The organism is Anaerostipes stercorihominis (assembly GCF_057535655.1).
In genome coordinates, this window is record NZ_BAAJCL010000010.1 from 1 (window position 1) to 57,671 (window position 57,671).

The window sequence follows — 57,671 nt, forward strand, 5'->3', positions numbered from 1 at the left end:
ACACGACGCTCTTCCGATCTTTCTTTAAAACGGGACATCCAGGTATACAAGGTATTTACATTGACTCCGAGTTCCCTTGCCACCTGTGCCGCCGGTATCCCCGACTGTACACGTTTACATGCCTCTTCCTTGAATTCGACACTGTACGTCTGTGCCATAATTCTTCCTCCTGACTTTCTGGATAGATTATACCACTCGTTCTATGTGTCTATCAAATGGGGTATAAGGCATTACTCTCTTGACTATAGTCCACGCCTTGTTCATCAATTTTTTTAAAATTAACTGCACGAAATGGATCTTCATGATACTTTCAATCCTTGGTTTCCTTTTTAAACATTGGAAACTTCATATACTTTTCAATTCCGTTCTGTTCGCAAAAAATATAGTTTGTTATATGATCCGTAGCCAGCATCTGCCACAGGATACTTGGGATAGAAACCATAAGTTTGTTTGAAATGCTCCATCAAAGGAATTAAACAGTCCATATCTGAACGATAATGGTTCACGTCAACAACTGCGATATATTCATCTGCTACACCAATCTGTACATTGTATGCCGGCAAAAGCTGATCATTGCCCATGTAATCCGTTTTTATGCGCATAAAGGTAACTGATTTATCTGTTTTAGAATAGCTGTTACGATCAGGATCACAAATGTCAATTTTTTCTATATATTCCTGAAGTTTCTGACAGAAACCAGTCTATCCTTGTTTTGGATTATTATAATCTATAGTTGAAATTTTCATCGCAAGTTAATTTTAACATAAAAGAGGACCTTTCGTTCATTTTGAATGAAAAGTCCTCTTTTTTCCGTAGAGACTGTTATTTCACAGTCCCTCCCTCTCTTAGAACTGTCTATTTCCCGACAGCCCCTATAAATGTTTTTCATCAAAATAAAAATGGCGAAGTGCTTATCGTAACACTCCGCCGAAAGCCTAACCGGTTTGAGCCAGCTGCTTGGTTAGGTCTGCTATATTATTTTATGCAATTCCACTGCATTTATACACTTAAATGTTCTTTCCAATCTGCAGGAAGATTCATCGCTGCGAGACTGACCACACCATGATTATTTTGAATTAGCCTATCGAATGCATTTACAAATACTGTCCACTCCTCATCGGAAGAACGTAGATACTTCAGCGCCAGTAAGATTTGATACAAACCATTATGCGCTGGTGGTGGCGTAATTTTATCTATATCCAGAATTTCCGGTGTCGTATGAATTGTACGATTATAAATTCTGGAATTATGAGCACACATATTACGCAATACTGAAATGCCCTGTATCCATGAAGCAAGCATTTTCTGTGATGGATTTACCAAATTTCCTTTTTTCGATTTATACTGATAGTTTGACGCCAAGATAGAATATGAACTTCCAGTACCTGTTTTCAAATTCTTAATTAGTTTCGATAGCGTACCAAATGAAAGGACTTCAACCGCTGCCCATACAGGCACCTCTCCATCATGATTGTCAAAATTATGTTTGATAAACACATCATTGGAGCGAGCAATTTCTGACGCTACAGTAACCATATTCTGCCAATACCGTTTTTTCTCTTTAAAAATCGATGAATCTTGCAAAACAAGTGGCTCTCCGTGTATAAGCAATGCTTCCACCAATCGCACTCTCAACGCAACCTCAATCTTAGAAATCATTGAAAAAACCAAAGCAGATAATTCCTGGTCAAATTGATACAATTTTATAATATCTTCAAACTTTGTTCCCGGAACATACTTTTTTGCAGCATTATCATATAAATGAAACGAGTAGCCTCTCAAACGATAAAATCCAATTGACTTTAACGCCTTCTCTACATCTTCACGAGATGTAATCTCCATTCCTGCATCTACATAAGATTGCACTTGCTGTTCTATTTTTAATATTTGTTTTGGATATTGATACATAAAACACCCCATAAATAAGAAAGTCCCACCGGGTTGCGCATGAAAAATCAGAGGCGTGGTGGGTTCTGTTAATATTATTATACAGCTTTCAATGTTACTGTCAAGATTTCTTTTGTAAAAAATCAGCAGCTTCTCTTTGTTTCTTGAAATTATGCCATCATTCATTATATTTCTAATTTTCAAGACATATCTCTTGCCATTCCCCACATCGTGATTACCGATCCGATCTTCCAAAGGTGTAAATAAGGTGTAAATTCTACATTTTCATCCAAGAACCCCTGTAAAATCAAGACTTTTACCACGTCCCTTAAACACTGCCGTGGCAGATGAATAGTACCTTGTACGTGGAAAAATCAAAGCCCTGCTCGTAAAACGCCAGGTTTCTGTCAGCGGAATACTGAAAAAATCCGGCGTTTCACGTTCGGTTTATCATGCGAGGAAGAAACCCCGTTTTCCTTTTTGCTCAAAAAATTAGTGTAATTCTTTTACAAAGTCCACTGCATTTTTCATATCTTCTTCATTTGGACGTCCTTTTGCAATTCCACCAACCAGTTTAAATGGTCCGAATGTGTCATACCCTTTACAACCAAATTTTCCAATTACACTGGCATGTTTTTTCTCCAAAATTTGTTCTATGGATTTATAATTCTCACTTCCACCATAAGTGCAGATCAAAAATACCTTTTTATCTTCCGGTAAGTTCTTCTCCGCAAATTTCAGTATCAACTGATGAAATTTTGAAAAATAGATTCCTGATGCGAACCCAATCATCTCATAATCACTTAGGTCTGCATCTGGCTGTTTTGCAGCGTCAATCAAATCTATCTGACACTCTTTTGCAATTCTCTTTACTAATTTTTCTGTGTTTCCATGATGCACAGATGCATATACGGTCGCTTTTCTCATTTTTCTTCCCTTCTGCCTACTCCGTCAATCAGGTCATAGCTCATATCTAAAAAGTCCAGCATGTTTGCTTCTCTGACCGAACCATCCAGCAAAATCGTGATCCAGTGCTGCTTGTTCATATGGTATCCGGGTAAAAAACCATAAGTCTGAATAATCATATTGGTCATATCCGGATCACACTTTACATCCATGATATCAACCGGATCTTTTCCTTCTAATCCTAGTTTTGACTTTTCAACTGTCATGATCACCGCATACCATTTTCCATTTTTATGTCGGAGTACTGCGCTGTCCGGCGATTTACTCCACAAATATTCCGGAACTGTGCCATACTGTTTCTGCACGTATTCAAAAATTTCTTCTTTCTTCACAATCTGTTCAACTCCTGATTCTACTATTATCCTACAAGATTTCTTCTGGCTTTTTATTCAAATGACGTTCCATGAGCATCTGATCAATATTGTCATTGGTGTACCATTTTCCTGTCATCAAACCAATCTGCCAGCTGCTCTTTTTCCAATATCAACGGCATACAGTCATGTACTTTTATCATAGATTCTTTCCCTGTGACAACGGAGCTGACACCGAATGAAACAGAGTCCTCAATAGAAATATTTCTTAAAATGTGTCTACTCTATTGACTATGCTTCATCCATTAAAATATGAATAAAGCATCATTAATTTCTGCGAATGTTTACTAACCGCAGGACATCTTCATACGTTTTATCTTTATCTCGAATATCTATCATCTCTGTTTTTCTCCCTGCTCCAACATATATTTCTGTATTTCTTCTGATAACAATTTTCTGACTCGATAAAAACAATTATACCGGTTAACTTCCTTCCCGTCATTAAAAAATCACCTGATTTCTTATAGTTGAATGATACAACATCAATCTTCTGCTGTCATGGTCTTTTTCTTACTCTTATTATATAAGAAAAAGAGTCATTGGTATCACTAACATTGATAGTCATAAAGAAAGAAATTCATTGCCGCCTGTTGTCCTTTGATGTTAAATATATATTCCTTTTCTAATCGTCTCTTCATTCCTTGATGTTCATAAAAACCATAATTACAGCTTGTGTCTGTAAACAAATAAAATTCTTTGAGTTTTTCCTGCTTCATGTAATCCAGTGCAGATTGAAAAAGTAGTTTCCCAATTCCTTTTCCTCTGCATGAGGAACTTACGGCAAATAAAACAAGTTCTGCTGGATATACTTTGTTGTTTTCATTTAATAATTGCTTGTCGATTCCATTGACGCTTCCAAAAATTTTTGAAACATTTCGTCCCTCTTTTGAACTGTATAAGGACAGAATTGATTTTATCTGTAACAGTCGATTTGAAAGAAAACATTTATGCTTAGCAGTATTGTTCGCCAATATAATACCAACTACATTTCCATCCATTACCGCTACCCTTGAAAAGGTGTAGTTGGTTAAACAACTACTTAGAAATACCCTTGCCAGTTTCATCGCTGTTTTGGGACTGCTGAAATCATCATAATGCCATGTTTCCCTAATGATCGTTTCTAAGGCGTTAAAATCTTGTTTCTGATATTTGCGTAATTCTATTTGCATTGTTCTTCTCCTTGTTTTCATCATTCATATGATGTATGATAAAGTATACAGTAACTGTAATGTCAATGAGGAGCTATTACAAAATGAGAAAGGAAATGCAAAGGTTAACAACTGCACAATTTGCAAAATTACATGAAGTAAATAAACGCACATTACATTATTATGATGAGATCGGTCTTTTCCGTCCACTTACAAGAGCTGATAATGGCTATCGCTATTACGATATTTCACAAAGTATCGATTTTGAACATATCCGTATGTTGAAAGATTTGAACATGAGTATTGAAGAAATTGAAGCTTATCGAGAAAATCCCACACCTGCTGATTTCCTAAAGATTGTGAATGAGAAAGAAAAAGAAATTGATCAGCAAATTCAAAAGCTGAAGGATATTAAAACTGTAATGCAGAGAAAAAAAGAGAAAATCGTTTTTTGTGAAACTTTGCAAGAACAGGAAATCAGAATTGAAGAATATAAATCAGAAAGGCTTTTAGTTTATCCTTATGATTTCTCAGAAGATGATATATCACAAATTTTTTCTTACTTGAAAGATATCTGGGGAATAGAACAAATACGCATGGGAATGGGAAGTTTTATTTCTCTTGATAATGTATATAAGATGAACTTTGATAAATATGAAGGAATCTATACGATTGCCTTAAACCAAAAATCTGTTTCGAATAGCCGTATAAAACCACAAGGAACATATCTCTGTGGTTATCAAAAAGGTAAATGGGAGCAATTACCGGTCCTATATCAACAGATGCTTGATTATGCCCATAAAAATAATTTAAAACTTACCGGCTATGCTTATGAAGTCGGTCTGAACGATTTTGTTATTTCTAATGAAGCTGATTATATTACAAAAATTATGATTCAGATTGATGAAAACTCCTGACTTTACAGTTAGCGTATAGTTTATACTCTTTGTATCAAGATACAAGGAGAGGAATTTTAATGATGAAATTATTACTTCTGGCAGTAATTGTGCTTGCAAAATTTTTAATAGCCTCAGGCGTGGCATTAGTGTGCATTATATTGTCATTTATGTTCAAAGGTAAGCAATTACATAAATCAGCGCTTAAAAAGTTCCGCATAAAATTAACTTACTTTCCCTTCTATGCTGCCGCATTGGAATTTATTGTTTCTATCACCTGTCTTATTCCCACCCACACATTTACATCGGTAAATATCTCCACAACACTCCCTCGATCTGTAAATGGTGACTCCTGAAGAACAGAAAAATCTTTCATCATTCCATTATGGACAATATATTCCACGATCTGATTCACAAAATAAATCTGTCTGCTGTCCAGACTTGTATTTGTCAGGTACTCCGAAAATGCTTCTTTGGCAGCATTCATATCAAGTCCTACAATTTCACGGACAAATTCGCCAAGTGGTTTGGTTCCAACTTCATGTTCATAATCCTGTTTTGTGCCAACTTCGCGCCATAACACTTCTTCCAAAGCTGCAATATCCGCAGGCGTCAAAGGTTGGTTTGTTTTTAATTTTGCAATTGCAATATGATCCTGATGCTGTCTGATATAATGCTCTGCCTTTGCCTTATAATTCTTGAGTTCATCATTTTCAAGTTCAGATTCCTTCCATTCTGTTGAAAGCAGTTCATCTGTAAAGTTTGTTTCATATTTCATTGTCGTCTTTGGAATATACTTCATCAAATCACGGAGTTTTTCCCTGATTTCTTCAAATTCGTTCATTCCGGCATGATCAAGATAATTCGTATCCAGAATCTTATGGATCAAATCTGACTGTGCGTGAATTTCAGGAATATTTGCCACACTTGCAATTCCGGCAACTTTTTTGCACAAATCTGTATAAGCTTTTGAATACTTCTTTCCAGCTAAGTAAGCCAGCTCAATTCCGTACATGAGCGCATCAAATCGAACAGCGCTTGCCTCATCTCCATCCGGCAATATCAAAGGCGCAATTTCTTCCCTGACAATTAAGGTATCCTCATATGTAAGAGCATTATAATTTAATTCCGAAGAATACAACTCCACATACTTTAGATGCTGACACACCGCAAAGTTATCTCTGGGCAGTTCCTGTACTTTCTCACTCATTTGCCGAACCAGTGCATTACGATAAGCAATCAATCTCTCTGTCTGATAGTTGATATCCTGAAGCTTATAGGAAATTTCAAATTTCAAATGAAAAATTGCCCCTTGAAGTGCCATCACATTTGCGCTGGCTTTTCCTTTATTCATTCGGAAAAATTCAAAGTTTCCGCAAAAATCAAAAATATAAAATTTCTGCTTATCTTCTCCATCAAGTAAGCCCGCGCAAAGTCTTGTACCTCGTCCAATCATCTGCCAAAACTTCGATTTACTCATGACTTTTTTAAAAAATACTAAGTTCAGAACGTCCGGCACGTCAATCCCCGTATCTAACATATCTACAGAAATTGCAATCTGAGGCATCTTTTCTGGATCAGAAAATTCATCAATGGCACTTTGGGCATAAGTCATATAATTATCGATTACTCTTGCATAATCCGGAAGACGTGGATATTCCTTATGAAAAACTTCTAATATTTTTTCCGCATGATGATGATTCTTTGCAAAAATAATTGTCTTTCCAAGTTTCTGTCCATAATCAATCTTGATCCCCTCTGTCATCAATATATTTAAAACCTGCTTTATCGTATCCTCATTGAATATCCATGTGTTGAGAGCTGATGAGCTGATTGATTCAGGCAAATCCCCATGTTCATCCTCAAAGGTTTCCTCATATACTTTCTTATCCTCTTCTGACAATTCATCATATACAATTCCCTGCTCTATAAACTTCAATTTCGATTCCACAGAAACATAATCCACCAGATATCCGTCCTTTACAGCCTGTGCCAAATCATAGCCGTATGTGGGTACGCCGTTTTCCAATTCAAAAACTTCATATGTATTCTTATCAATTTCATCCTTTGGTGTGGCCGTAAGCCCTACCAGCGGAGCATCAAAATAAGAAAAAATATCTCTGTATTTGTTATAAATGGATCTATGTGCTTCATCACAGATCACAAGATCAAAATGACCACAGGTAAATAATTTACCTTCGTTATCGCTTACCGTATCAATGCAATTGATCATCGTCTGATAAGTTGAAAAAACACAATGGGCATTGTAATTGTCCTTTTCTTCCACAAGATTTGTACAGGATAAATTCGGCAGCATATTCACAAAGCTTCGTTTCGCCTGAGTAACCAGCGAATTTCGATCAGCGAGAAAAAGTATATTTTTGATCCATCCGGCTTTCAGCAGACAATCACACAATGCAATGACCGTTCTTGTTTTTCCGGAACCTGTTGCCATAACAAGCAAAGCTTTTCTGCGGTTCTTTTCATCGAAACTATTGCATACCGCTTTTATTGCAGCTTCCTGATAATATCGACCGGCAATCGTTTTATCTGCCATAACGTGTTTCAGACTTGTTCGCATCGTCAATAAATTGAACCACTTCTCCAGGTCTCTTTTGGAATAGATGGATGAACATTTCCGCTCAGGATATTGTCCATCTATGATGCGTGTTGTAAATCCATTTGTAAGAAAAATAACCGGTCTCCTCTTATATTTTTGTTCCAGTAAATCAGCATAAAGTTTTGCCTGCTGTCTTCCCTCGGAAACATCCATACAGGTTCTCTTAGCTTCAATCACTGCCAATGGACGATGCATATCATCATAAAGCACATAATCAGCAAAACCAACTTCTGACCTGTTGGGCATTCCGGAAAGTTCTACTTCATTCATCCAGTTTTTCCCTTCTATCCAACCTGCATCCATAAGCATGGCATCAATATATAGTTTTCTGGTTTTGTATTCTGACAAATCAAGAGGTTTCGGGACATAAGTCTGCTGCTGTTCCTGCCTTCGGGCAGATAATGCCTCTTTCATGGAAGCATTTTCTTCCATTAATTTCTGTAAATCAAGCTCTTGTTGGACAGACTTCTCCCGTGCTTTTTCCAATTCTGCTTTTATATCTTTTGCTGCCTCTTTCGATTTCCTCGCTTTCTCAATTCGAGAAGAAATGATTTTTTTATCAAAAGAATGTTCTTCATACTGATCCGAATAGCAGTACGAAATAAAATCCAAATAAATAAAGAGATTCTCAAGACAGAGCATCGCCTCATCTCTTCCTAATTTTTTATTACTGTGAGCTACATTGTTTCCACATCTCCTGATATAATCCATGCGCTTCCACAAATCCGGACCCACGATCTGTCGATAGTCTTCTGCATTCATAAGACTGTGCAGATTATCCTGATATGGCATTTCAAGCTCCGAATCCACAGAATACATCCATTTTATCGCAAATTCCATCGCTCGACGGCTATTGATAATACTCGCCTCCGGATCCATGAGGATAATCTTCTCCGCCGATATTGCAACATCTGCAAATCTTGAAAATTTTGATTCACTTTTCAGGTAGTCAAAATTAGTTATCATCAAATCCTCCCCCTTCTATCCATGATTCTTTCATTCTTTATCTTTTCACGGAATCTGATGCTGATGTTTCAGGCTTAACATCTCAAATTCGTATTCTTCTGTTCCCTTTGCGATTCTAAACCTGATTCAGATTGTTTCATTCATTTATTTTCTGAAAGCTGCATGTATTGGTATCATTATAAGACAAGTTTTTAACCATTGCTTCTATCAACTCCAATCATTATTTAAAATGTAACTTTTGATTTAGCGACTTGGTGGACAAAGTCTGTAAACTCATTCTGCATTTCCACTGGTGGAGTAAAATATTCCAAAGTTTCCAATGATTTCTGAGTAATTTTAGGTTGACCTGAAAAATCTGCATATTGATGAAAATCCATTACTTTCATCAATTCTGCCAAAAACTCTAATGTAAACTTATTCGTTTTCTGTTCCTTAATGTATATTGCATTATCAGTAATCCATACCGGTTCCGTAACCATATGCACATTTCCGCACCAAGCTCCCACTCTTCCTATAATTACTGTCGGATAATCCACTAATGAACTATCCGTGTACCAAGCAATACCATTTCCACCATACACAGGAATTCCTTCATCCAGTCTATTTCCCTTTGGCAAAAATTTACCACTAGAAAATTTAAACAGCTCACTACCTTTATGAGATTCAAACCCTTTTTCATTAATATAGTAATCACCAAACATCTCGACAAATCGACCTTTCATAAGTTCATCCAGTTTCTGCAGTTCCTGCCAACGCAGATTGATAATTTCTTCTATCCCTGAAAGCTTATCTACAATACTCTGTTGCTCATCAATACATGGTAAATCAATTTTTATTTTTAACAAATCACCTTTTGTAAGACTCGGAATAGTAACAGTCTTGTTTAAACACTCAAAATCAAAGTGTTTGCAAAAATAATACAAATACCTTGGTAACAAAATTTCCTGCTTTGCCTCTAAACCAAATGCTGTATCAACATTCCAAAATGGTTCTTCCACGAAAATAGGATTGTTGATACTTCCTTTACGACCAACAATTACAGTGTTTGCATTGCAAAGATAATCATCTGCATGACCAATAATGCCACCGCTTCCGTAAATTGGATATTTGCCCGTTGGATTCTCTACAGCCTTTTGATTTTTACCATTTTTTATGATCAATACATCATCAAATATCATATGTTCATCCCTGCAAACCCGAACTTGATTACCTCAGGCAATAAATTTTTGGTGAGATGTTTTTACATTACTTTGATTTACAATGGCATATTGCATTGTGGTATCGATTTGAGAATGCCCCAGTATCTTTTGCACCTGTTCGATTGGCATACCTTTATCGATTGCTCTTGTTGCCATTGTTCTGCGAAATTTATGTGGATGAATTTTTTCCATATTTAATTTTCTGCCAAGAGTGCGGATACGAATCTCCACCCCACTAATCTTCAAACGATTATGAGGTGCATCTAACGATACAAAAAGTGCAGGATTATCATCATCTCTTTTCTTCAAATAACTTTGTAAATGCAGCTTGGCTTTGGCATCAAAATATACTTTTCGTTCTTTATCTCCTTTTCCAAACACAATACATTCTCTGGCTTCAAAGTCCACATCCGAGATATTTAGATTTACTAACTCACCTACACGTATTCCCGTAGAATACAGTAAATCAATCATGGCCAGATCTCTGGAACAGCCACAATAATCCCTAAGTAATTCTATTTCTTCATCAGAAATGATTTCTTTTACAGTTTGTTTCGTTTTAATTTTATGAATACGCCTCATTGGACTCTTTAAAATATAATCTTCTTCCTCAAGCCAAGAGAAAAAGCTGGAAATATTTCGTCGAATATTATCCACCGTAACTTTACTGCAGTTATTGATTTTCTGATACTCAACAAGATATTTCCTGATTTCTTCTGTAGAAATCTTTCTGATTGGTTTTTCTATATTTTGAAGCATTCGTTCTACCGTAGCATTATAATATTGGAGGGTTCTGGACGAACATCCTTCTATTTTTTTTGCATCTAGAAATAACTGTAGGTATTCATTATTTGAAATTTCTTCCTTTGGAACATTATTTTCTGAAAATGTTTGAAGCAAAACTTCCTGCAATTTCTTCATCTGTGAAACATTCAAATACTCTGCCATCTCATTAATAATCAATACAATCTTTTCTTCCATATTGGTACTCCTTTCAAATAGTACCAACATCCTTCTCCAAAAACTAATTAAATCATTTGATTTCCTAAGTGTCATTCCACAACTATAATGGATTTTCGTAATAAATATTTACATATTTTCCAATTCGATTCCATAATACTCTTCAATTCCCTCCTGCATTTTCACAAATTCAGGAATATAGTCTTTTAAAATAACTTCAACTAATCTTCTTGCTGCCAACGCATCATAAATATGCGTTAAATCATTTCTGTTTTTTAACATTCCGAGCCAACTATCCTCATCAATAAAATCAAAGATCGTATATGCAGTTTTTAAAATCATTTTGGGAGAACCTGTTGCAGATACAGCCTGTCCTTCATAACTTAACAATTCCTTTAACACTTTCCAACCCAATTCAAATTGTATAAAGAATTTATCAATGATTCCTCCTATAATAAATTCGTTGGATAAATCTTCATTTTCTGCTGTGATAAGCACTTTTAGATTGGATTTAAAATGTTCAAACTTCTTCATATACTATTTTCCCCTCCTTCTTAATGGATTCTCTCAATTCACTCTGTATCTCTTCATCTAAATTAATCATATCAAATTTCAAGAGGGTACTGGTTTCCTCATTTACATCCAACATAAAGCGAATAAAATCGCCACCTTGCACTGCCAAATCTATATCACTTTTTTCTCTGAAATTTCCTCTTGCTCTTGAACCAAACAAAATTACTTTTTTTACATTATATTTTCGGGCAAAATCTCGTATTTCCTCTATTACTATTGGTTTAATTCCTGTTTCTCCCATATTTTCTTCCCCTTTACCCAAAATACTCCTGCATTAAGCTATCAAACAATAACTGCGCTCCATCTAATGCTTTTTGTACTACAACTTTTGATTTGTCGACTTGAGATGCGAAGGTAGTAAACTCCCTTTGCATCTCGTATTCTGGCAATGGAATTCTTACTTTTACCAAATCCTTACTACGAATTCCTTGGGCAGTTCCACCCGTCCTATAAATGTTAATATCTCGTATAAATTGATCTAACTGCATATAAGTGCAAAGAAATACATTATCAACAATATCCTTATGTCCTTTGATGGTAATTACTCTTTGTCCAAGTGCAAATTTTTTGAGATAATCTGGTACCAAACAAGTATTCCCAAATGTATGACCTTCTGTAACAAATAGAATATCTCCCGGATAGCCAAAACCTCTATGCATCCAGTCGCTGTATACCTCTTCTGTAACATACTCATTCACATCTTTAAATACACCTTTACCTACAGATTTTGCATTTACCATTCTTATTGTTCCAGCTTCAGATAACTTCGGTGTTTTTCCTCGATAATCAACAAAATCCGTATCCTCACCGAACGTCCCATAAAAGCAATCACTCAAATTAAACATCTCAACAAATCGACCTTTGATGAGTTCGTCCAGTTTTTGAAGTTCCTCTTTTCTTGCATCAATAATCGATGCAACTTTATCCAAAATCCCGCAGACTTCAAGTTGTTTTTCATATTTTTCAATATTGATCTCTGTTTTTCGAATTACACTTAAATGCAGATTAGGTACGCCAATACCTCTTAAGCCTGCATCAAATTGTCTTTTAGCCACAGGACTATTAATTGCATACAACAAGTACTTCGGATATACAATGTCTTTCGGTCTTAATACTGCCAAGCTTACATAAACATCAAATATTTCATCTCTATCTACTAACGCAGCCACTCCTGTTGTCCCATTTTTAGCAAGCAAAATATCATCTTTTCTTGGACTCAATCGTGCGTATAATTTTTCGTGAAGACTTTTCGGTATACGCTTAACATTATTCCAATCTATTTTTCTTGCAGTCACATCTTTTGATGAAAGGAACATCACTCCACCCTCTTCGCAATATTTTGGAGTTTGATGTGTTCCATCTGTGATAAATTCACAGAGTTCTTCCAATTTATATTTCATGTTTATTCATCCCTACAAACCCGAATTGATCGGCTTTGTATATCCTTCCTTACAAATTTAATAATCTTTCCAGCTCTTCCATTTCCTTGCCAATCTCCAGCTCAATTTCTCGAATATTAGCTATAATTTCCGATGTGGGTGGATATTCAATAGGTACATACTCAATTTCTTTGTACTTATTCATACTGAGATCATACTTATTATCGACAATCTCCTGTTTAGGTACCAGGAAAGATGGATCGGTACGTTTTCTTTCTTTCTCCTTATCCAAATTGTGAAATCTTTCAATAATGTCCGGAATATCATTTTCTTCAACTGAAGTTCGCTTATCATCTAAGCTGAAACCATCTGCCTTCATATCATAAAACCATACCTGATCCGTTCCTCCATGTTCTGTTTTGGTAAAGATGAGAATCGCTGTTGATACTCCTGCATAGGGTTTAAACACACCGGAAGGCATGGAAATTACTGCCTCTAATCTCTGATCCTCCACAATTGCTTTCCTGATGTCTCTATGTGCCTTGGATGAGCCAAACAACACTCCATCCGGAACAATACAGGCACATCTTCCGCCGATCTTTAACATACGAAGAAAGAGTGTCAGAAATAGCAATTCGGTCTTCTTTGTCTTACAAACTTTCAATAAATCTCCTGATACAGACTCTGCATCAAGACTTCCCTTAAATGGCGGATTTGCAAGTATTAATGAATACTTATCCTTATCTGAATTCTGATCGGACAGACTATCCCTATATTCAATAAACGGATTGTCAATTCCGTGGGTCATCATATTCATTGCTCCAATACGAAGCATTGTTCGATCCATGTCATATCCATGAAACATGTGATTCATATAATGGTTTTTCTTCTGTTTGTCAAAGAAAATTTCTTCTTTCTTCTCTTTTTTCAAGTATTCTCCTGCTGCAACTAAGAACCCTGATGTTCCGCAAGCCGGATCACAAATCACCTCATCGCTGGACGGATCCATCAATTCCACCATCATGCGAATAATATGTCTTGGCGTTCTAAACTGACCGTTTCGTCCAGACTGTGCAATTTTTGACAACAAATACTCATACACATCTCCGCGTACATCTGCAGTTTGAATTTCATTCATCCTCTGATATATTTCATCCAGAGAATCCACTACCTTTGACAAAACAAGTGGTGTCGGCAATTTAAAAATTGCATCATCCATATATTTTGAATATGCGCTGTCTTTATCACTGTGTAATGTTTTTATAAACGGAAATACCCATTCCTGCATGACAGAATACATTCGGTCCGCAGGAAAATCATGAAAAACAGACCATTTCAGCTGTGAACCATCAATCATTCGCTCTCCGATTTTTACTTCCCCGGCAAAAATACTTTGATATGGAAGTCCAAGCATAACGCTTTCTTTCGCCGCTGTATTGTCCGAATCATCCAAATCATGAATAAACATCAAATAAGTAATTTGCTCAATCACTTCCAACGGATTTACCAAACCGCCGGACGCAAAAACATCCCATAAACTGTCAATTTTATTTTTTAACTTACCTGTAATCATCGAATCCTCCACTTTCCATACGTACTTTGTGTACCGGCTGCCGTTTTTTCTCCATCCACGAACTACCTACTGTCTAAAGTCGGTGAGATTACGGCAGCCTTATTTCAATTACCTCATTCATTTTAGGCATTTATACTCTGTACGATATCATTGATTATACTTATTCTACTATCATTCCTCTTCATCGTCAATGAGTTAGGGAGTTTGACAGAATCATCATTAGGAATCGAAGGAACTTAGGATTGCCATATCATCGTATATTCTTCTTCCTCGGTATCCTGATCTGTGGTTTGTTTTTGAATTTTAAATTTTTCCCTCTGATAAAATTTCACAGCCCGGTCATTTTTTTTATAAACATCCAGGCTTAATTCTGATTTGATTTCCTTTACAAAATCCAAAAGGATTGTTCCGATCCCCTTTGACTGAAACGGTTCACAAATAAAAATCCCTGCAATATAATTTTCCTCCAGACCGACGAATCCGATGATTCTGTTGGTTTCCTCATTTTCGTATACATAAATCTCCGCCTGCAAAAACATTTCTTTTACAAGTTCAAAATGACGTTCCCAATATTGAGTCGGAATAAAATCATGTGCTTTTCGATTGGTATTCAGCCAAATTTCAGCAATCTCATTTACATCTTCCGCTCGCATTTCCCGAATCATCCCTTTATCCTCCTAATCTATTTTTCTTATATTATATAATCGTCTCGCAGCAGTTCTGACAGGGAATATTTTTTGATTTTTTTCCACCCCATCCAGTAAGCCAGCCCAACAAACCCAATAATTGCCAGAGCAAACATGAAAACCGGAACTATGGGCGCCTCTCTTAAAAATTCCACAGGATCTAAAAAGCTTGCCCGAATCATCATGCCCGTAACAACAATCGTGATCGGAAAGGTAAGGAAAAGCGGTCGTCCTGCAATAGCCAGTGCCTCTGCAAAAAAGATTTTACACATTCCTCCCGGCGTCATTCCAACCGATAAATACCTTGCCAGTTCCCGCTTTCTCTGATATAAAAAACCTAAAGTATTTGAAAATACATTGGCAATTCCAATTGCCGCAAGCAAAAAGCACAAACCTCCGATCATGAACATATATCCACGGATCATGCGATCGTTGTCCAGCTTTTCCTGAATACGATTCTCCGTTTCAAAAGTTTTGCCTTTGCCAATAATATCAGAAATTTGTTTTTCCAAAACACGAAGTTCTGTAAGCTGCGCTCCCTCTTTTGCCAACACAGAAATATATAGATCTTTCTCTGCATTTTTCATGTTCCCTGCCATCTGATCCCACGTTGACATGGAAATAAACTGCACCAGTGAATTATTTTCATATTCTTCTCTCAAAAGCGGCGCTTTCTGTGTGTAGGCAAGAACGGAAGTTTTGACCTTCTGTTCTTCATCCTTTGCATTGTGCAACGTTATATTTTGGGATTGGTTTTTCAAAAATGGAAGATACTTTTTATAACGAAAACTACTGTGTTTCCTGTCCCAAATTCGATTGAACACAATGCTGCCACCAGTCTTGCCGTTTTCACTAAGCTCTTTGCAATATTTTAAAAAACTTTGGTCATCTAAAATTACAATTGGAGCCGACACTTTATAAAGATCTCTTTCCGCTGTGATTGTATTTTCTGATATTTGTTCTAATCCACCCAGTTTTTTTATTTTGCCGCTCACATTTTCTTTGCTCACATAACATACTGCATCTGCCTTTTGATAGATCACAGCACTGCGAACTCCGGGCAATTTTGCAATTTTTTCTCTGTCCGTAAATTTTCTTATATCTGTATTCTCTATCGTCACCATTACATCCCATGCATTTTGGTATCGTTCAAAATAGGTATGCTTTGTGCTAATAGAAGAAAGTGTAAAAAAGCATAACATCATCGTAAATCCAAGAAACGAAAGAGTTAAGGACCATGTCGACGTGCGAAATGCCCTCCTTTGTGCTTTCAGTGAATTCCCCGCCAGTTCTCCTTCCACACCGAATAAAAACTTTAAAATCCGAGTCCGTTTTTTCTTTCTGCAATCAGCTTCCTGCCACCCCCGGATTGCCTGAAGAGGAGTTAATTGACTTACCTTTCTTGCTGGAATCCATGCAGAAATGAAAATCGTAATTCCCGCACCTATCATGGCTGCGAGAAAAATTCTCCAATCATACTGGAAAATAGCTTTATGGCCTCCCACCGATGTTGCAACCTGATTCATCCCCTGCACTACGCCATAGGTCAATAAAATGCCCAGAAGGCTTCCAATGAAAATCGGGACTGCACACAAGACCGCTGCTTCCTGCAAAAGACAAATGCGAATCTGCGCCGGTGTTGCTCCCACACTGGAAAAAATGCCAAACTGACGAATTCTTTCATTCATTGATACTGCAAAGGAATTATGAAGAATTAAAATGAGAGATCCCGATACGAGCAGTAAAATTCCAATATAGAACGTCATAAGAAGCGGTGGTGATTTGTCCTGCGGATCATGTATCAAATATCTGGATAAAAGCAGCTCATGATAAGAAACTGAAGACGCACTCAAGCCAAGTTTTTGAGCAATGACAGGCAGATCCTCATAGATTGTGTGCATATCCTGCAAATAAATATCAATCACTCGATGTTTTCCCTGTGATAATTCTTCATTTACTGCCGCTTTTTCTACATTTGCAAATTTATTGATCCGGTTGAGATCCTTTTCCCCAATTGTACCGGAAATCCTCCCCTGCCAGGCACCTTCTTCTGACTTCACACGTCTTATTTCATCTATCCAGAAGTTAAAAAACAGACAGCAGAGAAGGGATAGAAATAAAGAAGAAATCAACGCTGCTGCCACAATGGAAATACTGGAGGAACGATTCTTCTGTATAAATCCCCGGGAATAATGTTTCCACATTGCCGCTCACCTCATTTCCCCGAAAAAGTCTCTTTGCCATTGCTGTGATCCGCGAACCACATCCCCGATTATCCGTCCATCCTCCATTGTCACAATACGATCTGCTTCTAATGCAATCCTCTCATCATGCGTTACCAAAAGAATGGTCTGATGAAACTTGCGATTTGACAGTTTTAACAAATCCATAATTTCTTTTCCATTTTTACGATCAAGATTTCCAGTGGGCTCATCTGCCAGCAACAAAGCAGGGCGATAAATTAAAGATCTGGCAATGGCTGCTCTCTGACATTGTCCTCCCGATAATTGACTTGGAAAACATTCTAATTTATCCGTCATTCCAAGAGAAGCGATTACCTGATTTACGTACTCCTCCACAGGTTTTCTCCGATCTAACATCAGCGGCATCAAAATATTCTCACGAATTGTAATCGTTGGAATCAAATTATAAAATTGATAAACAAGCCCTACCTTTCTCCGTCTGAAAATTGCCGCCTGCGTAAGATTCATCTGAGAGATATCCACCCCTTCCACAAAAACCTTTCCCTCCGTCGGCTGATCCACACTGCCTAAAATATGCAAAAGCGTTGATTTCCCTGATCCAGAAGCTCCCACAATTGCAACAAATTCCCCCTTTTCCACTGAAAAATCAATTCCATCCAATGCCGTCACCGGTGAATCCCCAGAATCATAAATCTTTCGGATTCCCTGACACTTTAAAAGTTCCATCTGCCTTCTCCTTTCCTTCAATCCATTGATACTTTAGTATAACAAAGGAAAGTGACATCTCAGTGACTATAGATTCTAACTTCAAAACAAGCTCCGCCCTGCGGCAGATTTCTGGCAGAAAGATTCCCGTTTTGCAGTTGGAAAATAGACTGCGATAGGGCAAGTCCAATTCCCGCTCCGTTTTTTCCTGTTCGTTTTCCCCGGTAAAACCGTTCAAAAAGATGCGGCAGATCTTCCGCTGAAAAGCCTTGTCCTTCATCCCATATTCGGACTTCTAAATAGAGTGGATTCCATGAATAATCACAATAAATCGTCCCGCCCTCCGGAGAATATTCCAGACAGTTTTTGATTAAATTCATCAGTGCCTCCATGGTCCATTCCAGATCTCCCATCATTCTTGCATAGCCTTTTTCAGGAATGAAGACGGAAACCTTCTTTTTTTCCAACAGCGTATTCAAATTTTCCGCTGCAAGACTGAGCGCTGTATAAATGTCGACCTCTTCTTGTTCTAAACGCAGCGTTCCGGAGTCAATCTTAGATAACGTCAGCAGCGATTCTTCCAGGCTGCTCAGCCGTTCTATCTGCCGCTTCATCTGATCTATATCAGCATTCGGCATTCTCGTTTTCATGAGCTGCAAAGAAAGGGAGACCGCCGTAATCGGTGTTTTCAACTGATGTGCTATATTTGCCAGATTCTCTGCAAAATTCTTTTTGGCTTTTAACGCCGACTCTCTTGTTTGATAAAGTTCTGTCACAGTTTTATACATTTCATCCTGAAGATGGGAAAACTCATCCTCTTTTCTTTGCAAAACAGTTCCGTCTGCACCAATATTGATTTGTTCCAAATAATCTGTTAATTCCCGAATTCTCTTTCCATGATGCCGCTCCAGAAAGACAGCTGAAACAAGAAAAACACAAGATACTGTCAGCTTCATCCAGAAAGCCGATACCATCGTTGTTCCAATCAGACAGAGCACTGCAGGCAGACAAATCATCAGCCTTTTTTTCTGTTTCTCCGTCATTGATCATCCTCCATACGATACCCAAAGCTTCGCACTGTTTTTATACAAGACGGCTGATGCAGTTTTTGTCTCAAACGCTTCATGGCAACCGTCAGTGTATTATCATTCACATAATTCCCATGATCGTCCCATATTTTTTCCAATAATTTCTTTCTTGTCATTGTATTCCCTTTATTTTCCATTAGCAAAAAAAGCAGCTGGTATTCTGTATGACTTAACGATACTTCCTCTCCTTCATAAAAAACTGCCATTTTTTCTTGATCCAGAGACACCGGACCACAGCACAGATACGAGTCGTGGAATCTCCCGGCTCTGCGCAGCAAAGCACAGATGCGGGAATATAACACGTTTAATTCAAAAGGTTTTACGACGTAATCGTCTGCTCCATTTTGAAATGCAGAGACAATATCTCCCGAATCTTCACGCACCGTCAAAAAAATCACAGGAAGCTCCCTCCAGTGGTATCGAATCCATCGGCATAATGTGCTTCCCTCTCCGTCCGGCAGATTCCAGTCCACCAAAACAATTGCAGGCATCTGACGGCACAACGCCTGCTGCGCTTCAGCAACCGATTTCAAAATCGTGACGCTGCACTTCTGAAGATTTAAATACTCCTTCACAGCGTATGCAATCGCTTCATCATCTTCCACATAAAAAACATCTATCATTCTATATTCCCCGTCTTATTTTTGCACATATTGTAACAAAATCCCATCCAAAACTCAATAGAAAGACCATCCTTGGGAACATCCATTCAAAACTCAAGAACCTTTCATATTGACACTGCTTCGCACTTTTCCTTATAATGGAAAGGAGAAATGTGAGGTGGTTTTTTGAATAATAGAAAATATCATATTGTGGAAGCAATTAACCGACATGGATATATGCGGTTTTCAGATTTGTGCGAAGAATTTCAAGTATCTCCTGCTACCATGCGAAGAGATTTGACAGCACTGGACCAGGAAGGATTAATTCATCGTGTTCATGGCGGGGCAAAGTCCATCAATCCGCCCACAGAACAGACGACAGTGCTCTCTTCTTATGAGCGTTCCATTCTTGCCCCTCAGGAAAAAGAACTGATCGCACGATCTGCATTTCATATGCTGCAAGACGGAAGCTCCGTAATCTTAGACGATGCCACAACCTGCCTTGAACTGGCAAAGTTCATTGCTGCTTCTGATTTAACACTGAACATAATTACAAATAATTTTGATATTGCTTCCCTGCTCAAGGAACATCTAACAATAGAATTATTTTTCATCGGGGGAATTGTCCATAAAACAACTGCTGCAACTTACGGCGCCATTGCAGAACAAATTACACACACACTAAACTGCAATCTTTTATTTATGGGAACAGATGCGGTCCATCCGCAGCAAGGTTTTTTAAACAACCGACTGGATATTATTCCTCTGAAACAAGCAATGATTCAAGCCGCTGCTAAAACAATTGTTTTAGCAGATCACACAAAATTCAGCCGCAAAGCAATGATGAAAATTGCCTCCTTTGATGAAATTGACTATGTAATTACCGACGATCAACTGGATCATGAAACCTATAATTCTTTCGGAGAACAGAAACATCAAATTATTCGTGCTTCGATTGATGATATAAAGAAAAACATGCCATAGCGAAACTATGGCATGTTTTCTCAATTTTCATGATAATAAGAACAATTCAAACATTATCTTTTCTCGTTTTAATCAGTGGGAACGCTCCACTGTCCAAAGCCAGTGGAATCGTAATCACCTTATATCAAAAATCCCATCATGAATTTTCCGGTATTCCATATAAGCCTTTTGATATTTTTCAGCATATACAGCCTTAGGTCTATACAAAGTTCCCGGTTCTTCCTGAATAGCATTCTCATTTATTTTCTTTCTGTCACTCATGGCAGCCAAAAGACAGACTCCATATCCCGCAGAAGCAGCTCCATTTACAACTTCCACTTCTCTGTTTAAGACGTTTGCCATAATTCTCATCCACAAACTACTTTTTGTGCCGCCGCCGCTAATTCTAATTCGCTGCTTCTTTTCTCCTCCCACAGCTTCCAGTAATTCCTTAAAGGCATATGCCACCCCTTCCAGCACAGCTTGTGTCATATGTTCTCGTTTGGTATATGTGCTAAGTCCCAGGAACGCTCCGCGTAAGTTTGCATCAGCATACAGCGTTTTATCTCCGGCAATATGCGGATAAAATTTTACAGAGTTTTCTCCAAAATCCGAATCATGAATCCTCGTTTGATCCACCATCAGATCTTCTGTTTTCACCACTGATTCCACCCACCATTTATGAGCTCCTCCTGCCGCCTGCACCACCCCCTGACAAATATTTATAACCGAATCTTCCTTTCTCCCGGAAAAAAATAATACATTCTTTCCTTTTCCTTGAAATGCCCCATCCGGTTTTGGACTAATCACGACTCCGGAAGTCCCAAGAGAAATCACAGTTTCTCTTTTCTTTAAAATTCCCATTGCCACAGCCGTCGCCGGATTATCACCGGTTCCGGCAATCACTCGAATCGGAGATTCTACCCCTAATAATTGACAGAACCGGGAAGACAAATTTCCGATAACATCACAGCTTCCGTGGACTTTTCCCAAAACCTTTTCTTCTATTCCGATATCATTTAACATATACTCCGACCATTTTTTAGTTTTTATATTATACAGAGAACTTGTAGATGCTCCGCAGTAATCACAACTGTATTCCCCTGTCAGCCGGTATACAATATAATCATACGCGGTCATTACCTTACCCAGTTTCAGAAAATTTTGGGGTTCCTGCCTCTTCATCCATAAAATATTTGCCGCCAGACTTCCTGTAGAAATAATTTTTGAGATTTCATACGTATCCGAATTCTTTTGCAGCTCTTTTCTCAAAGGTGCTATCATGTCTTTTGTTCTTAAATCATTCCACATAATCGCAGGACGAAGCACCTGCCCTTCGTCATTTAAGAATACGGTTGTGTGCATTTGTCCGGTAACACCTATTGTATGTATTTTTTCGTCACGAAAACAACGTATGATATGTTCCAATTCATGAAAGACTGCCTGAAACCAAATTTCAGGATTAATTTCCTTATATCCATCTTTTGGTTCACAATAAGAATATCCTTGATTCCTTTCGTATATAATTTGTCCTGTTTCATTTATTAAAATCGTTTTTAATGCTGATGTTCCCACATCAAATCCCAAATAATACACTTTATCTGCATCCTTTTTCTATCGTTCATTGATGATTCGTACCAAATCACATACTGTCTGTCTGACATTTTCCACGGCTTTCATACTTAAACCATATAAGTTTGCCTCTGTATGATTTTTTTGATATGCTTCTCCAAAGGTAGAAATATATGCTTTCCGAAGATCTGAACCATAATTCACTTTCAACATCTTGTACTTCCTCATCTCCTTTACCTGCTCAAAAGGAATTCCCGACCCGCCATGCAGCACCAGCGGAACCGGAGAAACCGCTGCAATCTTTTCCAAAAGCGACAGGTCAATCTTTGGTACTGCATCCAATCCATGGACATTCCCAATGGACACCGCCAGTGTATCACATCCGGAACGTCTGACAAACTCTTCCACCAGTTCCGGGGCCGTTTTACAATCCGCTTCGCTGACATCGTCGTCCTCTTTTCCACTGATTGCTCCCAATTCCGCTTCCACCGGAATATGATAAAAATGACAGTACTCTGCTACTTCCCGCACTGCTTTTATATTTTCTTCAAAATCATATGCAGAAGCATCCACCATAATCGAAGTAAAACCGGCATCTACACATGCTTGTACATCTTCAAAGCTTTTTCCGTGATCCAAATGCAGTCCGATGGGGGTGTCCGTATCCTTTAAGAATTCATTGACCAGTTCCGCAATGGTTTCGGCATTGGATAGCTGCAGATTATTGGATGAAATTTGAATCAATCCCGGAAGATGTGCATCGTTTAACCCCAAAATAATTGCTTTGGTCATCTCTAAATTCGTTGTATTAAACGCCGGAATCATCAAATTTCTTTTTTGGGCATATTCAAATACATCAAATCCATTTACGATCTTCATACTCAATTCCTTTTCTTAAAAACTATCGCCTATTTTTTTTACAACCGCATCCAGTTTTACTTCCGGTTTTGAAATCTCCTGACGGAAATATACATAAACCCCTTTTTCATCAAGTTCCTTCAAATGCTCCACATCTTCTTTCGATACATAAACGGTTGCTGTGGCATGTACCTGATTATCTTCTCTCGGCGTCTGTCCTACATTGATGGATTCAAAATGAAATCCTTTTATATACGCTTTATATGCCTGCTCAATGGACCGGAAAATCACAATTACTTTTCCGTCTCCGAAATGAGTTTTCTCATATTCCGCAACACCATCTTCTACATTATAAAATTCTACCGTCGTTCCTTTCGGTGCCGCAAATGTTAAAATCTGCTGAACAAATGTATCTTTGCTGGTAGAATCATCAATAATTACTACTTTCGTCGCACTGTAATGTGGAATCCACACACTCGCTACCTGTCCATGAATCATACGAAAATCCACACGTGTCATACAAATTGCCATAATGTTACCTCCTGATATTTTTCTTTATGATTACTTTATGATTTTTATTTCCTGTTTTCTTCTTTCTGCCCATTCCTTATAAACATCCATTTCCAATACTTCCGGATTCAAAACACCAAACTTGGAAATATGATGAATCACATTCGATGTTCTCTGAAATACATATTTCCATGAATTGATGACTGCATCCGTCGTACTTCCTGCCAGATGAGCGGATAATGTAATATTATCCAGCTGACGAATCGGCGCCTCTGCCGGCAGCGGCATTTTCGGATATACATCCGTCGCTGCTCCCGCAATTTTTCTTTCTTTTAATGCCTCAATCAGTGCATCATAATTAACCATAGATGCTCTCGCTGTATTAATAAAATAAGCGGTCGGTTTCATCATTTCAAACTGCTCTTTATCAAAAGTATTTGCATTATCCACAGTCTGTCTGGCATGAATACTGATAAAATCAGATTCCTTACACAACGTATCTAAATCTGTTTTTGTTACGTGATGCTTTTTCATCTCTTCTGCACTGACAAACGGATCCACCGCTATGATATTCACATGGAACCCTGACAATTTTTCTGCCATCAGTTTTCCAATATAGCCAAAGCCAAACAAACCGATGGTTTTTCCATACAAATCCGGCATAATCGCATTATTGGAATATTCTTTTGTCAAACCTCCTTGCTTCATCAGTGCATGCTGCCGTGCAATATTTCTGGATTCCGCAAGCATTAGCCCAATGGCATAATCTGAAACAGCATTGGCATTTCGTCCTGCGGCGTTTACCACTAAAATCCCTCTTTGGGTTGCAGCCGGAATATCAACATTTTCTGTACCCGTTCTGGAAATTCCAATCACTCTTAAATTTTGAAAACGATCCATCATTTCCCCGGATACCGGAGAAAAAGATACCGCCAGCACTTCCGCATCTAAATTTTCCTCATATGCTGGAACCATCGGTTCCGGATTCGGACCAAACTTTTCCAGACGATAAATGTTTTTGATAAAATCTACAGACGGATCCGGATCCGTATATTTCCCAATGATAACCGGACCATCTGTAAATTTTTTCGCATATTCTTCCGAATATTCTATCTGTTCCCGATAATTTTTATATAGCGCATCATACATACAAAGTACTTTCATCTTACTACCTCATTTCTTACTTTCTATCCTAAAATTCCCGCAAATCCACATAACAATCCAACTACAGTGGTTGCCAGCAGCATCCGGACAAATTTTCCTCCTTTTGACATATAGTTAAACCCACACCAACAGAAAATCATCATCAGTGCTCCCGGCAGTGCAGAATCCAAAAATCCCTGCAGAGTATAGTCTTTGGTAATCTGTAATACCGCATCAATATGTGCATTGTTCGCTGTCATAACACCCATCATCGTAAAACCAATGACGCTGACGGATAACAAAATTTTTTGAAAAATACCTTTTTGCAGTAACTGGATGATAGACTGTCCTCCCAAATTATATCCGATCAAATGAGAGAACCATCCAATCACATTTGCCAAAACTCCCCATAACATAATTCCAAACGCCGCATACCAATGCCCTGCAATTGCTCCTGCAATACATACGGATTTAATAATGGAAATTGCAGTTGTCCAGAAAATAGAATCTCCCAATCCTGCCATTGGTCCCATCAAAGATGTTTCCATGGTAATAATATCCTGTCCTTCAATCGGCGCTCCTTTGGCTTTTTCTTCTTCCATGGATAAAGACAATCCATGAATACATGCACCCATACATGGTTCTGTAATAAATGGCGTTAAATGGCGAAGCATTGCTTCCTGATAGCCGTCCGGATCATTTTTATATATTTTTTCTAATGCCGGTTTCATGACATACATATATCCTACGCCAAAGAAATACTCTAAACTTTGGGCTTCCCGGAACCATAATAAAGTTCTCATATACAGTCTTGCATGGTCTCTCAAAGTAAGTTCACTCTTGGCTGGATCAATTTTCATCAATGATTTAAAATCAAGATCCAGCGATTCGGATGTTTCTTCCGCAGGGTTGCTTGTAAATTTCATATAAAACAGTGCAAAAATAACTGCAAACACCAAAATCGTCAAAGTTGTCCATTCCAATAATGTTGACATATAATAACCGATAATAAAGAATGGATATAATTCTTTCCGTCCCATCATTGCACAGCATAAAATCAATCCCAATGCCGGAAGCAAACCACCAACTACCGTAAATCCATTCATCACCCACTCCGGTAATCTGGATACAATATCTCCCATGGATGTTCCGCCAAAGTAAATTAGTAATGCCAGCGGCACAGCACGTACAATATATCCGACAACCCACGGTCCGGCAAACGCATCAATCCATAAGCTCTGATACTTTCCAGCCCTAATGCGTTTTTCCGCATCTCTATGCCAATATGAGTTCACCAGACGGCGGAATGTATCAATAAATGATCCCACCAGACCGAATGCAGTGGCTACCACCAAAGCTGCACTGGCATCCCAATGAAATTTTAATGCAATAGGAATTGCTATAATACTTGCCAAAGACACGTCTGATCCTAAATTTCCTCCTACAGAGTTGGCTCCAATAAATACTAAGCCAATCGTACCTCCTAAAAGCAATCCCTGTCCTACATCACCATATGCCAGTCCAAGAACAAATCCAATCAATACAGAATCCTGCCATGTTGCCCATGAATTCAATGGTGCAATACAAAAATCCATCCACGTTATCCAATAGAATGTTCCTAATAAAAATGCTTCTAATAAAGTAAATTCCATATTTCCTCCTCCAAACATTATTTTCTCTTTTTCAGCTCTAACATTTTAATATTCCGGTACTTCTCCTCCTTCCTTTTTCACTAAATATCTCAACAATTTCTGAACTACTGAAATCAAAGGACCTGATAAACGAAATAATATTAAAAAAAGATGTTTTCGCCGCATATAATTTTCGATGTTATTTTACTTTGATTGCGCATTCCACTGTTCCCCCACATTCATAATTGCTTCTTTTCCCATCTCCACAAGCTGTTCTAAAAAATCAATACTTTTATCTTCTCTGGCTCCCACAGCTGCAATTAACATTCCAAGATTCATTCCGCATACAGCTCTGATTTCTTTTCCTTCTCTCAAGCAGTACTGCATCACTTGATTAAAAGGACTTCCTCCAAAAATATCAATGAGAAAAATGGATTTTTCCGGCATGACTTCATATAACTCTGCTGCCGCTTTTCCGTATTCTTCTGAATTATCTCCTTCATGTAATTCCAATGCTGATACATTCACGGCATCTCCCGAAACCATCTCCATGGTTCCTAATAAACCTCCTGCCAACGGTCCATGACTCATTAGAATAATTCCCGGAACATCTGATTGAATTTCGCTTATTTTTGTTCCAATTTGTTTCATTTTCTTTCCTCCAAAAAATTTATTTCACTTCATCTCTTTGATATCCCCTATTATACGAACATTTTGAGCGATTGTCAACCTTCTATTTCGCTCATTGTTCAATATATTGATCGTTCACATTCATTTTTAAGCGATTTTATTGACATTTCTTTATTTTTTGGTAAGATAAGTTTAAATATATGATTCATTTCATCATAGGAGGTAAGGAAATCATGAACAAAAAGCGACAAAATAATGTCCTACAATTCATAAACGATCATAAATACGTTCGTTTTTCTGAATTGTATACAACCTTCCATGTCTCCCCAGCTACCATGCGGAGAGATCTAACACAATTAGAACAAAATGGTGTCATTCAACGTGTTCATGGAGGTGCACGTTCCATCCAAAAAGCTTCTTCTTCTGATTTTCCGGTTATAGACCATCGCATCCACGATTGTGTTAAAGAAAAAGAAAGAATTGCATCTCATGCACTGCAGCTGATTCATGATCACTCTTCCATCATATTAGATGCATCTACAACCTGTCTGAAATTAGCTCATGCTATTTGCAGTACAAATTTAAAATTAACTGTTATCACCAATTATTTTGAAGTGGCAAATACACTGTTAAATTCTGAAACAATTGAAATTTTATTTATTGGGGGTATTGTCCGAAAAGGATTTTCTTCTACTTCCGGAATGATTGCAGAAGAAAACCTAATGGATATGAATGCCGATCTTGGATTTATCGGCGTCGACGGGATTACACCAGAAAAGGGGTTATCCAACAATCGTTTAGATATTATTGAATGGAAAAAACTAATTATTAAAAATTCTTTATCTTCTTATGTATTAGCAGATCATACGAAATTTCATTCCGCAGCAATTTTACCAATCTCTCCTTTGTCTGAAATTACGAATGTTATCACTGATGCACAGCTGCCTGATTCCGTTTTATCAAACTTCGGAAGCGACAGATCAAAAATTATATTAGCAAAATGACTTCTCTCACATCGACTCAGTGAATTCTATCGCTTTCTTACTTTTTGAATTTTATGGTCTAATAAAGTTTGTCGCAATCCTGCCCATCGTATGCATTCCGCGCAGCGTTTTATGATATAGGGATATAGGAAAGCTCCAGACAAACTTTGCCTGGAGCTTTTATCAAAAATAGATGCAATTTTTCTAACAATTTTCCATTGTTTTTCCTTCACCGCATAATCCCTCAAAATCTTTGGTAAATGCATCGACTGCTGCAACCACAGAATCATTCTTAATGAGTCCTTCAATGACATCGGATGCAATAGTAGCCGCACCGATTCCATAAGCACAAAGCTCCTGAACCTGCTGTGAATTCTTAAAGCTTGCTGCAAGAACCTCTGTTTTCAGTCCATTGTTTTTAAAAATATCATGAATCTTCTTTACAGATGCAATTCCGTCGGCTCCCAGATTATCAATCCGATTCACATAAGGCGCAGCATAGACAGCTCCCGCTTTCGCTGCAAGAAATGCCTGCATTGGAGTATAAATTGCAGTTGCCGTAATTTTCACACCTTCTGCTGCCAACGCCTTCATTGCCTTTAATCCTTCTCTCGTCGTCGGTACTTTAATAAATGTATTTTCCCCTAACTCCTTCCTGATTTTCGCAGCCTCGGTTATCATATCTTCCGCGTTTTTAGACACTACCTGTACATGCAGATCTGCATCCTGTCCGATGATTTGACGAATTTCCTTTAACACATCATATGGCTGTTTTCCGCTTTTTGCCAAAATCGAAGGATTCGTTGTAACCCCTTCCACCGGATAATATTCGTACAGTGCCTTGATTGCTTCTACATTTGCGTCGTCAATAATAAATTTCATAACATTTCTCCTTTTTATTTTAATTTTCAATGATAACCTTTTTTACACCGCCCTCCAGAGCCCAGCTTTTAAATTCCTGCATTTGCTCTTTGGAGTACATCTTCGGATTCTCCCGAAAGCAGAATTCCCTGTCTACCAGACCGTATTTGGATTCTGCCAGCGGATTATAATTTAAAATCTCATAAGTTACTTCTGGATATATTCCACTGATATATCTGGAAATTTCAAGTATATTTTCTTTGCACGCTGTCATATCAGGAATCATCGGCGTACGAATCACCGCACATTCCTTTTTATCAGATTCCAACAAATATTTCAGATTTTCTTTGATTTTCTGATTGGAAACCCCGGTATATGTTTTATGGAGCCTGTCATCTGCCAATTTAAAATCCGCAAATATAAAATCCAGATACGGGAAAACCTGCTCCAAGACTTTTGGATCTGCAAACAGTGATGTTTCGATGGCTGTATGAATTCCTTCCTCTTTGCACTGTTTTAAAATTTCCAGCGAAAATTCCCATTGAAACAACGCTTCTCCGCCAGACAGCGTGATGCCTCCTCCATGTCTGTAAAATACCATATCCTTTCGGATTTCTTCCATAACCTCTTCCACTTCATACTCTCCGGAATCCATTTCCAATGCAGCTGCCGGACACCAGTCTATTAATTCTTTCCAGTCTTCTTTGGCATTTACATTCAACGCTATACACCCATCCTGTATTTTCATCCCGCCGTCACAGCTTTTTTTCACGCAGGTACCACATTTTATACAACGATTCTCAAAATATAACGGCCGATCTTTGAATGAAATTCCTTCCGGATTCTGACACCAGATACAGGTCAGAGGACACCCTTTTAAAAATACCGTAGTTCGGATTCCTGAACCATCATGAGTTGAAAATCTCTGAATATCAAAAATTTTTCCTTTCATTTTAAATTTCTCCATAACTGGTTCGTGCAATAATTTCATTTTGCAGTTCATCTGCCAGTTCTGTAAAGTACGCCGTATAGCCGGCAACTCTTACGGTAAGTCCCCGATATTGTTCCGGATGTTCTTTTGCCGCAATCAAATCTTCTTTTCTTACAACATTAAATTGAATATGAGGAATTTCCAGATCTACAAAGCTTCTCAGGAAATCCGCGAACTTTTGAATTCCTATTTCATTTTTGAAAAATTCCGGAATAAATTTCATATTCAGAAGTCCTCCGTTGGTTGTCAGATTCTTATCCAATTTTGATACAGATTTTAATACAGCCGTCGGTCCCTTTCGGTCTCTGCCGTAAACCGGTGACATTCCTCCGTCTGCTAACGGCTCTTTGGCATAACGTCCATCCGGCGTTGCCCCGACATTTTCTCCCATCGGTACATGCGCCGATACCGTATACATACCGGTATGATACGGACCTTTGCGATAGTTGGTAAACGTCCGCAGACGATTTTTAAAATATTCTGCCCATTTCGTTCCCATTGCGTCGACCCAGTCCACATCATTTCCATATTTCGGAACTTTATGAAGCAGCATAGCGCGAATGATTTCATATCCTTGAAAGTTTGCTTTTAATGCATCCAGCATCGTCTTTCGATCAATTTTTTTCTCTTCATAAACCATCTGCCTGATTGCCGCCAGACTGTCCGCTAAATTTGCCACCTGAATCATCTGGATTCCCGACAAGTTATATTTGGCTCCTCCCGCCGTCACATCAATGCCCTGTTCCATGCAGCGATCAACCACTGCAGATAAAAACGGTGACGGAAGCAAATCAATATGTGCCTTTTCTACTTCCTCACAGGCAAGCAGCATTTTATCCATAAAATAATCAATCTGTTTCTGCAAAGCAGTTTCCAAATCTTCAAAAGTCTCATATGTCTCCAGATTTCCATAATCCGGCGCAATCGTTTCTCCGCTCAGCAGACAAGTTCCCCCGGTTAATGTAACCTCCAGCGCTTTATTTAAATTAAACATCGCAGAATCACTCCAGCCAAGATTATTTCCCTGTGTTGTCAATTCCACACAACCGACAATTGCATAATCCAGCGCATCCTTTCGTTCAATCCCCAGCTCCATCATCGAAGGAATCACCGCTTTATCATTAAAAAATTGAGGCATTCCGCTTCCTTTGGCAACCGTCCGAACTGCTTCTTTTAACAACGCTTCTCCGGTCCCTTCGTGAAGTCTTACAGACAAATTCGGCTGTGGAAGTCCCAAATGTTTTTGAGCTTCTAAAAATAAGAAGGAAAGCTCGTTGGAATAATCCTTTCCGTTTTCATCCTGTCCGCCGATTGCAATATTAAATCCAATCGGGAATCCGGCAAAATATTTTGCTCCGTGAGAATTTCTCATATAAACAATCTCATTAAATTTCAGCCACATACATTCAATAATTTCCAATGCATCCTGTCTTGTTAAATTTCCTGCATTTCTGTCCTTTTCATAATAGGAAATCAAATGCCGATCCATTCTTCCCGGTGAAAATGAAGATGCATTCGATTCCATCTGCAAAATGACAAATAAAAACCATAGAGATTGTACTGCTTCATGAAAGGTTTCTGCCGGTCTCTCACTTAAATTTTTACAGTTTTGCGCTACTTTTCTCATAGAATCTCTTTGATCTGCATTCTTTTCTGTCTCCGCCATAGACATCAGCAGATCATAATAGCGGAGCATAAAGCTTCTGGCGCCCTGCATCACCAGAACAACACTCTCATAGAAATCTTTTTTATCACCTGTCGCGTTTTCAGATTTCTCCATCGCCTCTTTTTGTAAACCTACCGGACCCATCTCCAGCCATTTCACACAATTTGGACAAATATGACCCTGGGCATGATCTTTTTGATTTATCTTTACAACCTTTGCAATCTCATCAATTTCTTTTCCATACCTTTGATTTAAAACATCCTCCAGAGATTTCCCCTGCCAGTAGGGTTTAATAACATTCCGAAATGTTTCAATATCCTCTTTATGTACATGAAATTGATCTTGTGCTCTGGTTGGCAGTGTTTCAAATTCCCGATCTACCCATGTACTGCCGCTCTCCGGAAATACCACCCCATAGCGAACCCCGGCGGTACGGTTGCCGACAATCAATTCTTCCGGTTCCACACGAATCCTGAGATTTTCCAATGCTGCTTTTAATGACAGCGCTCTCTGTATGATTCTCGGTTTTCCTTCATTCTTTTTATAAGTATCCGTAATAATCAATGCCTGTTCAATGGATGCATACCTTGGCTCTGACAGCATCTTATCTTTTAAATATGTAATCCGATCTGTTTGAAATAATCCTTCCATCTTATAAAACTCCTTTCTCACTTCATCGGTTTCTTTCTTGTTATTTATTATTTTAGATTATTTTTTATTGTTTGTCAATGTTTTATTATTGTTTCATCGTAAAAAAATACGATTACAGATCAAGTATCCTATGTCTATAATCGTATTTCTTATTTTATATAGAATGCATAACTCCCACAATATACTACTCTATTATCTTTACGTTCTTTTCTTTTAATATCTTTTGAAGCGGAACCTCTAACGTAGTTTCACAGATCACTCCATCAATTTGTTCAAAATCGGCAAACACATAATTTGCATGGTATGAAAATTTTCGATTCTCAATCATAAGATAGATCTCTCTGCTTCTTTCAATCACCGCTCTCTTCATGGCGCCATCTTCCGGAATATAGGTTGTTATAATATTTTCTTTTACGTCTGCCCCGACCATTCCCATAAAACTTTTATCAAATCGAAAGGCATCCATCATCTGCAGTGTCATCGATCCTAAAAATCCATTCTGAGATTGATAAAACTCTCCGCCTAAGAGAACAAAATCTGCATTTTCATAAGAAGCAAATACATTGGCAATATCCAGCATACAGCTGACCACCTTGACTTTTAAACCTGCTTTGATAATCTCCTTTGCCAGTTCAATATTGGCTGTAGATGTATCTAAAAAAATCACATCTCCATCCTTAATCAACTGTACTGCTTTTTTCGCAATCACTTTTTTCTGCTTTAAATTCATTTCCCGTCTGGCAGAAATCCGATTGGGATGCTTCAGTCGAAGGCTATTACGTTCCACAGCCCCTCCGTAAGTGCGTTTTAGCAGGTCTCGACTTTCCATACTTGCTAAATCTTTTCGTATACAGTCCTCTGTTACCTGAAACTGCTGACTCAGCTCTTTTACTTTTACTTTTCCATTTTCGTGCAGCATCTGAAGAATCTTTCCCTGTCTTTCTTCTACAAACATCTATTCTCTCCATTACTTTTTATTCTTTTTCTTAATTTTATTTCATTCCGTCAAGGATGTCAACGCAAGAAGGACAAGCTGTGTTCCGAACAAATTCTGATATTTTATCTATCTGCCTCGAAAACAGCTTGTCTTTTCATATTTTTTATCTAAGATTTTTCAAAAGTTTAAAGATCCCTGATTATTTTTTTTCCTGCATTGCTTTCTCAACCTTCTGAATAATTGCAGGCGCTTTTTTTACTGCATCACTAATTGCAATTCTTACTTTCGGAAGAGCTTCAAAACGTTCTTCGTTCTTAATCGGCATGTCCTTTGTAAGAATGACGCAGTCTGCATCTTTCACATCTTCTTCTGTAATTTCATTTTCAATTCCGATGGAACCTTGGGTTTCTACCTTACATTCAATTCCTTTGTCGTTGCATGCCTTGGTTAAAGCTTCTGCCGCCATATATGTATGTGCTACTCCGGAAGGACATGCTGTTACTGCTAAAAATTTCATTATTTTTTTCTCCTTTTCTTAACTTCCACATATTTTTCTGCTACAATAAAACCAGAGATTGTCGGGCTGTGCCCTTTTGTTATGAAATACATATGAAAATTCAAAACATTCTGTTGGTTACCAGCCTCACATATGACTGTTTCAAATTTTCATACACAGCTTGACAACTCTTAAAATTCGATCTCTAAATCAATCTCTTCATCTTCGCTATTATCATTCATTGTTTCTACAGCATCTCTTTTCAAAAGCATTACTAAAATTCCATGCACTGCTACCGCTGCCAAAATACTTAATAAATACGTAATTCCCGATGTTACCGGAAGTACAACAAGTCCTCCCCATCCTGCATTACAATAGGTTCCAAAAGCTCCCGCCAATGCTCCTCCGACAGCACATGCAATCATATTAATTGGAATCAAAATCGGGGAAGCTGTTGTATAAGAAATCGCGCCTTCTGTAATTCCGCAAATTCCCATTGCAATTGCACCAATTCCTGCATCTTTCTCTTCTTGAGTAAACTTTTTCTTTAAAAGAAAGGTTTCAATTCCCAACGCAATCGGAGGTACGCAAATTGCCAACGCAATCGGACCCATAAATCCACAGTTTTCACCTGCCAATACTGTTGTCCCTACAACCGCAACTCCTGTAGAATACGCTACCTTATTAATCGGTCCGCCTAAGTCTGAGCCAATCATAGCTCCGGTAATAGCTCCGACAATAATCGCACTTGCACCACTCATACTTGTCAGCCACTTTTCCAAAACCTTCAAAAGCCATGCACATGGGGAACCAACAACACAAATCGTTATTGTTCCTACAATCAGAGTTGTAAGAATCGGAATAATCATAATTGATTTTAATGACTGCATTGATTTTGGCAAAGGAATTCTTTTTAAATACTGCGCAATAATACCAGATAATAGACCAGCAATCACTCCTCCAATGAAACCTGATCCGACATTCACAGCCAGCTGTCCGCAAATCAAACCTGGTGCAATACCGGGACGATCTGCAATGCTCATTGCAATAAAGGCAGCCAAAACCGGAACCATCATTCCAAGTCCAACTCCACCAATTTGACTTAACACATCAATAAAAATATTACTTGCTTCAACAGCACCTGATGTTGTCACAGAATTCATAGAAAGCATTGTGGCAATTGCATATAAAATCCCTCCGGTTACTACGACCGGAATCATATAGGACACGCCATTCATCAAATGCTGTCTTGTTCCTTTCAAAATTGAAATCAATTCATTTTGTTTTTTCATAATGTATTCCTTTCTTTACTTAATATTTTCTCCTCTAAAACTCTCTTAACAACTCTACAATTTCTTGTTTGCTTTTCGCAGAGCTTAATTGTTCCCGAAAATCATCATAAACAAGACTGCGGAATAATTTTGCCAAAATTTCGAGATGTCGATCTCCCTGTCCCGGAGATGGAACAGCAATCTGAAATACCATCGTTACCATTTCCTCATCCCACTGCATTGGCTGTTTTAAACGCACAAACGCTAAAGACGGTTCCTTCACAGCTTCTGATTTTGCATGTGGAGTCGCTGTGGAAAATCCAATAGCTGTGGAAGACGACTGTTCCCTTTTCAGAACAGCTTCAATATATCCTCCTTTCTCTTCTAATCTTCCATCTTTCTCCATCTTCTGTGCAATAAATTCAATCACTTCTTCTTTGTCCTCCACTTCTACGTCAAAAAAGATCAGATTCTCATTTATTAATTCTCTTTCCATAGTCTTCCCTTTCTGTTATTATTTTTTATTGTTTTCTTCTGTTTGATTATATTTTATCTTTATTTTTATTATTCTTCAATAGGACATTTCTTCTGTTTTTGCAGTTTTAAAACTGCAAAATGTGTTTATACTATAATCTTTTTTCATTTTTGCAGTTAATCAACTGCATTTTATAAATGTATAAGAAAGAACTTTCTGATACACAAAAAGAGCCAGGAGCCCTCCCGGCTCTCTGACTTGTTTTTTAGAATACCATTTTTTCATTGCTGCGAGTAACTAACCATAAGTTCCTGAATTTCATTCTTTGTGGATGCTTTCCGAATCAATCTTGCAATTTCTTTTTGCATAGTTAGTTCATAAAATGCTGCAAAAAACGCTCTCGTAGACTCGATATCTTCAAAATTAAGCGCCAACAGGAAAATAACGTCTACCGCTCCCTCACCCCATTCCACTTTATCATCCGTCCTTATAAGAACAACCGCAGGACGATTTACAAATTTAGACATACCATGAGGAACTGCCATGCCGCCGCCTAATGCCGAGGCACTAATTTCCTCCCGCTGCATCACGCTTTCAAAAAATCCTTCTTTTACATATCCTTTTTTCAATAATAATTTGCAGACTTTTTTCAACAAAACCTCTTTTGTCATCACTTTATGTTCCAGCAAAATCAAATCTTCTTTTAATAATGTTTGAATCGTAACTTGTGAGGACGGCTTTAACTCTTTCTCCGAAATTTCATGACACACTTTTTTCAATCGGTAGACATCCTGCTCACTTACCAATAATGTTGTATATACTATATTGGGATGACGAATCTTCAATGATGGGATTGTGGAAATCACCAAATCATACTGTTTTTCTTCAATTCTTATGGCTGCATTGGAGGGAAGCACCGAGATAATATTAATTTCCGGTATTTTTGCCTCAATCTTCTGTGCAATAATTTGTGTAATTCCGATTCCCCCACTTCCAATAATTGCCGTGTTAATTTTTTTCTGATGCTGAATCAGAGAACCTCCAAACAGAATTGCCATATAAGAAATTTCATCTTCTGTCGGCAGTCCCTCCACCAAATCTTCATATTCCTTACTTGCAGTTAGGCATGCAGAAAAAATTGCAGGATACATTTTTTTTACTTCTTCCAAAAATGGGTTTTGAATCTCAAATCCATACTTTACTCTTACCAAAGAACTGTTCAAAAACAGTGCCAAACTTGTTTTTAACAGTGCATCTGCTCCGAAATCTAAACCTATAATTGCAGAAAGATAAGAAATGTATCGCTCCGTCACATCCTCAATACTGATCTCTTTTTCAATTAAAAACCTTTTATTTACAATTCTGCTGCTATTTTGAACTTCTCCACCCAAAATCAAAATATATAAATACAGACTTTCTCTAGGATCAATATTTAACTGAAATTTCCGGTTCAAAAGACTTGTGAGCCGGTCCGCATAATCCGCGCTCTCTTCCACCAGCGTTAGATGATTTATCATAGATTCTTCCAGCAAATGATTGCTTTTTAGCCGCTTGATCTGGCAGCTGGTGTACTCTATCATCATACAAAATGTACAATCATTAAACTGATATCCTATTTCCTTTTCTAATTGATGTACACAGTCAATCACACCATTTACAATGGTTTCCCTATACTGAGCAGCCATTCTGGAATATACATCCTTCTCAATCCTTAAATCCGGCACATCCTTCAACTGTCTGAATTGATTTTCTGGAACTTTTTGGTTCCTACATACCAGTACCCTTCGCTTCCAAAATTCACTTCCTCTGATTTCAATTCCTTTTCCAACGATTTGCCGAATTTCTAAATGATCTTTGCTGCATTGTTGATTGGCCTTTTTTATATCCATGCGGATCGTTGATCTTGATACAAAAAGCTCGTCTGCAAACAATGCCGCCGTATAGGGTTCTCCACTTTCAATCAGCGTCCGTACAATATAATTTATCCGGTTTTCCCGTCTTTCATAGGATACTTTCTCACAGGAAAATCGTTTCTTTAATTCCTCTGCTTTCAGTCCCATCTCCAGACAGATCCCTTTTCCTCGTTTGCGAATTAACGTATATTCATGTCTTTCACAATATTCCGAAATTTCATGCATATAATAATTCACACTTCGTTCTGAAATCTGCAGCATAGCCGCAATTTTTTTATAGGTCACAAAAGCGTCATCCTGATGTACCAGCACCCCCATAATATCCTCTGCATGTTTAGAAAGCATACGTCTCTTATTTCCTCCTAATCATCTGCCGGGAAAACAATCCCCATCTGTTTTCTTGCCTCATCCATCAGCTCTAATTCCCACAAAGAATACTGATTATGAATTTGAGCGCTCTCTTTTTCCCGAATCAAACGGATAAACTCTTCAATCTCATAGTACATATTATTTTCCTTTTTGGAAATCTTTATTTCTTCCCACTGTTTATTTCGATAACGAATCTTTATATTTTTTGTATCCGGAATTTCTTCGATAATCATTGATCCCTCTTCCCCTTGAATCTGGCTTGGAAGAATTGCATCCGTAATTTTTGAATATATTAATTCTGCCTGCATATCATCATATACAGCAAGAATCGTTCCGTTGGCTTCTGCTCCTGTCTCCAGCTTCATTCCTCTCGCAATGATTTCTCTCGGCATTCCAAACAATTTTACCAATGGATGCACACAGTAGACTCCTATATCCATCAGCGCCCCATTGGATAATTCCGGTCGAAAGGCATTTTCCACAATTCCTTTTTTGTAATTATCGTATCTTCTGGAATACTGACAGTATTGAAATGTTGCTCTTCGTATTTTCCCCAATTTCGGAAGATTTTTCTGAATTGCCGCAAATCCCGGATCAAAAACAGAGCGCATTGCCTCCAATAAAACGACTCCGTTCTTTTTCGCTGCCTTTAACATCCGCTCCAATTCCTTTTTATTGGAAGCAATTGTTTTTTCACACAGTACATGCTTTCCGGCTTCCAGCATCTGTATACTCTGTGTTCCATGACATGAATTAGGGCTTGCAACATAAACCGCATCGATATTTTCTGCCTGCGCCAATGCATCCAGAGAATCATAACAATCTTCAATTCCATATTTCGCTGCATATTCTTCCGCCCGCTTTCTTGTTCTTGAATACGCCGCCTGAACATGAAAATCCTCGCACTGTCTCCCGGCTTCTATAAAACTATCCGTAATAAAATTTGTTCCGATCACCGCAAAACGAACCATACATATACCCCCTTTCACCATTGCTTCACTTTATCTCTATTTTGTATCTTATAGGATCTTCTGATATCTGTCAATTTTGAAACATTTTTTCAAACTTTTTGTTTTTTAAATTGAACTTTTGTTTTTTATTGAACTTTTTTTGCCATTGTGCTACACTTGTTATTGAACTTTTTGCCCAAAATTGAACTTTCGTAATGGGAGGTATCGAATATGACTTCAAAAAATATTTTTGCAGAACGTCTGAAAACTGCAATGACACAAAAGAACATGAAACAGGTAGACCTCATCCGAATCGCAGAAGAACAGGATATAAAGCTGGGAAAAAGCCATGTCAGTCAGTATGTCAGCGGAAAAACGATCCCGCGGCCTGACATTCTTCATTTTCTTGCCCAAACGCTGGATGTCACAGAGGATTGGCTGTCCGGCAGTGGACCCGAAAACTCTTCTGTTCCATCTGACGACAAAGAAGCTTCCGAAAGTCTAAGAGCAGACAAAACCTCTGCACCGGTGCCGCGCCAATTTCAAAAATCATCCAAACTAAATCATGTATTATATGACGTTCGCGGTCCCGTGGTAGACGAGGCAAATCGAATGGAAGACGAAGGTATTCATGTATTGAAATTAAATATCGGAAATCCTGCTCCTTTTGGATTTCATACGCCCGATGAAGTCATCTACGATATCCGCCGTCAGGTCATTGACTGCCAAGGGTATTCTGCCGCACAGGGACTATTTTCTGCAAGAAAAGCAATTATGCAGTATGCTCAGCTAAAAAAAATCCCAAATGTCGCAATTCACGATATCTATACGGGAAACGGCGTCAGTGAATTGATTAATCTTTGTATGTCCGCACTTCTCAATGACGGAGACGAAATTTTAATCCCCTCTCCGGATTATCCGCTTTGGACAGCATGTGCCACTCTCGCCGGAGGGACCCCGGTCCACTATATTTGTGACGAGGAATCCGACTGGTATCCGGACCTTCAGGACATCCGAAAAAAAATCAACCACCGGACCAAAGCAATTGTTCTCATTAACCCCAATAATCCCACCGGCGCTCTATATCCAAAGGAAGTACTGGAAAAAATTGCAGAAATTGCCCGGGAGCATCAGCTGATTATTTTTTCCGATGAAATTTATGATCGGCTGGTTATGGATGAAGAGGAACATATTTCCATCGCCTCTCTTGCCCCGGATTTATTCTGCGTCACCTTCAGCGGTCTTTCAAAATCCCATATGATTGCAGGATTTAGAATCGGCTGGATGGTTTTAAGCGGCAACAAAGAGCTTGCCTCAGATTATATTGAAGGTATCAATATGCTTTCCAATATGAGGCTTTGTTCCAATGTTCCGGCTCAATCTGTCGTTCAAACCGCTCTTGGCGGTCATCAAAGCGTGAATGACTATATTATTCCCGGCGGTCGGATTTACGAACAGCGGGACTATATTTACAAAGCATTAACCGATATTCCGGGCATCAGCGCGGTAAAACCCAAAGCTGCCTTTTATATTTTTCCAAAACTGGATATCAAAAAATTCCATATACAAAATGACGAACAGTTTGCTCTTGATCTGCTTCGCGAGAAAAAAATTCTAATCATTCACGGCGGCGGATTCAATTGGCACAAACCCGATCATTTTCGCGTGGTTTACCTTCCCAGAATGGAAGTATTAAAACAAGCATCCGGAAAAATTGCCGACTTTTTAAGCAGCTATCGCCAATAACTTTATACCTTAATCGCACATAAATGAAAGGTCTGAATGATATGCTCACTTCTAATATAAAAAAAACACAGAAAATGGATATGCTTCACGGAAGTTTGCTGGATAAAATTTTATTATTTGCTCTGCCTTTGGCTGCCTGCAGTATCCTGCAGCAGCTTTTTAATTCTGTCGGCACTGCCGTCGTAGGACGATTTGCAAGCAGTGAAGCCTTGGCGGCAGTCGGCAGCAACGGATCTGTCATCAGTCTCATGGTCACTTTATTTTCGGGAATCTCACTGGGCTCCAATGTTGTAATTGCCAACTATATCGGTCAGGGCAACCACCGAAAAATCCCCATGGTTGTACATACCGCAATTTCTCTGGCACTGATCAGCGGCATACTTCTGCTCTTTCTGGGGCAATTTATTGCTCATCCCATTTTAAAACTTATGGGTGCCCCGGAAAACATTATGGAACTTGCCACATTGTATCTTAAAATTTATTTTTTAGGCATGCCCTTTTTTATGCTTTATGATTTTGGCGCCTCCATTCTCCGAAGTATTGGAGATACCAAACGTCCAATGTACGCTCTGATGGCGTCCGGTATCGTCAATGTAATTCTAAATTTTGTTTTGGTCGTTGGCTTCCATCTGGATGTTGCCGGTGCGGGAATCGCAGCAGTAGCGGCAAATGCTGTCAGCGCAGTCCTTGTTCTTTCTTTTTTGCTTCATGAGACAGAGCCGATCCGTTTCTCCCCGAAGCATCTGATCCTTCACAGGGCCTCTGTGATTCGTATTTTAAGAATCGGCGTTCCCGCCGGACTTCAGGGGATGGTATTTTCCCTTGCCAATGTCTGCATCCAGTCTTCCATCAATGGATTTGGCTCCGATGCGATTGCCGGTTCTGCTGCCGCACTCAATTATGAATATTTCAGCTATTTTCTAGTCAACGCTTTTGCACAAACCATTGTCACATTTACCGGGCAAAATTATGGCGCAAAACAGTTTGACCGATGCAAGAAGCTCTTCCGTCTCGGTATGCTCACCAGCATTTTATTCTGCGGCATTGTCAGCTTAACTTTTGTACTGTTCCGTCCGTTTTTTCTCGGTCTTTACAGCACAGATCCGGCGGTCCTTCACTATGCAAATTTAAGAATTATATTTGTGCTGACCTTTGAGTGCCTCACCAATTCCTATGAGATCAGCGGTGCAGCGCTTCGTGGCTTCGGACGTTCCATGACTCCTGCAGTACTGACTGTTTTCGGTTCCTGCGTCCTTCGCCTAATCTGGGTTTATACCGTCTGTGCCAGATTTCATGATTTTAAACTATTAATGATCATCTACCCGATTTCCTGGGTCATCACGGGAATTTTGGTTTTGTCTGCTTATTTCCGGACAAGAAAGAAACTGTTTGCAATCTGAACACGCACAAAAATCCCTCCTTGCCAAACTTTAATAAGGAGGGATTTTATGTACTTATTTTGATTTTTCATATTGACGCAGCTCTCGAAGAGCTTCCCCTGACATAGCATATAAAATAAAAATATTAAAAACGGTCATTAATCCGATCCCAACATCCCCCAAATCCCAGACGAACGTGTACGTCTGAATTCCGCCGATAAACAGCATGACCAGGGCTAAAATTTTATAAGCTGTCTGATATTTCCAATGATCCCCGAAAAGATACGCTACATTAGATCTGGCATAAAACAGAATACCGAGAAAAGTAGAGAAGCTAAACATCCAAAGGGTCACTGCAATAAAAATAACGCCAAATCTTCCTAAATGAAACTGCATTGCAGTTTGTAAAAGTTCCATTCCGCTTAATCCGGCAGTCAGATGCTGCGGAGCCAAAAGCATCAGCATTGCGGTACAGCTGCAGATTACAATAGTATCAATAAAAACTCCCAGCGCCTGCACCAATCCCATCTTTGCAGGATGTTCGGTGTCCGCTGCGGCTGCAGCACAAGGCGCAGAACCTGATCCCGCTTCATTTGAAAACAATCCTCTCTTTACACCGTTCATTAATACAGCTCCAAATCCTCCTGCAACCATCTGGCGAATTCCAAAGGCTTCCTGAAAAATTCTTGTAAATACTCCCGGAAGACTTGTAAGATTCGTTAAAATTACAAAAACAGTGATGCCAAAATAAATAACCGCCATAATCGGAACCATCAGATCCAGCACCTTTACTGTGGCATTTTTCCGAAGTACAATCACTGCAGCCAGACAGGTCAGTGCGATGGATGTATAAAGAGGCGGTACTGAAAATGCATTTTGAAAGGAAGATGCCACAGAGTTACTTACCACCTGACTGATTCCACACCAGCAGATCAAACCGGAAATCGCAAACAAAACTGCCAGCAGTACGTGCTTACGCTGCTTGCCCTGCCTTTTTTCTATAAAGTGATGAATATAGTATGCAGGTCCCCCTCGATAACCGCCGTAGAGCGGATCTTTTTCTTTGTGAAGCTGTGCCAATGTTGCCTCAATAAAGGCAGTAGAAGATCCCAGCAGTGCCATAATCCACATCCAAAAAACGGCTCCCGCACCTCCCGCAGAAATCGCTGCCACCACTCCTGTCAAATTTCCCATTCCGACCCTGGTCGCCGTAGAAACAATCAGAGTCTGAAATGATGATAAGCTGCTTTTTTCCCCTCGATTTTCCAGCAGAGCCCGGACCATATCAGGAAACAGACGTATCGGCAAAAATTTTGTCCGAATTGTAAAAAAGATCCCCGCAGGAACAAGGAGTAAAATAAGAAGAGAGATTCCCAGACTTCCCCCTCCGGGAAGCGGAATTAAAATCCAATCCCCCCACAAAAAATTATAAACGGTTTCAATGAGAGCAATCATTACAATCCTATCCTTTCAAAAAATTCAGGTATGCTCTCCACATACCTGTCTTGTCATATTTCTTTTTTCATTATATAATAAGTTCGATCATCTGTAAAATTAATAGTTTTGTTGTTTACCATTAATATTTTCGATGGAGGAATCCCAATGGACTTAAAAAATATTGAAAGCTTTATCTGTGTCGCCGAGATGAATAGTTTTACAAAAGCTGCAGACAAACTCGGATACTCTCAATCCACTATTTCCTTTCAGATAAAACAGCTGGAAAAGCAGCTGGACACTACGCTGTTTGAACGTGTGAATCATACAATCAAACTCACCAATCACGGACAGGAAATTTTATCACTTGCCCACCAGATCATGCAGCTCTCCTCCGCTATGGAGAAAGTTTCCGATATTTCCCGCCCTCTGTCAGGACATTTGCGGATTGCAATGGCAGAATCTCTCTGTCAGCATCTTTTTCGAGATAATTTTCAGGCATTTCACGAAAAATATCCCAATATCTCTCTAAAAGTTCTTACAACCAGTACGGAAGAAATGTTCCGTCTATTGAAACAAAATGAAGCTGATCTTGTTTATACTTTGGATAAACATATTTATCATCCCAATTATATGATTGCCTCCGAAAAAAAAGTCGGCATGCATTTCGTTGCGGCTTCCGATCATCCTCTCTGTCAAAAACCAGCCATTCCTCTCACAGAAATCATCGCACATCCAATGATTCTCACCGAAAAAGGAATGAGCTATCGCAAGCTTCTGGAAGAAGATCTTGCCAGCCGCTCCCTCGCTGTGGACCCTTATCTTGAAATCGGAGATCCTTCCCTCATCTGCCGGCTGATTTCACAAAATCTCGGATTATCCTTTCTTCCGGATTTTGTAACAGAGCATTTTGTACAAAACGGACTCCTTCGGCGATTGAATGTTCCGGGGTTTTCCATTGATATCTGGATTCAGCTTTTATATCACCGTGAAAAATGGTGCTCTCCCGAAATGAACTGTGTCATACAGTATCTCCAGCATTAATATTTTTGAAGGCATCTATGGAATCCTAATGATCAGCCAATGTGTAATCTTTATCCGTTAATGTAAAGTCAAGTCCCGGGCTTACAAAAACTCTTTTATTTTTATCCACAAAAATCGCTTTTGCATGATATTTTTTCAACAATTCCTGACTTTTTTCCACTCCCAGCGCGAAACAGGCCGTGGATAATCCATCACTGTCAATCCCGGAACTGCACACAATGGTACAGGATGTCAAATCCGTTTTCACCGAATATCCGGTTTTGGAATCTAAAATATGAAAATATCTTTTTCCGGTTTCGGAATCTGTAAAATATTTTTCATAGTCTCCCGATGTTGAAATACTGGTATCCCCCTCTACCTTTAACCCTCCGAGAATTTCTCCATCCTTTCCAGAAGGATTTTGAATTCCCACAGTCCATTCGCTGCCATCCGGCTTTTCTCCGTAGACATAGATACTGCCGCCCAGAGCAATGGTCGCTCCCGTAATTTTATCATTTTGTTTTAACAGTTTTTTTCCTTCATCTATTCCGATCCCTTTTCCATATGCGCCCAGATCAAACTGTGTATTTGCATTTCGGGCTGAGATCTTCCCATTTTTCTTTATCGTAATATGAGATCCATTTTCAGCCAGACCATCCATCGCCTTTTCAATGTCTGACGCTTCCGGTACTTGCGGATGATCTGATTTTAAATTCTCTGATTCAAAATTCCAAAGGGTTGTGAGAGAACCAATCGAAGGATCTACCGTATTTCTCCCATCGGCATAGGAATCCCTGCTGATTTTTAATGCCCGGGAAAGCCATCCTCTAAGCGGTTGGGCAATCTCTGCCTTTCCATTTTGTCGTTTCATCTGCCGGTTTAGCCTGGCCAGTGCAGAATCCTCCACTCTCCACGAAAGCTGTTCCTTTTCCAGCTGCTTCATCTTTTCTACAATTTTTTGTTCCGCTGTTTCTAAGTTTGTGTCAGTTCCGTATAATGTAATATTGGTGACTGTTCCCATTGCAAAATCTGTGTGATGATAAGATGTTGCCTCTTGTTTTTTCTCACATCCAGCGAAAAGAAAAACCATCAGCATCATCCACAATCCCACTTGTATTCTTTTTCTCATGACTTCCCCCATCTTTTAATTTGCAAACAACTGTTTCGGTATCTTCTTTAAAAGAACTGCACTTAAAACTCCAACAAACACTCCTGCAATGGTGCCGGTTATCAAAAGCACCGGCGCATAATAATAGATTCTGACATTTTCCATCAACAACACCGCAACGCTCAGCTGTCCGATATTATGAGCCACCCCTCCTCCGACACTAATTCCAATTTCAGAAAATCCTTTGACTTGCTTTAAGATTCCCATCACAGCCAGACTCAAAATTCCTCCTGCAAGACTGTATACAATTGTCATTGGATTTCCAAATAAAAAGCCTGCCAAAACAATCCGAATCACCGAAATGCCCAAAGCTCTTCTCCATGTCGTAAAAAACAATAAAATAATAATTACTCCATTGGCAAGCCCTATCTTTACTCCTGGTATTCCCACTGAAATCGGAAGCAGAACTTCCATGTAGGACACCACCAAAGATACTGCCAGAAATAATCCATCTGCAGCTAACCTTTTTGTATTCATTCCCATCTCCTATTTTGTGATTCCGTCCAATTCCTGCTCTTTCGTATCCGACTGAATTTCAATGACAACTTTATGCGGCAAACACACGATGGTTTCTCCGACCTTTGTAATTGCCTTATGCTTCTTACAAATCTGATCGGGGCAGTCCGCCTCTTTCATCCGCACACTGCGATCCTTGATTTCTAAGACATTCTTCCCATCCTCCACCGGAATTTCATACACCTGATCGTTTGAAAGCCGACTTTCACAGACCTGCTTTCCGTCTACAGTGACAACGACACGACTCCCGTCTCGCTGCGTCCACCGAAGAATTTCAAATCCTCCAATCGCTGCAAGTAAAATCACCACAATTAAAATTATATCTTTCTTTTTCATCATTCTATACCCGAATCTGTCCGAGCACTTCTCCGATCGGATCTGTAATGCAAAGATCCGCCTGCTGATCTCTGGAGGTGGCGTCGCGATTTAATACTGCCAAATATTTTCCTCGAAAATAGTCAATCATTCCTGCAGCCGGATAGACCACCAGAGAAGTTCCCCCAATGATCAGCATATCGGCTTTTGAAATTGCCCGGACCGCACTCTGCATCGTCGTAGCGTCCAGCCCCTCCTCATAGAGAACTACATCCGGTTTTACAACACCGCCGCAGTCTTCACAATACGGGATCCCTTTGGAATTTACGATAAAGTCGACATTATAAAACTTTCCGCACTTCTGACAATAATTGCGATGTACGCTCCCATGAAGTTCTAAAACATTTTGGCTCCCCGCCGCCTGATGAAGACCGTCAATATTCTGAGTCACAATCGCTGAAAGCTTCCCTTTCTGTTCAAGTTCTGCCAGTTTTTTATGTGCCTTATTGGGCTTTGCTTCGGTAAAAATCATTTTATTTTTATAGAAGTCAAAAAACTCCTCTGTCTTTTGTACAAAAAATGTATGACTAACCATAACTTCCGGAGGATATTTGTAAGTCTGGTGATACAATCCATCCGTACTGCGAAAATCCGGAATCTGACTTTCTGTGGAAACTCCGGCGCCGCCAAAAAATACAATCTTCTGACTTTCATCGATCATCTGCTGCAATCTTTCTATTTTTTCTTTCTCCATCTTCAAACCTCCGTCCTTTTTCAGAACTATTTTACTAAAAAACCAATGGCTCGTCCAGAATTCTCATCAAACTCCCTGCCGGAAACAGTTTCACTTGCGATTTTTCCCGTATTGACAGGCTATGATGCCGACTGAGAATGTTTCTTCGGTTGTCCGAGTTTTCTCCATACCGTCAACATCATTGTCATAAAACAAGCTGTTCCCCCGATCAAATTAGAAATCGGCTCCGACCAAAAAACTCCATTGACTCCAAGCTGTTTGATATAGGGGAGCAATACCGCCAGAGGAACCACAATTACAATTTTCCGAAAGATTGAGAAAAATGTTGCCTGTTTTGCCTTTCCCAATGCTACAAATGTCGCCTGACCGGAGAATTGCAGTGTCATAAAGATAAAACCAAAAAAGTAAATATGTAACGCTGGAACTGCTTCCTCCATCAGTTCTCCGCTTCCGTTAAAAATATGAATAAACAATTCCAGAAACAGCACAACACAAAGCCAGGCTAATGAAGTATACAAAAGACAGGCTCCGGTAATAAATCGAATACTCTCTCTGACTCTCCGATTTTCTCCTGCCCCATAATTAAAACCGATCACCGGCTGAGCGCCATTGGTAATTCCGGTAACCGGCATCGTTAAAATATCCCGGACCGAATTTAAAATTGTCATCACCCCTATATAAAGATCTCCTCCGAAATTTTGAAGCTGAGCATTACATACAATCTGTACTGCTCCATTGGTTGCTGCCAGGGTAAAGCCGGAAATTCCCATGGCCGTTATTTCTTTCGCCAGTTTCCAATCTAAAAAGAACTTTTTCGGATTCAACCGCAAAATTGCTCTGGGGCCGCTTAAAAATTTAATGGCAAAAAACGCAGAAAAGCATTGTGAAAGCACCGTCGCAATAGCAGCTCCCCGGACTCCCAGATGAAATCCGAAAATAAAAACAGGATCCAGCACCAGATTACTGACCGCGCCGCACAGAATTGTATACATTCCGATTTTCCCAAATCCCTGTGCGTTAATAAAGTTATTCATTCCAAGACTGATCATTACAAAAGCCGTCCCCAAAAGATATAACTGCAAATAATCTCTGGCATACGGATAAATAACGTCACTGGCTCCAAAGGCATACAAAACAGGTTTCATAAAAATAAAACCGACTGCCATCAATCCAACTCCCGTAAACACCAGAAGTGTATAGGAACACTTCATAAGATTTTCTGCTCTCTTATACTCCTTTTTTCCTCTGGCAATGGAACAAAGCGGCGCTCCGCCCATTCCAAACAGATTGGCAAATGCACTTAAAATTGTAATCACCGGAAATGTCAGCCCCAATCCGGTCAACGCCAACGTTCCTTCTACCGGAATTCTTCCGATATAAATCCGGTCCACAATATTATATAAAAGATTAATAACCTGTGCCAAAGTCATGGGAAGCGCCATGCTCATAATATTTTTTGGAATGCTGCCTTTGGTAAAATCATTGTGTTCCTCCATAGAACTTCCCTTCTCTTCCATTTGTTTCTATTTCTGCCGTCTGATTCTTTCTTACAGTGTATCGAATTCTTAGTTTTCCGTCAATTCAAAACAACGGACGTGATGATTCTTTCCTGCTGGAAAAGATCATCACGCCCGCTTTCATTTTTTATACGTTATTAAGCTTTCTGTATTGCCTCCAATCTTACAAAGACTGTCTTCATATCCTCTGTTACAAGCTTTTTCTGCATTTTGTAGATTTCCCGATAATATTGCGTATGCTCCGGTTTCGGATCATAGATTTCCTGTATTTTTAATTTTTCCCGGAATACCGATTTCAAGTCTTTCAGGTCCCCCACTGCATATGCTGCGATTGCCGCATCCGTTAAAACAGCTCCCTGACTGTTTTCCAGCGTTACGGTCTGACATCCAAGCATATCAGCTTTGATCTGATTCCAAAGCCCTGACTTGCTTCCACCTTCTGTGATGGTCATTCTCCGAAAAGGAATCCCCGCCTTTTTGCAAATATCCGTCACCGTCATATAGTCATATCCAATCGCCTCTAACATAGCTCTCCAGAGAACAGCCTGGTCTGTATCCATTGTCATATTCAAAAAACACGCGCCAACAGAGGTATTTTCTCTAAATCCACCGGTAAGATATGGCAGAAAAAGAACCCCTTGAGATCCCGGAGGAACTTTTTTGGCTCTTTGCGTCAACTCATCAAAATAAGTCTCATTTCCAATTTCCCGGCATATATTATCCCGATACCAGCGCAGCGCCAACCCTCCTGTACGAATCGATCCCCAGTAAAAATAAGTGTCCTTCATGGTACCGCTGTTAAAAATCAATCCATTTTCCTCCTTACTTAATTCCGGCTTGATTTCATCGACCGCAATGCAAAACATGGAACAGGTTCCTGCTACATCTGCCGCCTGATTCATATCCGGTACCCCGCACCCTATCATAGACTGCATTGTATCTCCGGCTCCTGCACAAATGGGAATTCCTTCCGGAAGTCCGGTCTGCTTTGCATAAAATTCCGACAGTCTTCCGATAACGTCCCAAGGTTTTTTAATGTTCGGCATCATATGAATCGGAATACCCAAAATATCCAATTGTTCCTTCGACCATTTCTTTTCTATAACATGATACCCCAGCCCCCACCCGGACATACTTCCCCAGTCAATAAATGCATCTTTTGCTGAAAGTCCTGACAGGTTTGCTAGAATATAAGGTGCATTATGAACAAATTTCTTCCCGTTTTCTGAAAATCCATCCCAATGTCTTAATAGCCATCGGGCAAACATTGCCGGAAACATACAGTTTGGCTGTGAATTTCCGGTTTCCCTTGCCCAGATTTTCAGATTTTTCGCCTTGAATTCTTCCACATCCTCTTTCGTTCTGGAGTCCAGATAATTAATATATGGAGTGATCGCATGGAACTTTTCATCAACTCCCACAATCCCGCAGATAATGCCATCCCCAAAAACAGCACGGATTTTGGAGGGATCCATTCCCTTTTCTTTCATCTGACAAACACAGTGCTTCATCCCCTCAACCACTGCCACCAGATATTGATCGGCATCCATTTCCACCCAGCCCGGTCTTGGATATCTTAACGTTGTTTTATGGACACTTGAGGCAACACAATTCATTCCCAGATCGTAAACCGCCGTTTTCACACTTTGAGTTCCCGCATCAAATCCTAAATAATAATTTCCCATATCAAACTTCCATCACTTTCATAAGCTGTGCCATTTCAATGGCCGACAACGCACAATCATAGCCTTTATTTCCGGCTTTTGTCCCCGCACGTTCAATTGCCTGCTCAATATTTTCTGTGGTCAAAACTCCAAACAACACCGGAATTCCCGCACTCAATGATGTCTGGGCAATCCCTTTTGCAGCTTCGTTGCATACATAGTCATAATGACTGGTTGCTCCCCGAATCACAGCTCCCAGACAAATCACCGCATCATATTTCCCGCTTTTTGCCATTTTATCAGCTGCCAGAGGAAGCTCAAAGGCTCCCGGTACCCATGCAAGATCTATGTCATTTTCCCTTACATCATGGCGTTTTAGTCCATCCAATGCTCCGGATATTAATTTGGATACAATAAACTCATTAAAACGTGCTGCCACAATTCCTATTTTTAATCCGCTTGCTACTAACTTTCCTTCTAACACTCTCATCTTTTTCTTTCCTTTCTTACAGCGACATTTCATAATTTGTCATATGTCTCATCTTGTTCTGTTTTGTCTGCATATAGTATCGATCAAAGGGATTGATCGGCATTTGGATCGGTACTCTCTCTACAATTTTCAAACCATATTTATCCAACCCTTCCATCTTTGCAGGATTGTTTGTCATAAGACGAAGTTTTGTAATTCCCAAATCTTTTAATATCATTGCTCCTGCACTGTAATCTCTTTCGTCTGCTTCAAATCCAAGCGCCAAATTAGCTTCTACCGTATCCATTCCCCGTTCCTGCAATACATATGTCTTTAATTTATTTATTAATCCGATTCCCCGTCCTTCCTGACGCAAATACAAAAACACACCTCGACCTTCCCTCTCGATCTGACGCATAGCGCGGCTTCGCTGTTGTCCACAATCGCATCTCAAAGATCCAAAGGTATCTCCGGTCATGCATTCGGAATGGACTCTGCATAAAACCGGTAATCCATCTGCCACATTTCCCTTCACCAAAGCAATATGTTCTTCTCCGTTTCTTTGATCTACATATCCGTACGCTTTAAAATTTCCATATTTTGTCGGAAGTTCCGCCATCACTTCACATGTTACCATACTCATCTTTCCTCCTAAAATCCCGCATTCTGCAATAATTCCCTTGTAATTTCTGAATTCTTTTCCTCTTGTGCTTTCTGAACATGTAGCAGCTTATCAATGTATTTCCCGATCAGATCATTCTCCAGATTCACATAATCACCCGGGAGTTTCCACCGGAAATTCGTATTTTGTACCGTATGAGGAATCATAGATACAGATACCGTATGATCTGTCAGTTCTGCAATTGTTAAGCTGATTCCATCCAGAGTAATAGACCCCTTTTCAATACAGTATTTCATCAGATGTTTGGGAACTTTGATTTTGTACCATATGGCATTGTCATCTTTTTTGACAGATTCAATCTCTCCCACTGCATCCACATGACCTGCAACCATATGACCGCCGAATCTTCCATTGGCTTCCATCGCACGCTCTAAATTTACATACTCACCTCGTTTCAGATTTCCGAGACTGCTGCGAGAAAACGTTTCATTCATAACATCTGCACAGAAAGTATTTTTATAAATCTTAGCTGCCGTCAGACAAACTCCATTGACTGCCACACTATCTCCAGGTTTTAAATCCTCAAATATTTTTTCTCCCTGAATCAGCAGACCGGCATGTTGATTTCCTCTTTGCAGCGAAAGGACTTTTCCCGTTTCTTCTACGATTCCGGTAAACATGACCTCACCCGCCCTTCCAACAACAGATCCTGTCCTAATACTGTAACTTTTGGCGTCTCAAGAAGCATTGCATCTGCGATCTTTAAGACTCCCTGTCCTTCGACTGGTGTTTTGGCTTCTTCCCCACCTAAAAGTTTGGGTGCGATATAAGCATAAACCTTTTGAATGCAGTGATTTTGAAGAAGTGTATCATTGAGTGTTCCGCCGCCTTCTACTAAAATGCTGTCAATTCCTCTTTGGTAAAGTTCTCCGAAAAGCTGCCGAACATCCACAACGCCCTTCTGTGAATCCGTATATAGGATCGTGCATCCTCTCTCCTCCAAAGCTTTCTCTTTTTCATGATCTTTCTTAACCGCTGCAATGATCGTCGGTATCTGTTTTGCTGTCTTTACAATCTTTGATTTCAAAGGAATTCTAAGATTGGAATCACAAATAATACGAATCGGATCTTTTCCATGTTGGAGTCTGACATTTAGCATCGGATCATCTGTAAGCACAGTTTGAATTCCTGCCATGATGGCACAATACTGATGTCTTAAGTGATGAACATGCTCTCTCGCTTCTTCTCCTGTAATCCACCGGGATTCCCCCAAAGACGTTGCGATTTTTCCATCCAGTGTCATAGCATATTTCAGAGCAATAAACGGCTGTGAATTTCGGATATGATAAAAGAAAATCTCATTGATGCTTTTGCATTTTTCTTCCAACACCCCTGTTTCTGCCAAAATTCCATGTTTTCGAAGAATTTCAATTCCCTTTCCTGATACTTTAGGATTGGGATCCAAACTCCCCACATAGACCTTTCGAATTCCACTTTCAATAATCGCCTCCGTGCAGGGTGGTGTTTTCCCATAATGACAACAAGGTTCTAATGTGACGTACATGGAAGCTCCGGCAGGATCCTCCTTACAATGTTTCAATGCATTTCTCTCTGCATGTAGTCCTCCGATTTTTTCATGATAGCCTTCACCGATAATCCTATCTTGTTTTACAACAACGGCTCCTACCAGAGGATTCGGATTCGTCCATCCCCTGCCTTTTTCGGCAAGCCGGATAGCTCTCTCCATAAATTTTTGTTTCATCCTTTCATCTCCCTTCCCTTCAGGTTCTTTATGGGAGAATGAGACACAAGAGATCTGAAATCAAAAAGTTCCTGAAACAAAACTTCAGGAACTTTTTCTCATCTCGTGTTCTGTCGGATACTTTTTTCGTTCCAAACGCCAAAGCGCCTGTCAAAAAAATCCCGGGATCTTACAAAAATCCCAGGACATCCTACACACACTATCTCTTTGATCTTCTTCCATCCAGACTATACTGTCGGCTTCGGAATCACACCGAATCATGCCTAAAAGGCTCGCGGGCTGTACCGCCGGTAGGGAATTACACCCTGCCCTGAAGATATTATTCTATTTCTCAGGCTCATTATACGCCCATCTTAAAGAAGTTGTCAAATACTATTTTCTATAAACAAACAGAAATCCAAACTTTTTTATTTTGTCAACGGAATCTCTCAAATAAATGAATTTTTACAGCATTCTTTTCATCCAATTGTATCTTCTGCTGTTTATACTTTAATGTTTTGGCATTGCGAAAATCTTCGGTTCCGAATATATCATAGAAATCAAACACCAACAACTGTTGTTCATAGTCCATCCAAATATCCCGATTGATCCCATCGGATTCGATCTCCGGCAGACAATCTCCTTCAACCCCCACATGAAATTCCACCGCATCATAAGATAATACTTTTGTATAAATTCTTAATAATTCTTTTTCTTTCTGAATTTTCTCTATTTTTAAAACTGTATGATCACTGAACTGCATCGTTTGCCCTTTTATTAAAGCAATCGTCTTTTCTTCTTTGATTTGTTTTCCCGAAGTTTCTTTCACAGGAATCACCTCAAAATCCGATGTTTTTTGTTTCTTGACAAAGAAATTATAATAAGATATTTTTCCTTCTTGAATTGAATCAGCCTGTGTATAAAGATAATTTCCCTCCCCATCTCTTAATACAATTTTTCTGTTGTTGTATCCGTCTTTGATTGCCAGTGTATTCCCCAATGGAGAAAGAACCATAGAATCTACCATTTGCCCTCCAAAAACATACCGTTTACTTTCATCCGAAATGTCTCCACGATCTATCATCATCCGCATTTTCCAATTTCCTTTTACCCCCAGAATATTTTCCACATTAAGTTCCAATAAAACTTTCTGCTCTAATTTTTCAGATATATTTTGCCTCAATACTCCTTTGATCGTTCTGCTGTCTTCTTGATAAACCTCGTTGGAAGATGGCATAGTTTCCAGTAACCTATGATTTAATTTTACTTCCGGATACACCGCGGCATTCTTTCGTTTTATCTGCTCACTTTCCCAGACTTCCCCCGGAAATTTGATTTCCTTTTCTGTTTTGATTGTATAATACAAAATAAGATTCCCTTGATCTAACCCAATATTGCGAATTGTATAGGTAATTCCCCGATCTGTTTTACTAATATAAGCATCTCCACTATTTTCCTGTATTTCTTTCAATTTTACAATCCTTTGATATGGTACTGTTCCATCTGAAATATCCAGTGTTCCCTTCCCCAGCCTCACAAGAATGACTCCTGCCGCTACTGTTACTGCAGAAACCATAAATACAATGAGTGCAATCATTGTCGGTCGTAGTATCCCGATTTTTCTTTTCGGAACTCTTTTTTCTGGAAGATTTTTTAACAAATCAATCATACGAGCCTCATATCCTTCCGGAGTTCTGCAACTGCGCAATCCGTCTCTCATCATTTCATATAATTCATAATCCGTTTTCACACAGACAACCCCTTTCTTCTTTCAAAAGTTCCTTCATTTTCTTTCTTCCCCTTGATAATCTGGATTTTACAGTTCCTGATGAAATTTCAAGAATCTTTGCAATCTCTCTTACAGAAAATTCATCCCCATAATACAGTACGATTACCTCTCGATATTTCGGTGCAAGAAGTTCCAGTTTTTCCCATACTTCTCCTGTTTCTTCGATTTCCTCCGCAGTTTGTTCCGGGAGCTCTCCTGTTTGCGTCAACCCCTGTCGCTTTTTTCTATGGATAATCTTATAACATTCATTGGATAAAATTCGAAAAATCCACGCTTTAAATTTTCGCTTTGACCTTAAATCATCCAGTTTTTCATATGCCTTTAAGACAGCTTCCTGCACTGCATCTTCCCCATCTTCATTCGTTCTGACAATACTTTTTGCAAATCGGAACATATCTGCCTGATATTTTTCAATATACTTACAAAATTCATCTTTTCCCATAGTTCCTTCCTCTCGTTTATGTCTCATCTTTTCTCATTCGATAAAAATATCCTGCCAGTACGATAATCCACCAGATGATGATAAACCTCCCAAGCGCCGGCAATACATATTGCCAATCATATTCAATAAACGGTTGCGTTATATAGGTTAAACTATTTTTTGCCGTAATCTGTAAGTACCATACAAGAAATGCCGCAAGATACAAATATCGATACTGGGTGAAAATCATTGACAAACTTGTACAGATCATCGCACATCCGCCTGCTAAGATTGAAGATGTACAAATATAGAGAAAATATGTAACGTACGGGTATTTCATCGAAAACGTAAAAATGAAATGAGTTGGAAAATCTCCAGGCAGCATTCCTTGAAAATCTTGTCCTCCATGCAATATGACAATTAAAATAAAATAATTTATGCAAAGAGTGACAAATACAATCATAAATCCAATGATAAAGGCACATAAAAACTTTGTTTTCAAAAATTTTTGCTTTCCCTGCTTCATCATCATCAACGAAAAATATCCACTTCTGGTCTCTTCTATTGTTTTATCACTATAAATCAGTAACAAATATACCGGAAGCAGCCACTCATACATCATCTGATAAATATGTCCTTCTGTTACAGAAGAAAGAAAAGCCCCTGATGCCGGATGCATCAAATTGGCTATATTTTGATAATCAGATCTCCATATATATCCAAACCAAATAAAATTCATTTGATATACCTTCACTGCATCAAGCAATACCAGACATAATAAAAATAGAATTATCAGAATTGCTCTTTTATTTTTTCGCATGATTCCTATTTCATGTCTTAACATCGTTCTCTCCCTTCTATTACAGATTCTACTGCACCATTCTTCATTTTTACAATATGATCTGCTAATACGAAAAGATCTTCTTTATTGTGGCTTGCCAAAAGTATGATACTCCCCCTTTCTTTTTCTTCTAACAACAGCCGCCTTATATTCTTTACGCTCTCCTCATCTAATCATTGGTCGGTTCATCCAATAAAAGAATCTGTGGATGCTCCATAATCGCCTGTGCGATTGCCAGTTTTTGTTTCATTCCCAGAGAAAATTCTCCTTCCCTTTTCTTGTCATCCGGATCTAATTCTACTCTTTTTAATACTTCTCTGATTTCAGATCGTCCAATTTTCCCACGAATATCCGCCAATAATTTCAGATTTGTGTATGCATCATACTGTGGCAATAATTCTGCATGTTCAATTATAATCCCTATATTTTCCGGAAAATCCATATCTTTGTGAAGTATCTTATCATCATAAATAATTTCACCTTCCGTTGGATAAATCAAACCGCACATTGCACGAAGCAACATTGTCTTACCACATCCATTCCTTCCATAGATTCCATAAATATTTCCACTTTCAAACACGGCATTCACATGATCCAAAACCTTTTTTTCTTCATAATTTTTGTTACATTTTTTACTGCAATCCGATGAATCATCATACCTTCCCTCCTTTTACCTGCTAAGAAAATCCCGCTTTCTAATTGTTATATAAAATATCCCTGTAATCAGACCAATTATAATCACTAATACCGTCAAAAATATCTTGGGCTGCATTGTAATTTGTCCGGTTCTCAGGGTCATTGTCAAATTCATCGGCAATCCATACAGAAATTGTTCTGAAATTTCCCCCTGATACAAGAAATCCCCAACTTTTAAATTCATGAGTTGAATCAACCACATGATACCAAAAACCATTTTTTCTTCCATCCAAAATTCCAGCAACATCTGAAGCAGACAAATTATATAGAATACCAATCCATGTATCACCGCCGCTTTTAAAAAATCTGTCATGTCCACAACTTCTTGAATATCTCCCCCCCAGCAAGAAAAAGGTGCTGCCATACACCAGAAGCCGCAAGATCTCCAACCATATGATAAAAATCCATAAGTTTTTACAAATTGCAAATAAAAAATCTCCCTTTCTCCTTGTTCTTATCAGCCGATAAATTCCTCCTTGTTTTAAATATGCTTGCGTCATTCCCATACATGACCATACGTAAATCAAATATTCTGCGATAAACTGCATATAAAACAACGGTCTTGCCTCAAATCCAATTCCCATATATATGTCATCTACAGTCCCCGGCTTCCCGATTATTTTCCACATCATCGCAGCTAATATTGTTAATCCAAGTAAATATAAAAATTCTTTTGTTCTATAATACCTCATTCCCCACCACATCTTTCCTCTCAATTCTCCGTACCAACAGATATTCTGCAATAAAAATTAATAAGAGGTTCAGGAGTACTCGCCTTCCATAAGTCACAATCAAAATAGAATGCTGATAATATACCATATCAAACACATCCATACCTAAAAACGGAGTCGGAATTCTTGTAAAATAAAACAGCCACAGACAT

Annotated in this window: 55 protein-coding genes, 2 pseudogenes and 1 riboswitch (1 of these 58 running past the window's edge); of the genes and pseudogenes, 6 read left to right on the forward strand and 51 right to left on the reverse strand. The window is 38.9% G+C overall.

Going from position 1 to position 57,671, the window contains the following annotated elements:
• The 7 genes and pseudogenes from AC27EF_RS09615 to AC27EF_RS09645 form a co-directional block, all read right to left on the reverse strand.
• On the reverse strand, positions 1–158 hold a 158-nt coding region (locus AC27EF_RS09615), incomplete at its 3' end, for a transposase (RefSeq protein WP_487110626.1).
• A gap of 198 nt (positions 159–356) precedes the next feature.
• Positions 357–602, reverse strand: a complete 246-nt coding sequence (locus tag AC27EF_RS09620; RefSeq protein ID WP_487110536.1) for a hypothetical protein — start codon at positions 600–602, stop codon at positions 357–359.
• Positions 603–999: 397 nt separating this feature from the next.
• Entirely contained in the window at positions 1,000–2,091 is a 1,092-nt protein-coding gene (locus tag AC27EF_RS09625) for an Abi family protein (RefSeq protein WP_487110537.1), read from the reverse strand.
• 288 nt (positions 2,092–2,379) lie between these two features.
• Positions 2,380–2,814: a flavodoxin family protein gene (locus AC27EF_RS09630; RefSeq protein WP_487110538.1), complete on the reverse strand. Its 435-nt coding sequence runs from the start codon at positions 2,812–2,814 to the stop codon at positions 2,380–2,382.
• Positions 2,811–3,185 carry an MmcQ/YjbR family DNA-binding protein gene (locus AC27EF_RS09635; RefSeq protein WP_487110539.1) on the reverse strand — a complete coding sequence of 125 codons (375 nt, stop codon included), beginning with the start codon at positions 3,183–3,185 and terminating at the stop codon, positions 2,811–2,813. Before AC27EF_RS09635 ends, AC27EF_RS09630 begins: the two co-directional genes overlap by 4 nt.
• 49 nt (positions 3,186–3,234) lie before the next feature.
• Positions 3,235–3,300, reverse strand: a pseudogene (locus AC27EF_RS09640) (YaiI/YqxD family protein); the annotation flags it as partial.
• Positions 3,301–3,772: 472 nt separating this feature from the next.
• Positions 3,773–4,393, reverse strand: coding sequence for a GNAT family N-acetyltransferase (locus AC27EF_RS09645; protein ID WP_487110540.1), 621 nt, complete (start codon positions 4,391–4,393; stop codon positions 3,773–3,775).
• A gap of 83 nt (positions 4,394–4,476) precedes the next feature.
• On the opposite strand from AC27EF_RS09645, the gene AC27EF_RS09650 reads away from it, so the two are divergent.
• On the forward strand, positions 4,477–5,289 hold the full coding sequence (locus tag AC27EF_RS09650; protein ID WP_487110541.1) for a MerR family transcriptional regulator: 813 nt from the start codon (positions 4,477–4,479) through the stop codon (positions 5,287–5,289).
• Positions 5,290–5,509: 220 nt separating this feature from the next.
• Here AC27EF_RS09650 and AC27EF_RS09655 read toward each other — a convergent pair whose 3' ends face one another.
• The 12 genes from AC27EF_RS09655 to AC27EF_RS09710 form a co-directional block, all read right to left on the reverse strand.
• Positions 5,510–8,854: a DEAD/DEAH box helicase family protein gene (locus tag AC27EF_RS09655; RefSeq protein WP_487110542.1), complete on the reverse strand. Its 3,345-nt coding sequence runs from the start codon at positions 8,852–8,854 to the stop codon at positions 5,510–5,512.
• A 224-nt stretch (positions 8,855–9,078) separates the two neighbouring features.
• Positions 9,079–10,032 (reverse strand): restriction endonuclease subunit S, encoded by a 954-nt coding sequence (locus AC27EF_RS09660; protein WP_487110543.1) that lies wholly within the window; start codon positions 10,030–10,032, stop codon positions 9,079–9,081.
• A gap of 33 nt (positions 10,033–10,065) precedes the next feature.
• Positions 10,066–11,034: a site-specific tyrosine recombinase/integron integrase gene (gene xerA / locus AC27EF_RS09665; RefSeq protein ID WP_487110544.1), complete on the reverse strand. Its 969-nt coding sequence runs from the start codon at positions 11,032–11,034 to the stop codon at positions 10,066–10,068.
• Between the two features lie 108 nt (positions 11,035–11,142).
• On the reverse strand, positions 11,143–11,547 hold the full coding sequence (locus AC27EF_RS09670; RefSeq protein ID WP_487110545.1) for an HI0074 family nucleotidyltransferase substrate-binding subunit: 405 nt from the start codon (positions 11,545–11,547) through the stop codon (positions 11,143–11,145).
• Positions 11,534–11,827, reverse strand: coding sequence for a nucleotidyltransferase family protein (locus tag AC27EF_RS09675; protein WP_487110546.1), 294 nt, complete (start codon positions 11,825–11,827; stop codon positions 11,534–11,536). The genes AC27EF_RS09670 and AC27EF_RS09675 overlap by 14 nt, the downstream gene beginning before the upstream one ends.
• Before the next feature lie 13 nt (positions 11,828–11,840).
• Positions 11,841–12,986 (reverse strand): restriction endonuclease subunit S, encoded by a 1,146-nt coding sequence (locus AC27EF_RS09680; RefSeq protein WP_487110547.1) that lies wholly within the window; start codon positions 12,984–12,986, stop codon positions 11,841–11,843.
• Between the two features lie 49 nt (positions 12,987–13,035).
• On the reverse strand, positions 13,036–14,538 hold the full coding sequence (locus tag AC27EF_RS09685) for a class I SAM-dependent DNA methyltransferase (RefSeq protein WP_487110548.1): 1,503 nt from the start codon (positions 14,536–14,538) through the stop codon (positions 13,036–13,038).
• Between the two features lie 236 nt (positions 14,539–14,774).
• Positions 14,775–15,203, reverse strand: coding sequence for a GNAT family N-acetyltransferase (locus AC27EF_RS09690; protein ID WP_487110549.1), 429 nt, complete (start codon positions 15,201–15,203; stop codon positions 14,775–14,777).
• Positions 15,204–15,229: 26 nt separating this feature from the next.
• Positions 15,230–17,428, reverse strand: a complete 2,199-nt coding sequence (locus AC27EF_RS09695) for an ABC transporter permease (protein ID WP_487110550.1) — start codon at positions 17,426–17,428, stop codon at positions 15,230–15,232.
• Positions 17,429–17,434: 6 nt separating this feature from the next.
• Positions 17,435–18,154, reverse strand: a complete 720-nt coding sequence (locus AC27EF_RS09700; protein WP_487110551.1) for an ABC transporter ATP-binding protein — start codon at positions 18,152–18,154, stop codon at positions 17,435–17,437.
• Between the two features lie 59 nt (positions 18,155–18,213).
• Positions 18,214–19,176: a sensor histidine kinase gene (locus AC27EF_RS09705; protein WP_487110552.1), complete on the reverse strand. Its 963-nt coding sequence runs from the start codon at positions 19,174–19,176 to the stop codon at positions 18,214–18,216.
• Positions 19,173–19,844: a response regulator transcription factor gene (locus AC27EF_RS09710; RefSeq protein WP_487110553.1), complete on the reverse strand. Its 672-nt coding sequence runs from the start codon at positions 19,842–19,844 to the stop codon at positions 19,173–19,175. Before AC27EF_RS09710 ends, AC27EF_RS09705 begins: the two co-directional genes overlap by 4 nt.
• A 165-nt stretch (positions 19,845–20,009) precedes the next feature.
• Here AC27EF_RS09710 and AC27EF_RS09715 point away from each other — a divergent pair, with 165 nt between their 5' ends.
• The gene (locus AC27EF_RS09715) at positions 20,010–20,807 is read left to right on the forward strand and encodes a DeoR/GlpR family DNA-binding transcription regulator (RefSeq protein ID WP_487110554.1); all 798 of its coding nucleotides are present in this window, start codon (positions 20,010–20,012) and stop codon (positions 20,805–20,807) included.
• Between the two features lie 114 nt (positions 20,808–20,921).
• Here AC27EF_RS09715 and AC27EF_RS09720 read toward each other — a convergent pair whose 3' ends face one another.
• The 6 genes from AC27EF_RS09720 to AC27EF_RS09745 all read right to left on the reverse strand — a co-directional run bounded on the left by AC27EF_RS09720 (position 20,922) and on the right by AC27EF_RS09745 (position 27,151).
• Entirely contained in the window at positions 20,922–22,382 is a 1,461-nt protein-coding gene (locus AC27EF_RS09720) for a xylulokinase (RefSeq protein WP_487110555.1), read from the reverse strand.
• Between the two features lie 18 nt (positions 22,383–22,400).
• Positions 22,401–23,237: a class II aldolase gene (locus AC27EF_RS09725; protein ID WP_487110556.1), complete on the reverse strand. Its 837-nt coding sequence runs from the start codon at positions 23,235–23,237 to the stop codon at positions 22,401–22,403.
• 15 nt (positions 23,238–23,252) lie between these two features.
• The gene (locus tag AC27EF_RS09730) at positions 23,253–23,747 is read right to left on the reverse strand and encodes a PTS sugar transporter subunit IIB (RefSeq protein WP_487110557.1); all 495 of its coding nucleotides are present in this window, start codon (positions 23,745–23,747) and stop codon (positions 23,253–23,255) included.
• 30 nt (positions 23,748–23,777) lie between these two features.
• Positions 23,778–24,890: a 2-hydroxyacid dehydrogenase gene (locus AC27EF_RS09735; protein WP_487110558.1), complete on the reverse strand. Its 1,113-nt coding sequence runs from the start codon at positions 24,888–24,890 to the stop codon at positions 23,778–23,780.
• 23 nt (positions 24,891–24,913) lie between these two features.
• A complete protein-coding gene (locus tag AC27EF_RS09740; protein ID WP_487110559.1) occupies positions 24,914–26,521 on the reverse strand; it encodes a PTS system mannose/fructose/sorbose family transporter subunit IID in 1,608 nt (535 codons plus the stop codon).
• Between the two features lie 183 nt (positions 26,522–26,704).
• Positions 26,705–27,151 (reverse strand): PTS sugar transporter subunit IIA, encoded by a 447-nt coding sequence (locus AC27EF_RS09745; RefSeq protein ID WP_487110560.1) that lies wholly within the window; start codon positions 27,149–27,151, stop codon positions 26,705–26,707.
• A 212-nt stretch (positions 27,152–27,363) separates the two neighbouring features.
• Between AC27EF_RS09745 and AC27EF_RS09750 the strand changes: the two genes are divergently transcribed.
• Positions 27,364–28,134, forward strand: coding sequence for a DeoR/GlpR family DNA-binding transcription regulator (locus tag AC27EF_RS09750; protein ID WP_487110561.1), 771 nt, complete (start codon positions 27,364–27,366; stop codon positions 28,132–28,134).
• A gap of 183 nt (positions 28,135–28,317) precedes the next feature.
• On the opposite strand, the gene AC27EF_RS09755 is transcribed toward AC27EF_RS09750, so the two are convergent.
• From AC27EF_RS09755 to AC27EF_RS09795, 9 genes are all read right to left on the reverse strand, one after another.
• Entirely contained in the window at positions 28,318–28,995 is a 678-nt protein-coding gene (locus AC27EF_RS09755) for a fructose-6-phosphate aldolase (protein ID WP_487110562.1), read from the reverse strand.
• Between the two features lie 19 nt (positions 28,996–29,014).
• A complete protein-coding gene (locus tag AC27EF_RS09760; RefSeq protein ID WP_487110563.1) occupies positions 29,015–29,926 on the reverse strand; it encodes a glycyl-radical enzyme activating protein in 912 nt (303 codons plus the stop codon).
• 1 nt (position 29,927) lies between these two features.
• On the reverse strand, positions 29,928–32,282 hold the full coding sequence (locus AC27EF_RS09765) for a glycyl radical protein (RefSeq protein WP_487110564.1): 2,355 nt from the start codon (positions 32,280–32,282) through the stop codon (positions 29,928–29,930).
• A gap of 184 nt (positions 32,283–32,466) precedes the next feature.
• Positions 32,467–33,237 (reverse strand): DeoR/GlpR family DNA-binding transcription regulator, encoded by a 771-nt coding sequence (locus AC27EF_RS09770; protein WP_487110565.1) that lies wholly within the window; start codon positions 33,235–33,237, stop codon positions 32,467–32,469.
• A gap of 181 nt (positions 33,238–33,418) precedes the next feature.
• Positions 33,419–33,736, reverse strand: a complete 318-nt coding sequence (locus AC27EF_RS09775) for a PTS fructose-like transporter subunit IIB (protein ID WP_487110566.1) — start codon at positions 33,734–33,736, stop codon at positions 33,419–33,421.
• A 170-nt stretch (positions 33,737–33,906) separates the two neighbouring features.
• A complete protein-coding gene (locus tag AC27EF_RS09780) occupies positions 33,907–35,007 on the reverse strand; it encodes a PTS fructose transporter subunit IIC (protein ID WP_487110567.1) in 1,101 nt (366 codons plus the stop codon).
• Positions 35,008–35,041: 34 nt separating this feature from the next.
• The gene (locus AC27EF_RS09785) at positions 35,042–35,482 is read right to left on the reverse strand and encodes a PTS sugar transporter subunit IIA (protein WP_487110568.1); all 441 of its coding nucleotides are present in this window, start codon (positions 35,480–35,482) and stop codon (positions 35,042–35,044) included.
• Between the two features lie 260 nt (positions 35,483–35,742).
• Positions 35,743–37,719, reverse strand: coding sequence for a BglG family transcription antiterminator (locus AC27EF_RS09790; RefSeq protein WP_487110569.1), 1,977 nt, complete (start codon positions 37,717–37,719; stop codon positions 35,743–35,745).
• A 17-nt stretch (positions 37,720–37,736) separates the two neighbouring features.
• Positions 37,737–38,714 (reverse strand): Gfo/Idh/MocA family protein, encoded by a 978-nt coding sequence (locus AC27EF_RS09795; RefSeq protein ID WP_487110570.1) that lies wholly within the window; start codon positions 38,712–38,714, stop codon positions 37,737–37,739.
• 210 nt (positions 38,715–38,924) lie between these two features.
• Here AC27EF_RS09795 and AC27EF_RS09800 point away from each other — a divergent pair, with 210 nt between their 5' ends.
• Together AC27EF_RS09800 and AC27EF_RS09805 are read left to right on the forward strand one after the other, a co-directional pair.
• The gene (locus tag AC27EF_RS09800) at positions 38,925–40,439 is read left to right on the forward strand and encodes an aminotransferase class I/II-fold pyridoxal phosphate-dependent enzyme (protein ID WP_487110571.1); all 1,515 of its coding nucleotides are present in this window, start codon (positions 38,925–38,927) and stop codon (positions 40,437–40,439) included.
• 80 nt (positions 40,440–40,519) lie between these two features.
• Positions 40,520–41,839, forward strand: coding sequence for an MATE family efflux transporter (locus AC27EF_RS09805; protein WP_487110572.1), 1,320 nt, complete (start codon positions 40,520–40,522; stop codon positions 41,837–41,839).
• A gap of 54 nt (positions 41,840–41,893) precedes the next feature.
• Here AC27EF_RS09805 and AC27EF_RS09810 read toward each other — a convergent pair whose 3' ends face one another.
• On the reverse strand, positions 41,894–43,273 hold the full coding sequence (locus tag AC27EF_RS09810) for an alanine/glycine:cation symporter family protein (RefSeq protein WP_487110573.1): 1,380 nt from the start codon (positions 43,271–43,273) through the stop codon (positions 41,894–41,896).
• Between the two features lie 147 nt (positions 43,274–43,420).
• Between AC27EF_RS09810 and AC27EF_RS09815 the strand changes: the two genes are divergently transcribed.
• Complete coding sequence (locus AC27EF_RS09815; RefSeq protein ID WP_487110574.1) at positions 43,421–44,296, forward strand: LysR family transcriptional regulator; 876 nt, start codon at positions 43,421–43,423, stop codon at positions 44,294–44,296.
• Positions 44,297–44,321: 25 nt separating this feature from the next.
• On the opposite strand, the gene AC27EF_RS09820 is transcribed toward AC27EF_RS09815, so the two are convergent.
• The 16 genes and pseudogenes from AC27EF_RS09820 to AC27EF_RS09895 form a co-directional block, all read right to left on the reverse strand.
• A complete protein-coding gene (locus AC27EF_RS09820) occupies positions 44,322–45,404 on the reverse strand; it encodes an FAD:protein FMN transferase (RefSeq protein WP_487110575.1) in 1,083 nt (360 codons plus the stop codon).
• Positions 45,405–45,419: 15 nt separating this feature from the next.
• Complete coding sequence (locus AC27EF_RS09825; RefSeq protein WP_487110576.1) at positions 45,420–45,920, reverse strand: Gx transporter family protein; 501 nt, start codon at positions 45,918–45,920, stop codon at positions 45,420–45,422.
• A gap of 9 nt (positions 45,921–45,929) precedes the next feature.
• Positions 45,930–46,298, reverse strand: coding sequence for a NusG domain II-containing protein (locus AC27EF_RS09830; protein WP_487110577.1), 369 nt, complete (start codon positions 46,296–46,298; stop codon positions 45,930–45,932).
• A gap of 1 nt (position 46,299) precedes the next feature.
• Positions 46,300–47,028 carry an NAD-dependent protein deacylase gene (locus AC27EF_RS09835; RefSeq protein WP_487110578.1) on the reverse strand — a complete coding sequence of 243 codons (729 nt, stop codon included), beginning with the start codon at positions 47,026–47,028 and terminating at the stop codon, positions 46,300–46,302.
• A 119-nt stretch (positions 47,029–47,147) separates the two neighbouring features.
• Complete coding sequence (locus AC27EF_RS09840) at positions 47,148–48,524, reverse strand: MATE family efflux transporter (RefSeq protein ID WP_487110579.1); 1,377 nt, start codon at positions 48,522–48,524, stop codon at positions 47,148–47,150.
• Positions 48,525–48,682: 158 nt separating this feature from the next.
• Entirely contained in the window at positions 48,683–50,230 is a 1,548-nt protein-coding gene (locus tag AC27EF_RS09845) for an FGGY-family carbohydrate kinase (RefSeq protein ID WP_487110580.1), read from the reverse strand.
• Between the two features lies 1 nt (position 50,231).
• A complete protein-coding gene (gene ribH / locus AC27EF_RS09850) occupies positions 50,232–50,699 on the reverse strand; it encodes a 6,7-dimethyl-8-ribityllumazine synthase (protein ID WP_487110581.1) in 468 nt (155 codons plus the stop codon).
• Positions 50,700–50,715: 16 nt separating this feature from the next.
• Positions 50,716–51,291: pseudogene (ribA, locus tag AC27EF_RS09855) on the reverse strand (GTP cyclohydrolase II); the annotation flags it as partial.
• Between the two features lie 38 nt (positions 51,292–51,329).
• Complete coding sequence (gene ribE / locus AC27EF_RS09860) at positions 51,330–51,980, reverse strand: riboflavin synthase (protein ID WP_487110582.1); 651 nt, start codon at positions 51,978–51,980, stop codon at positions 51,330–51,332.
• Positions 51,962–53,062 (reverse strand): bifunctional diaminohydroxyphosphoribosylaminopyrimidine deaminase/5-amino-6-(5-phosphoribosylamino)uracil reductase RibD, encoded by a 1,101-nt coding sequence (gene ribD, locus AC27EF_RS09865; protein ID WP_487110583.1) that lies wholly within the window; start codon positions 53,060–53,062, stop codon positions 51,962–51,964. Before ribD ends, ribE begins: the two co-directional genes overlap by 19 nt.
• A gap of 206 nt (positions 53,063–53,268) precedes the next feature.
• A riboswitch (FMN riboswitch) is annotated at positions 53,269–53,384 on the reverse strand.
• Positions 53,385–53,477: 93 nt separating this feature from the next.
• Positions 53,478–54,791, reverse strand: a complete 1,314-nt coding sequence (locus AC27EF_RS09870; protein WP_487110584.1) for a DUF4179 domain-containing protein — start codon at positions 54,789–54,791, stop codon at positions 53,478–53,480.
• On the reverse strand, positions 54,775–55,272 hold the full coding sequence (locus AC27EF_RS09875) for an RNA polymerase sigma factor (RefSeq protein ID WP_487110585.1): 498 nt from the start codon (positions 55,270–55,272) through the stop codon (positions 54,775–54,777). Before AC27EF_RS09875 ends, AC27EF_RS09870 begins: the two co-directional genes overlap by 17 nt.
• A 16-nt stretch (positions 55,273–55,288) precedes the next feature.
• Positions 55,289–56,095, reverse strand: coding sequence for a hypothetical protein (locus tag AC27EF_RS09880; RefSeq protein WP_487110586.1), 807 nt, complete (start codon positions 56,093–56,095; stop codon positions 55,289–55,291).
• Positions 56,096–56,261: 166 nt separating this feature from the next.
• On the reverse strand, positions 56,262–56,681 hold the full coding sequence (locus AC27EF_RS09885) for an ATP-binding cassette domain-containing protein (protein WP_487110627.1): 420 nt from the start codon (positions 56,679–56,681) through the stop codon (positions 56,262–56,264).
• Between the two features lie 106 nt (positions 56,682–56,787).
• The gene (locus AC27EF_RS09890) at positions 56,788–57,480 is read right to left on the reverse strand and encodes a hypothetical protein (protein WP_487110587.1); all 693 of its coding nucleotides are present in this window, start codon (positions 57,478–57,480) and stop codon (positions 56,788–56,790) included.
• Positions 57,467–57,671, reverse strand: the final stretch of a protein-coding gene (locus AC27EF_RS09895; protein ID WP_487110588.1) for a hypothetical protein. The gene runs 530 nt beyond the window's last position; the window shows 205 of its 735 coding nt (coding positions 531–735); the start codon falls outside the window, past its right edge; its stop codon occupies positions 57,467–57,469. The genes AC27EF_RS09890 and AC27EF_RS09895 overlap by 14 nt, the downstream gene beginning before the upstream one ends.

Excerpts from the sequence above, each read along its gene's own strand:
- AC27EF_RS09845 (WP_487110580.1), bottom strand. The coding sequence starts at position 50,230 with ATGGGAAATTATTATTTAGGATTTGATGCGGGAACTCAAAGTGTGAAA.
- ribE (WP_487110582.1), bottom strand. The coding sequence starts at position 51,980 with ATGTTTACCGGAATCGTAGAAGAAACGGGAAAAGTCCTTTCGCTGCAA.
- AC27EF_RS09695 (WP_487110550.1), bottom strand. The coding sequence starts at position 17,428 with ATGTGGAAACATTATTCCCGGGGATTTATACAGAAGAATCGTTCCTCC.
- AC27EF_RS09760 (WP_487110563.1), bottom strand. The coding sequence starts at position 29,926 with ATGAAAGGAAAAATTTTTGATATTCAGAGATTTTCAACTCATGATGGT.
- AC27EF_RS09675 (WP_487110546.1), bottom strand. The coding sequence starts at position 11,827 with ATGGGAGAAACAGGAATTAAACCAATAGTAATAGAGGAAATACGAGAT.
- AC27EF_RS09705 (WP_487110552.1), bottom strand. The coding sequence starts at position 19,176 with ATGACGGAGAAACAGAAAAAAAGGCTGATGATTTGTCTGCCTGCAGTG.
- AC27EF_RS09785 (WP_487110568.1), bottom strand. The coding sequence starts at position 35,482 with ATGGAAAGAGAATTAATAAATGAGAATCTGATCTTTTTTGACGTAGAA.
- AC27EF_RS09645 (WP_487110540.1), bottom strand. The coding sequence starts at position 4,393 with ATGCAAATAGAATTACGCAAATATCAGAAACAAGATTTTAACGCCTTA.
- AC27EF_RS09765 (WP_487110564.1), bottom strand. The coding sequence starts at position 32,282 with ATGGAAGGATTATTTCAAACAGATCGGATTACATATTTAAAAGATAAG.
- AC27EF_RS09740 (WP_487110559.1), bottom strand. The coding sequence starts at position 26,521 with ATGGAATTTACTTTATTAGAAGCATTTTTATTAGGAACATTCTATTGG.
- AC27EF_RS09780 (WP_487110567.1), bottom strand. The coding sequence starts at position 35,007 with ATGAAAAAACAAAATGAATTGATTTCAATTTTGAAAGGAACAAGACAG.
- ribD (WP_487110583.1), bottom strand. The coding sequence starts at position 53,062 with ATGAAACAAAAATTTATGGAGAGAGCTATCCGGCTTGCCGAAAAAGGC.
- AC27EF_RS09685 (WP_487110548.1), bottom strand. The coding sequence starts at position 14,538 with ATGATTACAGGTAAGTTAAAAAATAAAATTGACAGTTTATGGGATGTT.
- AC27EF_RS09620 (WP_487110536.1), bottom strand. The coding sequence starts at position 602 with ATGCGCATAAAAACGGATTACATGGGCAATGATCAGCTTTTGCCGGCA.
- AC27EF_RS09680 (WP_487110547.1), bottom strand. The coding sequence starts at position 12,986 with ATGAAATATAAATTGGAAGAACTCTGTGAATTTATCACAGATGGAACA.
- AC27EF_RS09630 (WP_487110538.1), bottom strand. The coding sequence starts at position 2,814 with ATGAGAAAAGCGACCGTATATGCATCTGTGCATCATGGAAACACAGAA.
- AC27EF_RS09810 (WP_487110573.1), bottom strand. The coding sequence starts at position 43,273 with ATGATTGCTCTCATTGAAACCGTTTATAATTTTTTGTGGGGGGATTGG.
- AC27EF_RS09790 (WP_487110569.1), bottom strand. The coding sequence starts at position 37,719 with ATGCTTTCTAAACATGCAGAGGATATTATGGGGGTGCTGGTACATCAG.
- AC27EF_RS09825 (WP_487110576.1), bottom strand. The coding sequence starts at position 45,920 with ATGAATACAAAAAGGTTAGCTGCAGATGGATTATTTCTGGCAGTATCT.
- AC27EF_RS09770 (WP_487110565.1), bottom strand. The coding sequence starts at position 33,237 with ATGTTTGTAGAAGAAAGACAGGGAAAGATTCTTCAGATGCTGCACGAA.
- AC27EF_RS09655 (WP_487110542.1), bottom strand. The coding sequence starts at position 8,854 with ATGATAACTAATTTTGACTACCTGAAAAGTGAATCAAAATTTTCAAGA.
- AC27EF_RS09820 (WP_487110575.1), bottom strand. The coding sequence starts at position 45,404 with ATGAGAAAAAGAATACAAGTGGGATTGTGGATGATGCTGATGGTTTTT.
- AC27EF_RS09700 (WP_487110551.1), bottom strand. The coding sequence starts at position 18,154 with ATGGAACTTTTAAAGTGTCAGGGAATCCGAAAGATTTATGATTCTGGG.
- AC27EF_RS09880 (WP_487110586.1), bottom strand. The coding sequence starts at position 56,095 with ATGTTAAGACATGAAATAGGAATCATGCGAAAAAATAAAAGAGCAATT.
- AC27EF_RS09755 (WP_487110562.1), bottom strand. The coding sequence starts at position 28,995 with ATGAAATTTATTATTGACGACGCAAATGTAGAAGCAATCAAGGCACTG.
- AC27EF_RS09815 (WP_487110574.1), top strand. The coding sequence starts at position 43,421 with ATGGACTTAAAAAATATTGAAAGCTTTATCTGTGTCGCCGAGATGAAT.
- AC27EF_RS09650 (WP_487110541.1), top strand. The coding sequence starts at position 4,477 with ATGAGAAAGGAAATGCAAAGGTTAACAACTGCACAATTTGCAAAATTA.
- AC27EF_RS09840 (WP_487110579.1), bottom strand. The coding sequence starts at position 48,524 with ATGGAGGAACACAATGATTTTACCAAAGGCAGCATTCCAAAAAATATT.
- AC27EF_RS09710 (WP_487110553.1), bottom strand. The coding sequence starts at position 19,844 with ATGATAGATGTTTTTTATGTGGAAGATGATGAAGCGATTGCATACGCT.
- AC27EF_RS09830 (WP_487110577.1), bottom strand. The coding sequence starts at position 46,298 with ATGATGAAAAAGAAAGATATAATTTTAATTGTGGTGATTTTACTTGCA.
- AC27EF_RS09660 (WP_487110543.1), bottom strand. The coding sequence starts at position 10,032 with ATGATATTTGATGATGTATTGATCATAAAAAATGGTAAAAATCAAAAG.
- AC27EF_RS09835 (WP_487110578.1), bottom strand. The coding sequence starts at position 47,028 with ATGGAGAAAGAAAAAATAGAAAGATTGCAGCAGATGATCGATGAAAGT.
- ribH (WP_487110581.1), bottom strand. The coding sequence starts at position 50,699 with ATGAGAGTGTTAGAAGGAAAGTTAGTAGCAAGCGGATTAAAAATAGGA.
- AC27EF_RS09805 (WP_487110572.1), top strand. The coding sequence starts at position 40,520 with ATGCTTCACGGAAGTTTGCTGGATAAAATTTTATTATTTGCTCTGCCT.
- xerA (WP_487110544.1), bottom strand. The coding sequence starts at position 11,034 with ATGGAAGAAAAGATTGTATTGATTATTAATGAGATGGCAGAGTATTTG.
- AC27EF_RS09775 (WP_487110566.1), bottom strand. The coding sequence starts at position 33,736 with ATGAAATTTTTAGCAGTAACAGCATGTCCTTCCGGAGTAGCACATACA.
- AC27EF_RS09730 (WP_487110557.1), bottom strand. The coding sequence starts at position 23,747 with ATGGCAATTTGTATGACACGTGTGGATTTTCGTATGATTCATGGACAG.
- AC27EF_RS09795 (WP_487110570.1), bottom strand. The coding sequence starts at position 38,714 with ATGGTTCGTTTTGCGGTGATCGGAACAAATTTTATTACGGATAGTTTT.
- AC27EF_RS09875 (WP_487110585.1), bottom strand. The coding sequence starts at position 55,272 with ATGGGAAAAGATGAATTTTGTAAGTATATTGAAAAATATCAGGCAGAT.
- AC27EF_RS09800 (WP_487110571.1), top strand. The coding sequence starts at position 38,925 with ATGACTTCAAAAAATATTTTTGCAGAACGTCTGAAAACTGCAATGACA.
- AC27EF_RS09690 (WP_487110549.1), bottom strand. The coding sequence starts at position 15,203 with ATGATTCGGGAAATGCGAGCGGAAGATGTAAATGAGATTGCTGAAATT.
- AC27EF_RS09750 (WP_487110561.1), top strand. The coding sequence starts at position 27,364 with ATGAACAAAAAGCGACAAAATAATGTCCTACAATTCATAAACGATCAT.
- AC27EF_RS09890 (WP_487110587.1), bottom strand. The coding sequence starts at position 57,480 with ATGAGGTATTATAGAACAAAAGAATTTTTATATTTACTTGGATTAACA.
- AC27EF_RS09745 (WP_487110560.1), bottom strand. The coding sequence starts at position 27,151 with ATGAAACAAATTGGAACAAAAATAAGCGAAATTCAATCAGATGTTCCG.
- AC27EF_RS09670 (WP_487110545.1), bottom strand. The coding sequence starts at position 11,547 with ATGAAGAAGTTTGAACATTTTAAATCCAATCTAAAAGTGCTTATCACA.
- AC27EF_RS09735 (WP_487110558.1), bottom strand. The coding sequence starts at position 24,890 with ATGAAAGTACTTTGTATGTATGATGCGCTATATAAAAATTATCGGGAA.
- AC27EF_RS09725 (WP_487110556.1), bottom strand. The coding sequence starts at position 23,237 with ATGAAGATCGTAAATGGATTTGATGTATTTGAATATGCCCAAAAAAGA.